At 63.7% G+C, this 53,089-nt stretch carries 50 protein-coding genes and 3 tRNA genes (1 of these 53 running past the window's edge); 26 read left to right on the top strand and 27 right to left on the bottom strand.

The window, feature by feature from the left end:
• The coding region (locus ACETK3_RS15030) for a hypothetical protein (RefSeq protein WP_373993139.1) at positions 1-581 on the top strand (581 nt) is incomplete at its 5' end.
• A gap of 96 nt (positions 582-677) precedes the next feature.
• Here ACETK3_RS15030 and ACETK3_RS15025 read toward each other — a convergent pair.
• Positions 678-1,463, bottom strand: coding sequence for a LysR family substrate-binding domain-containing protein (locus tag ACETK3_RS15025; protein WP_373993138.1), 786 nt, complete (start codon positions 1,461-1,463; stop codon positions 678-680).
• Here ACETK3_RS15025 and ACETK3_RS15020 point away from each other — a divergent pair.
• On the top strand, positions 1,462-1,866 hold the full coding sequence (locus tag ACETK3_RS15020; protein ID WP_236800417.1) for a DUF5997 family protein: 405 nt from the start codon (positions 1,462-1,464) through the stop codon (positions 1,864-1,866). The two genes, ACETK3_RS15025 and ACETK3_RS15020, sit on opposite strands and share 2 nt — an antisense overlap.
• A 90-nt stretch (positions 1,867-1,956) precedes the next feature.
• Here ACETK3_RS15020 and ACETK3_RS15015 read toward each other — a convergent pair whose 3' ends face one another.
• A complete protein-coding gene (locus tag ACETK3_RS15015; RefSeq protein WP_236800416.1) occupies positions 1,957-2,337 on the bottom strand; it encodes a VOC family protein in 381 nt (126 codons plus the stop codon).
• Between the two features lie 161 nt (positions 2,338-2,498).
• On the opposite strand from ACETK3_RS15015, the gene ACETK3_RS15010 reads away from it, so the two are divergent.
• Both ACETK3_RS15010 and ACETK3_RS15005 read left to right on the top strand, forming a co-directional pair.
• The gene (locus tag ACETK3_RS15010) at positions 2,499-3,128 is read left to right on the top strand and encodes a hypothetical protein (RefSeq protein WP_236800415.1); all 630 of its coding nucleotides are present in this window, start codon (positions 2,499-2,501) and stop codon (positions 3,126-3,128) included.
• Between the two features lie 54 nt (positions 3,129-3,182).
• Positions 3,183-3,791 (top strand): hypothetical protein, encoded by a 609-nt coding sequence (locus tag ACETK3_RS15005; protein ID WP_236800414.1) that lies wholly within the window; start codon positions 3,183-3,185, stop codon positions 3,789-3,791.
• Positions 3,792-3,817: 26 nt separating this feature from the next.
• Here ACETK3_RS15005 and ACETK3_RS15000 read toward each other — a convergent pair whose 3' ends face one another.
• Both ACETK3_RS15000 and ACETK3_RS14995 read right to left on the bottom strand, forming a co-directional pair.
• Complete coding sequence (locus ACETK3_RS15000; RefSeq protein WP_373993137.1) at positions 3,818-4,300, bottom strand: pyridoxamine 5'-phosphate oxidase family protein; 483 nt, start codon at positions 4,298-4,300, stop codon at positions 3,818-3,820.
• A 62-nt stretch (positions 4,301-4,362) separates the two neighbouring features.
• The gene (locus ACETK3_RS14995) at positions 4,363-5,811 is read right to left on the bottom strand and encodes a flavin monoamine oxidase family protein (protein WP_373993136.1); all 1,449 of its coding nucleotides are present in this window, start codon (positions 5,809-5,811) and stop codon (positions 4,363-4,365) included.
• An 81-nt stretch (positions 5,812-5,892) separates the two neighbouring features.
• Here ACETK3_RS14995 and ACETK3_RS14990 point away from each other — a divergent pair, with 81 nt between their 5' ends.
• Entirely contained in the window at positions 5,893-6,615 is a 723-nt protein-coding gene (locus tag ACETK3_RS14990) for a TetR/AcrR family transcriptional regulator C-terminal domain-containing protein (RefSeq protein ID WP_236800412.1), read from the top strand.
• Between the two features lie 3 nt (positions 6,616-6,618).
• Here ACETK3_RS14990 and rlmN read toward each other — a convergent pair whose 3' ends face one another.
• Complete coding sequence (rlmN, locus tag ACETK3_RS14985) at positions 6,619-7,854, bottom strand: 23S rRNA (adenine(2503)-C(2))-methyltransferase RlmN (RefSeq protein ID WP_236800411.1); 1,236 nt, start codon at positions 7,852-7,854, stop codon at positions 6,619-6,621.
• A 149-nt stretch (positions 7,855-8,003) separates the two neighbouring features.
• Here rlmN and ACETK3_RS14980 point away from each other — a divergent pair, with 149 nt between their 5' ends.
• Both ACETK3_RS14980 and ACETK3_RS14975 read left to right on the top strand, forming a co-directional pair.
• Positions 8,004-9,131 (top strand): mandelate racemase/muconate lactonizing enzyme family protein, encoded by a 1,128-nt coding sequence (locus ACETK3_RS14980; RefSeq protein ID WP_236800410.1) that lies wholly within the window; start codon positions 8,004-8,006, stop codon positions 9,129-9,131.
• Between the two features lie 23 nt (positions 9,132-9,154).
• Positions 9,155-9,859: a FadR/GntR family transcriptional regulator gene (locus tag ACETK3_RS14975; RefSeq protein WP_237429342.1), complete on the top strand. Its 705-nt coding sequence runs from the start codon at positions 9,155-9,157 to the stop codon at positions 9,857-9,859.
• Positions 9,860-10,033: 174 nt separating this feature from the next.
• Here ACETK3_RS14975 and ACETK3_RS14970 read toward each other — a convergent pair.
• Positions 10,034-10,116, bottom strand: a tRNA-Leu gene (locus ACETK3_RS14970).
• A gap of 395 nt (positions 10,117-10,511) precedes the next feature.
• Here ACETK3_RS14970 and ACETK3_RS14965 point away from each other — a divergent pair.
• The 7 genes from ACETK3_RS14965 to pknB are packed head-to-tail and all read left to right on the top strand — an operon-like array spanning position 10,512 to position 20,053.
• Positions 10,512-11,252 (top strand): DUF3662 and FHA domain-containing protein, encoded by a 741-nt coding sequence (locus ACETK3_RS14965; protein WP_236800408.1) that lies wholly within the window; start codon positions 10,512-10,514, stop codon positions 11,250-11,252.
• Positions 11,249-11,731 (top strand): FHA domain-containing protein, encoded by a 483-nt coding sequence (locus ACETK3_RS14960; RefSeq protein ID WP_236800407.1) that lies wholly within the window; start codon positions 11,249-11,251, stop codon positions 11,729-11,731. Before ACETK3_RS14965 ends, ACETK3_RS14960 begins: the two co-directional genes overlap by 4 nt.
• Before the next feature lie 2 nt (positions 11,732-11,733).
• On the top strand, positions 11,734-13,449 hold the full coding sequence (locus tag ACETK3_RS14955; protein WP_373993135.1) for a PP2C family serine/threonine-protein phosphatase: 1,716 nt from the start codon (positions 11,734-11,736) through the stop codon (positions 13,447-13,449).
• Complete coding sequence (locus tag ACETK3_RS14950; protein ID WP_236800406.1) at positions 13,446-14,843, top strand: FtsW/RodA/SpoVE family cell cycle protein; 1,398 nt, start codon at positions 13,446-13,448, stop codon at positions 14,841-14,843. The genes ACETK3_RS14955 and ACETK3_RS14950 overlap by 4 nt, the downstream gene beginning before the upstream one ends.
• Entirely contained in the window at positions 14,840-16,300 is a 1,461-nt protein-coding gene (locus tag ACETK3_RS14945) for a peptidoglycan D,D-transpeptidase FtsI family protein (RefSeq protein WP_373993134.1), read from the top strand. The genes ACETK3_RS14950 and ACETK3_RS14945 overlap by 4 nt, the downstream gene beginning before the upstream one ends.
• On the top strand, positions 16,297-18,051 hold the full coding sequence (locus ACETK3_RS14940) for a serine/threonine-protein kinase (protein ID WP_237429338.1): 1,755 nt from the start codon (positions 16,297-16,299) through the stop codon (positions 18,049-18,051). The genes ACETK3_RS14945 and ACETK3_RS14940 overlap by 4 nt, the downstream gene beginning before the upstream one ends.
• A gap of 16 nt (positions 18,052-18,067) precedes the next feature.
• On the top strand, positions 18,068-20,053 hold the full coding sequence (pknB, locus tag ACETK3_RS14935) for a Stk1 family PASTA domain-containing Ser/Thr kinase (RefSeq protein WP_373993133.1): 1,986 nt from the start codon (positions 18,068-18,070) through the stop codon (positions 20,051-20,053).
• A 27-nt stretch (positions 20,054-20,080) separates the two neighbouring features.
• On the opposite strand, the gene ACETK3_RS14930 is transcribed toward pknB, so the two are convergent.
• Genes ACETK3_RS14930 through ACETK3_RS14920 form a run of 3 tightly spaced genes read right to left on the bottom strand, consistent with a single transcriptional unit; the run spans position 20,081 to position 21,686 of the window.
• Positions 20,081-20,722 carry an aminodeoxychorismate/anthranilate synthase component II gene (locus tag ACETK3_RS14930; RefSeq protein WP_236800403.1) on the bottom strand — a complete coding sequence of 214 codons (642 nt, stop codon included), beginning with the start codon at positions 20,720-20,722 and terminating at the stop codon, positions 20,081-20,083.
• Positions 20,719-20,889 (bottom strand): hypothetical protein, encoded by a 171-nt coding sequence (locus ACETK3_RS14925; RefSeq protein ID WP_236800402.1) that lies wholly within the window; start codon positions 20,887-20,889, stop codon positions 20,719-20,721. The genes ACETK3_RS14930 and ACETK3_RS14925 overlap by 4 nt, the downstream gene beginning before the upstream one ends.
• Positions 20,890-20,891: 2 nt before the next feature.
• Positions 20,892-21,686 (bottom strand): class E sortase, encoded by a 795-nt coding sequence (locus ACETK3_RS14920; RefSeq protein ID WP_237429336.1) that lies wholly within the window; start codon positions 21,684-21,686, stop codon positions 20,892-20,894.
• Positions 21,687-21,878: 192 nt separating this feature from the next.
• Between ACETK3_RS14920 and ACETK3_RS14915 the strand changes: the two genes are divergently transcribed.
• Both ACETK3_RS14915 and ACETK3_RS14910 read left to right on the top strand, forming a co-directional pair.
• Positions 21,879-22,130 (top strand): cell division protein CrgA, encoded by a 252-nt coding sequence (locus ACETK3_RS14915; protein WP_236800400.1) that lies wholly within the window; start codon positions 21,879-21,881, stop codon positions 22,128-22,130.
• Positions 22,131-22,161: 31 nt separating this feature from the next.
• Positions 22,162-22,767, top strand: a complete 606-nt coding sequence (locus ACETK3_RS14910) for a DNA-3-methyladenine glycosylase I (RefSeq protein WP_236802969.1) — start codon at positions 22,162-22,164, stop codon at positions 22,765-22,767.
• Between the two features lie 266 nt (positions 22,768-23,033).
• On the opposite strand, the gene ACETK3_RS14905 is transcribed toward ACETK3_RS14910, so the two are convergent.
• From ACETK3_RS14905 to ACETK3_RS14895, 3 genes are all read right to left on the bottom strand, one after another.
• Entirely contained in the window at positions 23,034-23,501 is a 468-nt protein-coding gene (locus ACETK3_RS14905) for a carboxymuconolactone decarboxylase family protein (RefSeq protein ID WP_236800399.1), read from the bottom strand.
• A gap of 536 nt (positions 23,502-24,037) precedes the next feature.
• Entirely contained in the window at positions 24,038-24,916 is an 879-nt protein-coding gene (locus ACETK3_RS14900; RefSeq protein WP_373993132.1) for a rhomboid family intramembrane serine protease, read from the bottom strand.
• 9 nt (positions 24,917-24,925) lie between these two features.
• Positions 24,926-25,471 (bottom strand): peptidylprolyl isomerase, encoded by a 546-nt coding sequence (locus ACETK3_RS14895; protein ID WP_236800397.1) that lies wholly within the window; start codon positions 25,469-25,471, stop codon positions 24,926-24,928.
• Positions 25,472-25,626: 155 nt separating this feature from the next.
• Between ACETK3_RS14895 and ACETK3_RS14890 the strand changes: the two genes are divergently transcribed.
• Positions 25,627-26,568: a hypothetical protein gene (locus ACETK3_RS14890; protein ID WP_373993131.1), complete on the top strand. Its 942-nt coding sequence runs from the start codon at positions 25,627-25,629 to the stop codon at positions 26,566-26,568.
• Positions 26,569-26,706: 138 nt separating this feature from the next.
• Positions 26,707-27,582, top strand: coding sequence for a glycosyltransferase family 2 protein (locus ACETK3_RS14885; protein WP_236800395.1), 876 nt, complete (start codon positions 26,707-26,709; stop codon positions 27,580-27,582).
• Positions 27,583-27,585: 3 nt separating this feature from the next.
• Here ACETK3_RS14885 and ACETK3_RS14880 read toward each other — a convergent pair whose 3' ends face one another.
• The 12 genes from ACETK3_RS14880 to dnaA all read right to left on the bottom strand — a co-directional run bounded on the left by ACETK3_RS14880 (position 27,586) and on the right by dnaA (position 40,836).
• Positions 27,586-28,524, bottom strand: coding sequence for a DMT family transporter (locus ACETK3_RS14880; RefSeq protein ID WP_373993130.1), 939 nt, complete (start codon positions 28,522-28,524; stop codon positions 27,586-27,588).
• A gap of 83 nt (positions 28,525-28,607) precedes the next feature.
• Positions 28,608-28,683 (bottom strand) — tRNA-Ala (locus tag ACETK3_RS14875).
• Positions 28,684-28,754: 71 nt separating this feature from the next.
• Entirely contained in the window at positions 28,755-28,871 is a 117-nt protein-coding gene (locus ACETK3_RS14870) for a DLW-39 family protein (protein WP_229748488.1), read from the bottom strand.
• A gap of 70 nt (positions 28,872-28,941) precedes the next feature.
• Positions 28,942-29,015, bottom strand: a tRNA-Ile gene (locus tag ACETK3_RS14865).
• Between the two features lie 98 nt (positions 29,016-29,113).
• Positions 29,114-29,785 (bottom strand): DUF3566 domain-containing protein, encoded by a 672-nt coding sequence (locus ACETK3_RS14860; RefSeq protein WP_236820894.1) that lies wholly within the window; start codon positions 29,783-29,785, stop codon positions 29,114-29,116.
• Positions 29,778-32,456, bottom strand: a complete 2,679-nt coding sequence (gyrA, locus tag ACETK3_RS14855; protein WP_373993129.1) for a DNA gyrase subunit A — start codon at positions 32,454-32,456, stop codon at positions 29,778-29,780. The genes ACETK3_RS14860 and gyrA overlap by 8 nt, the downstream gene beginning before the upstream one ends.
• A gap of 55 nt (positions 32,457-32,511) precedes the next feature.
• On the bottom strand, positions 32,512-34,599 hold the full coding sequence (gene gyrB, locus ACETK3_RS14850) for a DNA topoisomerase (ATP-hydrolyzing) subunit B (protein WP_373993128.1): 2,088 nt from the start codon (positions 34,597-34,599) through the stop codon (positions 32,512-32,514).
• A gap of 379 nt (positions 34,600-34,978) precedes the next feature.
• On the bottom strand, positions 34,979-35,533 hold the full coding sequence (locus ACETK3_RS14845) for a DUF721 domain-containing protein (protein ID WP_236800391.1): 555 nt from the start codon (positions 35,531-35,533) through the stop codon (positions 34,979-34,981).
• Positions 35,523-36,728, bottom strand: a complete 1,206-nt coding sequence (recF, locus tag ACETK3_RS14840) for a DNA replication/repair protein RecF (protein ID WP_236800390.1) — start codon at positions 36,726-36,728, stop codon at positions 35,523-35,525. The genes ACETK3_RS14845 and recF overlap by 11 nt, the downstream gene beginning before the upstream one ends.
• 45 nt (positions 36,729-36,773) lie before the next feature.
• Entirely contained in the window at positions 36,774-37,658 is an 885-nt protein-coding gene (gene gnd / locus ACETK3_RS14835) for a phosphogluconate dehydrogenase (NAD(+)-dependent, decarboxylating) (protein WP_373993127.1), read from the bottom strand.
• A 93-nt stretch (positions 37,659-37,751) separates the two neighbouring features.
• Positions 37,752-38,876 (bottom strand): DNA polymerase III subunit beta, encoded by a 1,125-nt coding sequence (dnaN, locus tag ACETK3_RS14830; protein WP_373993126.1) that lies wholly within the window; start codon positions 38,874-38,876, stop codon positions 37,752-37,754.
• 538 nt (positions 38,877-39,414) lie between these two features.
• Positions 39,415-40,836 (bottom strand): chromosomal replication initiator protein DnaA, encoded by a 1,422-nt coding sequence (gene dnaA / locus ACETK3_RS14825; RefSeq protein ID WP_018769876.1) that lies wholly within the window; start codon positions 40,834-40,836, stop codon positions 39,415-39,417.
• Positions 40,837-41,304: 468 nt separating this feature from the next.
• Between dnaA and rpmH the strand changes: the two genes are divergently transcribed.
• From rpmH to ACETK3_RS14785, 8 genes are all read left to right on the top strand, one after another.
• Positions 41,305-41,442 (top strand): 50S ribosomal protein L34, encoded by a 138-nt coding sequence (gene rpmH, locus ACETK3_RS14820; protein ID WP_003800212.1) that lies wholly within the window; start codon positions 41,305-41,307, stop codon positions 41,440-41,442.
• A gap of 40 nt (positions 41,443-41,482) precedes the next feature.
• On the top strand, positions 41,483-41,893 hold the full coding sequence (gene rnpA, locus ACETK3_RS14815; RefSeq protein ID WP_236800387.1) for a ribonuclease P protein component: 411 nt from the start codon (positions 41,483-41,485) through the stop codon (positions 41,891-41,893).
• Positions 41,886-42,278, top strand: coding sequence for a membrane protein insertion efficiency factor YidD (gene yidD, locus ACETK3_RS14810; RefSeq protein ID WP_373993125.1), 393 nt, complete (start codon positions 41,886-41,888; stop codon positions 42,276-42,278). The genes rnpA and yidD overlap by 8 nt, the downstream gene beginning before the upstream one ends.
• A gap of 15 nt (positions 42,279-42,293) precedes the next feature.
• Positions 42,294-43,262 (top strand): membrane protein insertase YidC, encoded by a 969-nt coding sequence (gene yidC, locus ACETK3_RS14805; RefSeq protein ID WP_236800385.1) that lies wholly within the window; start codon positions 42,294-42,296, stop codon positions 43,260-43,262.
• Positions 43,262-43,825, top strand: coding sequence for a R3H domain-containing nucleic acid-binding protein (locus ACETK3_RS14800; RefSeq protein WP_236800384.1), 564 nt, complete (start codon positions 43,262-43,264; stop codon positions 43,823-43,825). Before yidC ends, ACETK3_RS14800 begins: the two co-directional genes overlap by 1 nt.
• Before the next feature lie 19 nt (positions 43,826-43,844).
• A complete protein-coding gene (gene rsmG / locus ACETK3_RS14795; RefSeq protein WP_236800383.1) occupies positions 43,845-44,495 on the top strand; it encodes a 16S rRNA (guanine(527)-N(7))-methyltransferase RsmG in 651 nt (216 codons plus the stop codon).
• 89 nt (positions 44,496-44,584) lie between these two features.
• A complete protein-coding gene (locus ACETK3_RS14790; RefSeq protein WP_373993124.1) occupies positions 44,585-45,667 on the top strand; it encodes a ParA family protein in 1,083 nt (360 codons plus the stop codon).
• A gap of 65 nt (positions 45,668-45,732) precedes the next feature.
• The gene (locus ACETK3_RS14785; protein WP_236800381.1) at positions 45,733-47,016 is read left to right on the top strand and encodes a ParB/RepB/Spo0J family partition protein; all 1,284 of its coding nucleotides are present in this window, start codon (positions 45,733-45,735) and stop codon (positions 47,014-47,016) included.
• Positions 47,017-51,290: 4,274 nt separating this feature from the next.
• On the opposite strand, the gene trxA is transcribed toward ACETK3_RS14785, so the two are convergent.
• The 3 genes from trxA to ACETK3_RS14770 form a co-directional block, all read right to left on the bottom strand.
• Positions 51,291-51,617, bottom strand: a complete 327-nt coding sequence (trxA, locus tag ACETK3_RS14780; protein ID WP_236800380.1) for a thioredoxin — start codon at positions 51,615-51,617, stop codon at positions 51,291-51,293.
• Positions 51,618-51,651: 34 nt separating this feature from the next.
• The gene (trxB, locus tag ACETK3_RS14775; RefSeq protein ID WP_236800379.1) at positions 51,652-52,608 is read right to left on the bottom strand and encodes a thioredoxin-disulfide reductase; all 957 of its coding nucleotides are present in this window, start codon (positions 52,606-52,608) and stop codon (positions 51,652-51,654) included.
• 224 nt (positions 52,609-52,832) lie between these two features.
• On the bottom strand, positions 52,833-53,089 hold the end of the coding sequence (locus tag ACETK3_RS14770) for an ABC transporter substrate-binding protein (RefSeq protein ID WP_373993123.1). Its footprint extends 1,429 nt past the window's final position; the window shows 257 of its 1,686 coding nt (coding positions 1,430-1,686); its start codon lies beyond the right edge, outside the window; the stop codon is at positions 52,833-52,835.

The raw sequence follows: 53,089 nt of genomic DNA, 5'->3' as shown, positions 1-53,089 counted from the left end.
ACAAAGTCACCCCGTCCAACATCGTGCACCGCCAAACCGACAAAGTCCGCGATGCCGTGACCGGGGTGAAGGAGAAAATCATGGGAGCAGCAGACACCGCCACCACCAAGGTCCACGACACCACCTCCGCCGGCGCCGGACACACCAGCAACGCCATGAGCTCGGCCGGGGACAGCCTGCACCAGGCCACCGACACCGTCTCGGCCAAACTCTCCGACGCCGGCCACACCGTCAGCGCCGCCCCGGACCAGGTCAAAGCCAAAACCGCCGGCAACCCGCTGGCCGCCGGACTCATCGCCTTCGGCGCCGGGCTCCTGGTCTCCTCCCTGATCCCGCCAAGCCAGAAAGAACGCGAAGCCGCGGACCAACTCAAAACCGCAGCCCAGCCCCTGGCAACCCAGGTCACCGACGCCGCCAAAACCGTCGCCCAGGACCTAAAGGAACCCGCCCAGGAAGCCATGGAAAACGTCAAGGCCACCGCCACCGACGCCGCCCAAAACGTCAAAACCGAAGGCCAACAAGCCGCCACCGACGTCAAAGACCGCGCCACAGACGCCAAAGACAACGTCCAAAACACCTAGCCCGCCTGGCTAGGCAAGGATAAACAACGAAGCCGGACCGCGTGAGCGGGCCGGCTTCGTTGCTGCCCGCCAATAAACCAGGCCCGTCAGGCCCGGCTAGCGCTTGCCCTTTTTGCGGGAACCCTTGCCGCGTCCCTTGTCCGGGTTGGGCGCGTAGCGCTGGGCCACCTTGGGCGCTTTCTTCGCTCCGGTGCCGCGGCGGTCCGGTTTGGGCTCCTTCTTCACCTTGGCAGGCTGGGCGGAGGGCTGCCGCGAGCTCTGGGCGGTGCGTCCGCGGACAATGCCGACAAATTCCTCCAGCACCTCGTCCGTGGCCTCGGTGGGCCAGGCCAGTGCAATGTCCGTCCCCTCCGCGCCCGTCAAACGGCGCGCAACAGTGTCCTTGACGTTGAAATGTCGGGCCACCGCCATGGGAAGGACCACCAGGCCCGCGCCGGAAGCAACCACCTGGAGCGCTGCCTCCGGTCCGCCCAGGGCGGCAACATCCAGGAACGATTCCTCAGCGAGGTCAGCAAACGGTACTTCCTCGAACACCGAGATCTCATGGCCCTTTGGGGCCACCACCACTGGCTGTTCCTCGTAGAGCGGGATCACGCTGAGGCCCTCCCGTTCGATGGGGAGGCGGACAAAGCCCATGTCCGCACTGCCGTCCTGCAGCGGCCCAAGCTGGGCAGCGTCCTCGACCATAAATGCCTGCAGGGGAATATGCGGCATGCGTTCTTCCCACCGGCGGATCCACTTGCCGGGTGTTACCCCTGCCACGTAGGTGATGCGCAGCACCCGCGGGGCCGCCTCTTCAGGGGCAACGGGGGCATCGGGCGTGGGGGTATCATCGGCTGGCACGTCTTCACAGTACCCGCCGCCCGGATACCCTTGAAGCATGACCTCTGCAAACTCCCAGTCCATGAAGCCGGCCACCGTTGCCAAGAAACTTGGCATCTACCTCCCGGCCACGCCGCAGGAGTTCCAGGATTCAACCATCACCCGCGAGCAGTTCGCCGAGCTCCAGGCCAACCCGCCCGAATGGCTGGCCGAGCTGCGCCGCAACGGCCCGCACCCCCGCCCGGTGGTAGCCCAAAAGTTGAACGTGTCCATCAGCGGCCTGGCCCGCGGCGGCGTGGAGGAGGCATTGACGACGGCGGAAATCACCGCACTGCTGCAGGCCCCGCCGCAGTGGCTGGTCGCCGAGCGTGCCACACACGCCGCCGTCCGGGCCGAAGCCCAGCGGGTCAAGGAAGAGGCCGCCAAGAAGCAGGCGAAAAAGGACCGCGCCCAGGCCGAGTAGCCTTTAGTCACGTCTCAGAAGCTTGTTCGCCGGCCTGGACCTTGAACGTCCGGATGCGCGGACAAGCTTCAGTCGCGTCCCGGGGCCTCGTCAGTCCTGGTGGATCTGGATGTAGTTGCCGCAGCCGTCGTCGAACACCGCGCTGGTCCCGAACGGGTCCGTGGTGGGCGGGATCTTGAAGCTGACACCAGCGGCCACCAGCCGGTCATACTCCGCCTGCACATCCGGGACCCCAAAGACGATGGCGGGCAGCCCCGCCTCGCGCACCGCGTTCATGTAGTCCGCGCCGATCGGGTTGTCACTGGGTTCCAGGAGCAGCCCGACTGAACTGTCGTCCGCTCCAGGATCCTTGATGATGTACAGGTTGTGCTCCGGCATCACCATGAGCGTGTCAAAACCAAGCGTTCCCGTGTAAAAGGCGTAGGCCGCGGCGGGGTCCTGGACATGGATGCTGCACATTTTGATTCGCATGGACCCACGGTACCTGCCAGGCCATGACCGTCTGCAGTGCCTTCTTTCCCTTCTCACCTGCCATTGACCCTGTGGACCGAACACGGTGCAATGGAAGGACCACCGCGGGCTTTTCGGCCCGGGGCGGTGTAGTGGGGAATGCCGGGCGCCGGAGGTGCAGGATGTCAGCCGCGGAATCGTTGATGCAGGGACTGCTTCATAGTGCGTGGGCGGTCCTGTTATGTGGCCCGTTGCTGGTTGCCGCCGTAGCCGCCACCGTTTTTGTCGTCCGGCGCCGGTCCCTTGCCCCCAATAACAGCGCGGCGGAGCGGACGGACCAGCTGTTCTGGGACCTGTTTTTGGGTTCCTGCGTGGCCCTTCCTGCGTTGATCATTCCGGCGCTGGTGTCGCCGTGGGCGGGTTTGGTGCTGGCAGGGGCGGCAGCCGCGTCAGGTATTGCCGCGCACCGCGCCACCCCGAAATTCCTGGCCCGGCGTGCAGCACGCACCGAGGAACGGCAGCGGATTGCCGCGCACCAGGAAGCCCGGCTGCAGCATGATGAAATCCTGCTGCGATGGCGGCGCTACGAGCTGGATCCGGCATGCGGCATCGACTATCCGGCGTTGACCGACGTGCGGCTTCCGGAAACGTCCGCGCTGATCAAGTCGATGCGGGCTGCGGACCAGCTTCGGACCGCCGCGCACAAGGGGTACCCGGATGCCGTGGACAGCCTGGCCGCGTCACTGGCAGCGGCGGAACGGGCAGCCGGCATTCCGGCCGGCCTGCCCGCAGAGCAGGCCGGCCGAGGTTAACTGCCGTGTCGCCGGCATTGGATCGGCCCGGAGGACCGGCGATAGCATCCAAAGATGAAGCCTGAGGAACTGCCTGCCCATGACGAGTACGGCCGGCTGCTGGAGGACCGCGGGGTCTGGCGGCAGGCCACCACCCTGGAGGCCGCCGGAGAGTTGACCGCCCGCTGGTTAGAGGGTGGGAGCTCGTACCAGCCGGGGCATTTCGCCCCCGGCTTCGACACCGAGACCATCCCGCTGGCCGCAGCCTTGGCGGAGCTGAACCGCAACGGGCTGTTCACCAAGGAGTCCCAGCCGGGCATCCTCACTGATAGTGCAGCACAACGGGAGTATGTCACGGGCTTCTGCAGCGCCGGCACCGCCCGCGAACTGCTGGCCCTTTCCACGCGCACCGAACTGGTCACCGTGGCCCACGCCCCGGGTGAGGCAAGCAATGCTGCGATTCCCGTGACCCTGGCGGGCACGGAGGTCACAACGGTGCTCGGTTCCAGCGAGAACCCTGTAGACGAGGCGCAGATCAGGGACTGGGCGGACGAAACCAATGACGCGCTGGCCCTGCTGCTCGCGGACTCCTGGTATGTGGAAGTCCTTGATCCGGTGTGGGGGCGCAACGACGTGCTGTTGCCGGCGGTCCTGCAGGCGTTAAAGGGGGCGGGGCAGCCCTAGCCGCCCCGCCCCTTCAACGTCCGGTACTACAGCTCCACGGTGCCGCTTTCGCCAACACTCATCCGGCTGTGGGTGACCTTGGCCTTCACCCACTGAAGCACCGTGGCGGCCGTGCCGCCGGGGCTGGTCCAGTATTCGGCGGAATCCGAGTCGACGCGCAACAGGCACACTTCGGGAGTATCCGGGCCATCCGGGAACCAGGCTTCAACAGCCTGGTTCCAGAGTTCGTGGATCTTGGCCCGGTCGGTGACCACTTCGGCGGTTCCGGCCACGGAAACCCATTCGGCGTTCTTGCCAAAGGCGACGTTGACGCGTGAATCAGCCCGGACGTGCGCAACCTGGGAGGTGCCGAGGCCGGTGAAGAACCACATGTCGCCGTCGTCCTTTACCTCCTGGACGGCCAGCGGCCGGCTGACGAGGGCGCCTTCTTCGTTGATGGTGGTGACCATTCCGATCCTGGAATCGTTGATGATCTCCGTAACCTTGCTGATGCTCTGGGCGTCAGTCATGCCTCACCTCGTTCGTCTGAAGTCGGGGACGCTCCCCGTCGCCAGCCTATTAGTAAGCATGCTTATTTACCAGCGGCAGCCACCGGCACCTTTGCCACTTCGGCGATCCGGGCAGCAGTGAGACGGCCCATGCGGATGGCGCCGTCCACGTGTTGGTAGCCTTCAGCAGCAAGGTCGGAGGAGGACCAGTAAATGGGGCCCACAGGGGCGTGCTGGTCCTTGCCGTAGCGGTGGAGGCCGCCCAGATCATAGCTGGAGGCATAGGCACCGCGGGTCCATTCCTCCGAACCCCAATCCGACTCGTAGTACACCTCCGGGGTGAGGGCCTCGTCGCCCAGGTAGCCGGCGATGGATTCCAGGATGGCCTTCCGGCGCTCTTCGGGGGACAGCTCGAACATGGCGTCTGCCTTCTCATCCGAAACGAAGCCCACCAGGGTTCCGCGCGGATCGGCGTGGTTCGTGTTGTCGTAGACCTCCTGCACCAGGGCATCGGCCCCGAAGCCGGTGCCGGAGAGCCCCTTGTCCCGCCAGAAGGGGGTGCTGTAGACGGCGTGGACCTTGATGACCAGGCCCAGGGACTGGTGCTGGTGCATCTGGTGCTGGCGGCGCGGCAGCGGCGGATTAAAGGAGACGCGGGAGTAGAGGTTGGGCGGTACGGCCATGATGACGAACCGGGCGTTCACGGTGGCGCGGTCGGATACAACGGTCACGCGATGTCCGCCGTCCGCGTCCGGCTCCCAGTTGATGGTCCGCACCGGAGAGTCAAGGACGACGTCGTCACCCAGCTCCTGCGCCTGCAGCAGCGACACCTGCTGCATCCCGCCCACCACCCGGCGGTCCAGGATGAAGTCCTCATCCGTGAGGTGGGTGAAGGAGCCGGCGGAGGCGGCCATCAGTACCGCCTGAAGGGCTGAGAAGGCGTGGGCCGGCTTGGTGAGCATGCCGCCGGCGATGAAGAGTCCGATGTTATTGCAGGCTTCCTCATTGGCGGAGTTCTGCCTCAGCCAGTGATGGAAGGAAATGGTGTCCAGCTCGCGCGCCTTCGGGTGGGCCCAGGGTTCGGTGGGGCCGATCTCGGCCGCCAGCCCGTCAAGGAGGGTCACCAGGCGGTCCATTTCGACGGCGGTGTCCGGGTCCACCGGGAAGGTGTCACCGGTGTAGCGCACGGGGCTGCCGTCCGCTCCAATGTAAATGGACTCTCCGTCCCGGTACCGCGGATAGGTTTCCAGATTCAGTTCTGCCAGGAGTTCCAGGAGGGCAGTCTGGTCCGGGGAGACCCATTGGCCGCCGATTTCGAGCATGGCGCCATCCACAGTGTCGGTCCAGGTCCGGCCGCCCACACGGTCGCGGGCCTCGAGCACAGCTACGGTCAGGCCGGATTTCTTCAGTTCACGGGCGGCGGTGAGTCCGGACGGCCCGGCTCCAACGACCACGACGTCGCGGTTCAGGTTCAGCATGATGTCCTCTCTGCGGCCCCTGGTGACGGGGACCACTAAATGAATGTCATTCATTTATTAGAACTATAGCTGCTGCCCGCTTTGAGCGGAAGTATCGGATGGAATAATGCAGGGGACACCGACGAAAGGGCAGGAATGCCGGCAGTATCAGCCGCACAGGCACGCTCCACCAACAACGGCGGCGCGCAGCGAAGGCGGGCCGGTCGCCCGTCCGCGGCAGTGCTGGACAAGTCCGGAATCACGGCGGCGGCGCTTGAGCTGGTCAGCCGCAAGGGCTACGACGGGTTGACCATGGCAGCCCTGGCCAAGGAACTCGACGTGGCACCGTCTGCCCTCTACAACCACGTGGCATCAAAGCAGGATGTGCTGCTCCTGGTGGAGGACCACCTGATGTCCCTCGTGGACGTCTCCGGTTTTGACGGCCGCAGCTGGGAGGACGCGGTCCGCACTTGGGCCCGGAGCTACCGCGACGTATTTGCCGAGCACACTCCGCTGATCCCCGTCATCGCCGTCCTGCCGGTCACCGACGCACCGCAGACCCTGGCGATGTACGAGACCGTGAGTAAGGGATTTTCCGACGCCGGATTTCCAGAGGAGCGCATTGTGCCGGCCATCGTGGCGCTGGAGTCCTTTATTTTCGGATCCGCGTACGACGTCACCGCCCCGGAGGACATCTTCGACTCCGGCAGCATGGCTGAGTCCACTCCGTATTTCACTGCAGCAGTGCGCAGTTCCTCTGCCGGCCAGGATGCATCTGCCGGCCAGGGCGGCCAGGAACGCGGCCGCCCGGCAGACACTGCCTTCCAGCTTGGGCTGGATGCCCTGATCGCCGGATTGGGAGCGCTGCGGAAGGGCTAGCGCCTAGTCCTCGGCGGCGGCCAGCTGGCCGCAGGCGCCGTCGATTTCCTTGCCGCGGGTGTCCCGGAGGGTGCAGGGCACGCCCGTGGCGCGGAGCCGCTCGATGAATTCCTGCTCCACCGACTTGTCCGAGGCGGTCCAGATGGAGCCTGGAGTTGGATTGAGCGGAATCGGGTTGACGTGCACCCAGCCGCGTCCGCGCTGGTTGAGCTTCTTGCCCAGCAGGTCCGCACGCCACGGATGGTCATTCATGTCCTTGATCAGCGCGTACTCGATGCTGACGCGGCGGCCCGTCTTGCGGTAGTAGTCGTAGGCGGCATCGAGCGCCTCGTCCACCTTCCAGCGGTTGTTGACCGGAATCAGTTCATCACGGAGCTCGTCGTCGGGGGCGTGCAATGACAGCGCGAACGTGACGGGAAGGTCCTCTTCCGCCAGCTTCCGAATAGCCGGAACCAGGCCGACAGTGGAAACGGTGATGTTCCGGGCGGACATCCCCAGGCCCTCCGGCGCGGGATCCACGAAGCGGTGCAGGGCGGCCATGACCCGCTTGTAGTTGGCCAGGGGCTCCCCCATGCCCATAAACACGATGTTGGTGACCCGCTCGTCGTCGTGCTCCTTCGGACCCAGCTCACCGGCCGCGATGGCCCGGTTGGCAGCAACCACCTGGTCAACAATCTCCGCCGTGGACATGTTGCGGGTCAATCCGGCCTGGCCGGTGGCGCAGAAGGGGCAGTTCATGCCGCAGCCTGCCTGCGAGGAGACGCAGAGGGTGATGCGGCCGGGGTAGCGCATCAGGACGGACTCCACCAGGGCACCGTCGAACAGCCGCCAGAGGAACTTGATGGTGTCCCCCTTGTCGGTGCGTTGCCGGCGGACCTCGGTGAGCAGCGGTGGGAACATCTGGGAGACAAGCTCCTCGCGGCCCGCCTTGGGCAGGTCGCTCATCCGCTCCGGGTCCACCGTCCAGTGTTGGAAGTAGTGCGTGGAGAGCTGTTTCGCCCGGAAAGCCGGCAAGCCAAGCTCCTTCAGCTTCTCACCGCGCTCGGCCAGGCTCAGGTCCGCCAGGTGTGCCGGCGGCTGCTTCACGCGGGGGGACGCGAATTGGAGCAGCGGCCGGCCTTCGACAGTACGCGCCTGCTCCCAGCCCTCGGCAGTGGGGCGGACCTGCGGCCGGGCAGTGCCGGCGGCTGCCTTGGAGGCGCGGACAGGAGTTTCAGGGGAAGGATTGGGGGAAGTCATCCCCTCTATCATCCCACGAGGGCAAAATAGGACGGGAATCGCCAAGAGACACGTAAATTGGATTCGCACGGAGCTACTTGTAATACAAGTTTGATACTTATATCCTAGGGAAGTGGGCGAAGGAGCCCGCCCGTCTTCCAGGAGAATCAATGAGTCCCGTCGACATGATCCGGCACGTCAGGCTATCCACCGCCTGCCTACCCCTCGCTGTCCCCATCAGCGACGCCAAGGTTTTCACCGGCCGGCAAAAGCCCATGAGCGAGGTCGTCTTCCTGTTCGCGGAGATCAGCACCGAACTGGGGCACTCCGGCATCGGCTTCAGCTATTCCAAGCGTGCCGGCGGTCCCGCCCAATATGCGCATGCCAAGGAAGTCGCCGAAGGCCTCCTCGGCGAGGACCCCAACGACATCGCCCGGATCTACACCAAACTCCTGTGGGCCGGGGCTTCCGTGGGGCGCTCCGGCGTCGCCACCCAGGCCCTCGCCGCCGTCGACATCGCTTTGTATGACCTGAAGGCCAAACGCGCCGGGCTGCCGCTGGCAAAGTTCCTCGGCTCCTACCGCGACTCGGTGCGGACCTACAACACCTCCGGGGGCTTCCTGAACGCCAGCCTTGACGAAGTTAAGGCACGCGCCACCCAATCCATCGAGGAGGGTATCGGCGGCATCAAGATCAAGGTTGGCCTGCCGGACGGCAAAGAAGACCTGCGCCGCGTCTCCGGGATCCGCGACCACATCGGCCCCGACGTCCCGCTCATGGTGGACGCCAACCAGCAATGGGACCGCGCCACCGCCCTGCGCATGGGCCGACGCCTCGAGGAATTCGACCTGGTGTGGATCGAGGAACCCCTGGACGCCTACGACTTCGAAGGCCATGCCCACCTGGCACAGGTCCTGGACACCCCCATCGCCACCGGCGAGATGCTCGCCTCCGTGGCTGAACATAAGGGACTCATGGCCGCCAGCGGCTGCGACATCATCCAGCCCGATGCCCCGCGCGTCGGCGGCATCACCCAGTTCCTCCGCCTCGCCGCCCTGGCCGACGAACGCGGACTGGGCCTGGCCCCGCACTTTGCCATGGAAATCCACCTCCATCTGGCCGCTGCCTACCCGAGCGAACCGTGGGTGGAGCACTTCGACTGGCTGGACCCGCTCTTCAACGAGCGCCTGGAAACCAAGGGCGGCCGGATGATGGTTCCGGACCGCCCCGGCCTTGGCATCACCCTGAGTGACCAGGCCCGAGCCTGGACCACCGAGAGCGTCGAGTTCGGCGCATAACCCCGAAGCCGTAATCTTTAGCCATGACCCGGAACCTCACCGCGGACCTAGCCGCCGACCTTCGCAACCGCATCGTCGACGGCGTCATCCAGCCGGGGGAAAAGCTGCCCAGCGAGAACACGCTGATCAGCGAGTTCGGTGTCAGCCGGACAGTGGTCCGCGCCGCCCTTACCCGGCTGCAGGCCGAAGGACTGGTCGAAACCGAGCGCGGACGCGGCAGTTTCGCCCTCACTCCCCCGGCGGACAGGCCCTCGGAGGGTGTGGGGATCCGTCCGGTGGCCAGCACGGAGGACAGGCTGCACCTGCTGGCCTTCCGCATGGGAGTGGAGACCGAAGCCGCAGCACTGGCAGCCCGGAACCGCACCGAGCGGCATTTAAGGGCCGTGAGCACTGCCCTGGACACCTTTACGGAAAGTTCCGGGCACCCGGCGCATGCCATGAAGGCTGACTTCGAATTCCACCGTGCGGTTGCCGCAGCCTCCGGCAACCCCTATTTCTCCGATTGCCTGTCGGCCCTCGGGCAGACCATGATCGCTATGCCGCGCACCCGCTTGATGACGGACGCCGAGCATTACGCCCGCGACCATTTCGACCAAGTCGTGTTGGAGCACAGGTCCATCCGGGATGCCATTGCCGATGGTGACGAGGCTGCCGCTGCGGCCGCCATGCGAACCCACGTGGCAAATTCACGACGCCGGTTCAAGGCTTCGGCGCGCCCGTCCACCTAGGCCCCGCCCCGCCGTCGTCCATTGCGGCCAGGTGCCCAAGCACCCGCCACCGGACGTATCACCAGCGAACGCGGGGGTGTGAAATCCGGACGTTGGTGCAATCCCCGGAACTTGGGTTTCACGGCAGGAACGCAAAAGAGCCCCGGTCCAAAGACCGGGGCTCTTCCAATTGCGTGCGCGAGGGGGGATTTGAACCCCCACGCCCTTTCGGACACTGGCACCTGAAGCCAGCGCGTCTGCCGTTCCGCCACTCGCGCGCAACTTCTTCCACTCAACCGGACCGGTTTCCCGTTTCCGCGTCTCGTAAAAGCAGCGAGATCAAGCATAACGGACACTTGCCGGAAATTACCAATTGGCCTCCACCCGCCCCTCACCTCCCGCACGCGCACGGCGCAAAACCGCTGCGAATCGGGCCGCATGCCGGTGCCGGAAGCCGCAGGAAGACAGCACGACGGCGGGTTGCTGCGGCCCGGAAACCGAACTTTCGCGGGCGCCCGGCCGTTGCGGATTAAGGTCATTCACAGGGGTGGCAAGTAGTATCGGATGTAGGAGTGGGCACTGCCGGCGGGCGAACCGTACGGCAGCGGACTGCCCTGCAGGTGCTGGTCAGCAGCAACTAATGCCCCGGAGCCGGGGGGAAAGGAGAAGAACCATGGGTCTGCTGGACAAGGTGGAACGTGGCATCGAAAAGGCCGTCCGCGGCGTCTTCTCCACCGGTTCCAAGGCGCAGGTGGAACCGGTGGAAATCGCCAGCAGGCTCCGCCGCGAAGTGGACCACAAAGCCCTTACAGTGGCGGCCGGACGCACGCTGGTGCCCAACGTGTTCGACGTGCAGCTCAGCGACGACGACTTCGCGCGGGCACAGGAATGGGGCACCCCGCTGGCCGAAGAACTCTGCGATGTGGTGATCAACCATGTCCGCGGCCAGGGCTACATACTCCAGGGGCCCGTGCGGATCTCCTTCCGCCGGGACAGCGAGCTCCGTGCCGGTGCCTTCGAAATTGCTTCAACCACTGAAAAATCCCAAGGCGCGGGCGCCGCCCAGCCAAGGCCCAACGTTCCCGCCGCACCAAGCCGGCAGCCCGTCAGGCTCCAGCCGGTCCTGGACATCGACGGCCAGCGCTATTCGCTTAACGCCCCGTCCATCGTCCTGGGACGGTCATCCGAAGCGGACATCCACATTGAAGATACGGGAGTTTCCCGGCGCCACCTGGAAATCCGCACGGCCAACGGCGTTACCAGTGCCGTGGACCTCGGATCCACCAACGGCAGCTATGTGAACGGCCAAAAGGTCTCCGGAAGCACCGAACTCACAGACGGCTCCACCATCACGATGGGACGGACAAAGATCATTTTCCGCCTGCTTCCTGCCAACCCGGGTGGCCACGCATGAGCGACCTGACCATCACCGCGCTGCGGTTCGGGTTCCTGCTGCTCCTCTGGGTACTCATTTTCAGCATCGTCTCCGCCATGCGGCGCGACCTCATGGTGGGACGCAAGGCCGCGGCCGGCGCGCCCACCGCCCGGCAGGTCCGGCGGAATCCGGAACTCGCCGAGGCACAGCCCCAGCCTGTGAAGCAGCAGGCGCGTCAGCTGGTGGTCGTCGAAGGCCCACTCAAGGGCCGCACCCTGCCGCTGGCCGCCAGCCCCATCCTGCTGGGACGCGCACAGGAAGCCACCCTCGTTTTGGAGGACGACTACGCCTCCGGCCGCCACGCCCGGCTCTTTCCGCAGGGCAGCCGCTGGTTCATCGAGGATCTGGGCTCCACCAACGGCACCTACCTGGGAGACCAGCAACTTACCCGTGCCCTGCCGGTTGAGCCAGGGGTACCCGTGAGAATCGGCAAGACGGTCATTGAATTGAGGCCGTAACCGTGGCCGTGCCTGAAAACCCCGCAACCGGCTCCAGCCCGGCGCAGCGGCCCCTCATCATGCGCTTCGCGGCGCGGTCCGACGTGGGCCGGATCCGGTCCAAGAACGACGATTCCGCTTACGCCGGCCGCCACCTTGCCGTCGTCGCGGACGGCATGGGTGGGCACGCCGGCGGTGACGTCGCCTCGGCGGCGACCGTCCTGGACATGATCCACTTGGATAGTCCGGAATATGGGGACGACGCCGGCACCGTCCTTGCCGATGAGATCCAGACTGCGAATTCGCTGCTCTCCGAGCTCGTGCACATCAACCCCAAGCTCGCGGGCATGGGCACCACGGTCACCGCGCTCCTGCTCGCTGACAACAAACTCCATTTCGCGCATATCGGCGATTCCCGCGCGTACAGGCTGCGGGATGGTGAGTTCAAGCAGATCAGTGTGGACCACACCTTTGTCCAGCGGCTCATCGATGAAGGCCGGCTCCGCCCGGAGGAAGCCGAAACACACCCACACAAGAATGTCCTGATGCGCGTCCTGGGCGATGTGGATGCCAGTCCGGAACTGGACCTGGACACCCTGGACGCCAAGCCCGGCGACCGCTGGCTGCTGTGCTCCGACGGGCTGAACTATGTGGCCGCGCACGCCGTCGAGCGGACGGTCCGGGAAACCCACAACCTGCACGAGTGCGCCGAAACCCTGGTTGAACTGACCCTTGAGGCCGGCTCCCCGGACAACGTCACCGTGGTCATGGTGGACATCGTGGAGGAAACGCCCGACGACGTCAGCACCGCCGCCGTCGACATCGTCCCGCCGGTGCAAGGCAGCAAGCCGGCCGCGGCTTTGGCGGCTGGCGCACCCGCCTCCGAAGCTGCAGCCACCGGCCCTGCGGGTCCCGCCGAGGGCAAGGAACCCGCCGAAAGCGGTGCCAAGGATGGCGCCGCCGATGACGAGGCCTCCGACAATACGAATGCCGACGCCACGGAGCCCGGCAGCACCGACCCGCATCTCGGTGAACACCTGTCTGCCGAAGTGCTGCGCGAAGAGCTTGCCTCGCGCCCGCACGAGCTGGTGGGTGCGGCCGCCGCCGCAGCGGAATCGGGATCCATCCCCACTGTTGCCGGACGAACCGTTGCCCGGCGGGCTGCCACGCTCCTTACCCACAAGGCAGAACCCGCCGCCGACCCCGGGGAAAACCTGGTGCCGCTTCGGCCACGCCGCTGGTTGGCATGGTCCGTTGCAGCTGCAGTGCTGGTTGTGGTGGCCGTTGGGCTTTGGCTGGGCTACGCCTGGACCCAGACCCGCTACTACGTGGGTGAGTTCGATTCCCGGGTGGCGATCTACAACGGTGTCTCCCAGAGGCTGGGTCCCATCCAGTTGTCATCCCTTGAAGCCGTGACCGATATCCGGATGGACTCCCTCCCGCCGTTCTCGCAGCAGCGCGTGCGGCAGACGGTTCCGGCCAACGACCTCTACGACGCGCAGCGGATCGTCAAGAACCTGGAGCTCACGGGGACCACTTCTCCGGAGGAGGCGTGCCCCAAGCCTTCGGGCTCCGCCACTGCCCCTGCCCCGTCCGGCAGCCCCGCACCGCCTTCCAGCGCCCCACCCGCGAGTGCAGCGGCTCCGCCGCCGGCACCGGGCGCCTCCGCCCCTGCCCCGGCACCGTCGGCAGCTTCCCCATCACCTACTCCCACCATTACTTGCGAGGCGGCCAAATGAGCCAGGTAAGCAGCATGCCCAAGCCTCGCCGCAACGTCGAACTCGCGTTGCTGCTGCTGGCCCTTGCCGTAGGAATTGGGGCCAACATGCTGGTGGGCGTGGACCAGGAGAAGGCCTTCGACTCCGACTTCTGGTTCCAGTCCAGTCTGCTGGCAGTCGCCGCCCTGGTGTTCCACGGTGTCCTGCGGTTCCGCGCAAAATATGCTGATCCGGTAATACTTCCCCTGGTGGTTGCACTGAACGGCCTGGGGCTGGCTATGATCCACCGGCTGGATCCGCCAGGCGGGGACACGGGAAACAACCAGCTCCGGTGGACGCTGATTGCCATGGCGGTGGCCATCGCCGTCATCTGGTTCCTGAAAGACCATCGTGTACTCCGCAGGTTCACGTTCATCTCGCTTGCAGCCAGTGCGGTCCTCCTGGTCCTTCCCCTGATCCCCGGGATCAGTGCCGGGGAGATCCTTGGTGCACGGGTGTGGATCCGTTTGGGCCCCATGACGTTCCAGCCCGGTGAAATCGCCAAGATCACCCTCGCCATTTTCTTCGCAGGGTATTTGTCCTCCAACCGTGACCTGATCCTGCTGGCGGGCCGGAAGATCGGGCCGCTGCAGTTCCCGCGCTTCAAGGACCTCGGGCCCATGGTGGCCGCCTGGCTGGTGAGCATCGGCGTGCTGGTCTTCCAGAGCGACCTCGGGTCCTCCGTCCTGTTCTTCGGCCTCTTCATCGTCATGATCTATGTGGCCACCAGCCGGATCAGCTGGGTTGTCATCGGCCTGGCCCTCCTCCTGGGCGGCGGCTTCATCGCTTCACAGGTCTTCTCGCACGTGGGCCTGCGCATCGACGGCTGGCTGAATGCCTTCACCGACGAGGTCTACGGGCGCCAGTACGGCGGCAGCTTCCAGATCGTCGAGGGGATGTTCGGCATGGCCAATGGCGGCCTGGTGGGAACGGGCCTGGGGCAGGGCCGTCCGGACCTGGTTCCCTTTGCCAACAGCGACATGATCATCGCCTCCCTGGGCGAGGAACTTGGCCTGATCGGCCTCTTCGCCGTAGTCCTGATGTACCTGCTCCTGTTCACCCGCGGGTTCCGCGCCGCCCTTGGCACACGCGATGCCTTCGGAAAACTACTGGCCTGCGGCCTGTCCTTCGCCGTGGCGCTCCAGTGCTTCGTGGTGATCGGCGGCGTCACCAGGCTCATCCCGCTGACCGGCCTGACCACTCCGTTCCTGGCCGCCGGTGGCTCATCGCTGCTGGCCAACTGGATCATCGTGGGACTGCTCCTGATGATCTCGCATACGGCACGGGGCCCGGTGGACACCACTCCCCTGCCGCCGTCAGCGGGGGCGGAATCCATAGGCATTGATACCCCAACCGAGGCGGTGAAGCACGCATGAACCAGGCAATACGGCACTCATGGGTAGCGGCCATCGCCATGTTCGCCCTCATCTTCGGTGCCATCAGCTATGTCCAGGTGATTGGTGCGGACGCACTGAAGGACAACCCCTGGAACAAGCGCGCCATCCTCCAGACCTACTGCAATGACCGCGGCTCCATCATCGTGGGCGGGACCCCGGTGGCGGAATCGGTGGAGAGCAACTCTGAGACGTGCAAATTCCAGCGCACCTACCCGCAGCCGGAGCTGTATGCCGGCCTGACGGGCTACTTCTCCCAGAACTACGGGGCCACCGGACTGGAGCAGTCCATGGGTGCCGAGTTGGCAGGCAACTCGGACCAGCTCTTCCTGGACCGGGTGGGCCAGCTCTTCCTGGGCAACCAGCCCAAGGGTGCCTCCGTCGAACTCACCATCGATCCCCAGATCCAGCAGCTGGCCTACAACCTGATCCCGGACGGCCAGCGCGGCTCGATCGTGGTCACCAATCCCAAGACCGGTGCCATCCTGGCCATGGCTTCCAAGCCGTCCTACAACCCGAATTTGGTGGCCACCCAGGATCCAAAGGCCGAAAGCGCCAACATCAATGAGCTGGTCAAGATCCCGGGCATCAACCTGAACCAAAATGTCAGCGGTCCCACCGGTGAGCTCCTCGCCCCGGGGTCGGTCTTCAAGCTCGTGGATACGGCGGCCGCCCTGGCCTCAGGGAAATACAACAAGGACAGCGTCCTGCCCAACCCCGCGGAGATGCCTTTCGACGGCATCGAGTACAAACTGCCCAACTACGCCGGCGGCAACTGCTACACCAGGGACACCGCCAGCTTCGCCTTCGCACTGCAGCAGTCCTGCAACACGCCGTTCGCCAGCATCGCGCTGGACCTTGGCCGGGACGCCATCGCCGCCCAAGCCAAGAAGTTCGGGTTTGGCGAGGACGTGGGGGACCTACTGAAGCTGGGCCATGCAACAGGTAATGGGTTCCCTGAAAACCTGGACGCACCCGGATTGGCCCAGTCCGCCATCGGCCAGAAGGATGTGCGGGTCACGCCGCTGCAGGTGAACATGATGACAAACGCCATCGCAAACGGCGGTGTCCAGATGGCGCCGAGCCTGGTCAAAACCCTGCGGTCCCCGGACCTGCGCGTCATTGATGAGCCCCAGCCGGCACAGCTCAGGACGTCCACCACCCCGGAAATCTCCAAGCAGATCACGGACTGGATGACCAGCGTCGTTACGGACGGTATCGCCAAAGGTGCCGCCGTTCCCGGCGTACAGGTGGCGGGCAAGACCGGCACGGCCGAACTCGGAAACGGAACCAACAATTCGTGGTTCACCGGGTTCGCCCCCGCTGACAACCCGAAGGTCAGCGTCACGATCGTCATGGAAGGCGTAGACATTTACGCGGGAGCAAAGCTGACCAGTCCTAACGCGAAGAAGATTTTTGAGGCGGTGTTGAATAAGTGAGGCCTACAACGGGAATCACCCTCGGCGGCAGATTCCAGCTGACCACGCGGATCGCCATTGGCGGCATGGGCGAAGTCTGGAAAGCCAAGGACCTGGTCCTGGGCCGCATCGTCGCCATTAAGGTGCTCAAGGAGGAATACACGGGGGACCCCGGGTTTCTCCAGCGTTTCCGTGCCGAGGCCCGCCACACCGCGCTCCTGAACCACGTGGGCATCGCCAACGTCTTCGACTACGGCGAAGAGGAAGGCTCCGCCTACCTGGTCATGGAACTGGTCCCGGGCCAGCCGCTGAGCAGCATCATCGAGCACGAGCAGGTGCTGTCGCCGGACCGTACGCTCTCGATCATTGCGCAGACCGCCCGCGCTTTGGCCGTGGCGCATGCCCAGGGCCTGGTCCACCGTGACGTCAAGCCCGGAAACCTCCTGATTACGCCCGACGGACGGGTCAAGGTCACCGACTTCGGCATCGCCCGGCTCGCCGACCAGGTGCCGCTCACCCAGACCGGGCAGGTCATGGGGACGGCGCAGTACCTGGCACCCGAACAGGCAACCGGCCAGACCGCCACCGGATCCTCGGACATCTACTCCCTCGGCGTCATCGGCTATGAGTGCCTCAGCGGCCACCGTCCCTTCTCCGGTGAATCGCAGATCGCCATTGCGCTGGCCCAGGTGAACGACGCTCCGCCGCCGCTTCCGGACAGCCTGCCTGCCCCGGTCCGGGCGCTCCTGATGTCGATGCTGGCCAAGGATCCCAAGGACCGGCCTGCCAATGCCATCAAGCTGGCCGAGGCAGCGGAAGCCATCCGCAACGGCGATATCAGCGCAGCCCGCGCCGCCGTGCCCGGAATGCTCCTCTTCGACGCGGACACCGGCCCCATCACCGCGCCCGTCGACACCACCACCGCCCCCACCGGCGTCATTGGCACCCAGCGGGATTCCCCCACCGCCACCTCTGCCCTGCCCGTGCTCGGTGCAGGTGCGGCCGGCGCCGCCGCCGCAATGGCTGCAGGGGCCCATGGCGCATCAGCCACTGAGGGCGACGCGCCTCAGGGTCCGCTTGCCCGCGCCAATGCGCTGGCTGCCCAGCGCAACTGGGACCAGCAGGACGAGGACACGTACGGCGGGGAAACGTACGACGACGACCGCACCGACGAGCCCCGGCGCAAGGGACGCAGTCCCTGGACATGGCCTCTGGTCGCCTTGATCCTGCTGCTCCTGTTTGCGTTGGTGGGTTTCCTCCTGAACCAGGTGGGACTCTTCTCGCCGTCCGGCAGCCCCAGCGCCAGCGCCACCGCCAGCAGCGCGCCGCCGTCGTCCGCGACGCCAACACGGACCACGCAGTCGGCGACGCCCACGCAGACACGCAGCACGCCGACGCCCACACCTACCCCGGAACCCACCCAGGCAACGGTCAACGTCATTCCTGAGGCTTACCTGGGCAAGCCGTACCGGCAGGTGCAGGCTGCCCTCGCCGGACTTGGACTGCAGGTGACGGTGCTGCCGCAGGAAAGCAGTTCCGCGGCCCCCGGCACGGTCCTGGAACTGAACCCCACGGGGGTTATTCCCAAGGGATCAGCCATCACCGTCGTCTACGCAACGGCTCCTGCTCCGGCGCCGACTCCCACGCCCACCACGGTGGTGCCGACCCCGGCGCCCACAACGTCCTCCCAGGCCGGGCCCACGCCCATCTCGCCGCTTGCAACCTGCGCGGTGGGCCAAGCGCCCGGGACGCCCCCTACCTGCACGCCGTAAACGTCAGGAAACGCCAGTGAATGAGTCACCACGCGCACCGTTGCACCGGGAGGACAGCCTCCCGGTGGATAACCGGCGTGTCCTGAGCGGCCGCTACGAGCTGGGGAACCTCATTGGCCGCGGCGGCATGGCGGATGTCTACAAGGGGATGGACACGCGGCTGGGCAGGACTGTTGCCGTTAAGCTGCTCAGGCCGGACATGGCCAGGGACCCGCAGTTCCAGGCCCGGTTCAAGCGCGAGGCCCAGGCAGTGGCCGCCCTGAACCACCCGTCCATCGTTGCCATCTTCGATACCGGCGAGCACACCGTGCATGACGGCTCGGCCGAGGACGTGCGGGTGCCCTACATCGTCATGGAATACGTTGAGGGCAAGACGCTGCGTGATTTGATCCGCGCCAACGACGTCACCATCGACCAGGCCATCGACTACACCCTGGGCGTCCTTGGGGCCCTCGAATACAGCCACAAGGCCGGGATCGTGCACCGGGACATCAAGCCTGCCAACGTGATGTACTGCCCCGGCACAAACTCCGTGAAGGTGATGGACTTCGGCATTGCCCGGGCCATCGCCGACTCCTCGGCCACGATGACCCAGACCCAGGCGGTGGTGGGAACGGCCCAGTACCTGTCGCCGGAGCAGGCCCGCGGTGAAACCGTGGATGCGCGCAGCGACCTCTACTCGGCCGCCTGCCTGCTCTACGAAATGCTTACCTCGCGGCCGCCGTTCGTCGGCGATAGCCCCGTGTCCGTTGCCTACCAGCACGTCCGTGAAATCGCCGAGCCTGCCAGCAGCCTCAACCCGCAGGTGTCACCGGCGCTGGACACGGTCCTGGCCAAGGCCCTGCAGAAGAACCGGGCTGACAGGTTCCAGGACGCCGCCGCTTTCCGGCGCGCCCTGCGGGCTGCCAGGGCCGGGGTCGCAGTCCCGGCCGTGCCGGCGTCCGAGGCGCCCACCGACCCCAACGACCACGTTCCCGAAGCAGCGCCTCCCACGGAGGCATTCGCTGCCGGAGGGGCGGCGGGTTTCCTTGATAACGCGCCCACGGGGCGGCTGGCCGCCACCAACCTATTCCATGACGACGGCGGGCCGGCGGTTCCGCTGGAACTTGCGGATGAGCACCGGACTAATGGGTACGACGGCGGCGGGTACAGTCCAGCTGCCGCCTTGCCGTTAGGCCTCCCTCCGGAACGTGAGCGGACCGCACGGCAGAAGTCCCGCCGTCGTGCGTGGATTGCCACCCTGGTGATTTTCACCCTGCTGGTCCTCGCCGGGGGCGGCCTCTGGCTTTACCAAACCGTCAACCGTCCCGCGCCCGCTCCCGCCAAAGTGCAGATCCCGTCGGTGGCATCCTTGTCGGAAACTGCCGCGCTGCAGGCGCTGTACAACGCCGGGCTTCGGCCCAGGATCGCGCGCGCGGCGAACGACACGGTGCCCAAGGGGACAGCCGTCGGGACCGATCCTGCCGCCGGCGCTGCACTCGACCCGGGCGCCGAGATCATCCTCAACATCTCCGACGGGCCGAGTTCGGTGAAGATCCCGGACAGCCTCCCGGGCAAGACAGAGGCCGCTGCACGGGACATCCTGCGCCAGGCGGGCCTTGTCGGCGCCCCGTCCACCACAACCGCCAACAGCGCCACCGTTCCGGCCGGAATCGTCATCACCTCCAACCCGGCGCCAGGGCAGAGCGTTGCCGTCGGCACCAGCGTGGAACTCATCGTTTCCACCGGCAAGGTGGTTGTCCCGGAACTTCGCGCCCTTACCCGGGACGAAGCCGAAGCCGCCCTGAAGCAGCTGGGCCTGGTGCCCTCGGCGGTCGAAATGGAGAACTCGCAGGTAGAGCCGGGCAAGGTCACGGACCAAAGCGATCCAGCCAACAGTGCCGTCGACCAGGGGAAGACCATTACCATAGTGGTCGCGAAGGCACCGCCACCACCGCCACCACCAACGGAAACCCCCACGCCTACGGCCACACCCACCCCGAAGCCGACCAAAAAAGGCTGACGTTTCGTCGGCCGGGGACAGTTCCGGCTAGTGCTGGATCAGCGGGCTGAGCTTCGCGGCCCGGGCAGCCGCACCCTTCATGCCCAGTGATTCCAGCCAGTTGCCGAGCATCTGGTACCCGCCCTCGGTGAGCACCGACTCCGGGTGGAACTGCACCCCGCACAGCGGTGCCGTCCGGTGCTGGAGCCCCATGACCACGCCTGATGCGGTTTGCGCCGTGACTTCCAGGACGTCTGGAATCGATTCCTTGACGGCGGCCAGCGAGTGGTAGCGGGTGGCCGTGATGGGGGAGGGGAGCCCGGCGAAAACGCTGGTGCCAATGTGTTCCACCTGGGACGTTTTGCCGTGCATGAGCTCGGGAGCGTGAGTTACCTTGCCGCCGAAGGCCTCTGCCAGCGCCTGGTGGCCCAGGCACACGCCAAACATGGGGACGCTGTTTTCACCGCACCACTTGATCAGTTCAATGCTGACTCCAGCCTCCGCCGGGTTCCCCGGACCGGGCGAAATGAGAACGCCGTCACGGGTGCCGGCAAGTTCGATCGCCTCCGCCAACGTGACGTCGTCGTTGCGGACCACCGTGGTCTCGGCGCCGAGTTCCTGGAGGTAGCCCACCAGGGTGTAGACAAAGCTGTCGTAGTTATCCACTACAAGGATCTTGGTTGTAGTCATGGCTGGTCTGCAGAACCAATCGTTGAGTCGGTGAATTGGGTGAAATGGGACATCCAGGGGAAAAGGAACTGGACCATCAGGACCAGGGCAATGAAGACCAATGCCAGCGACATGATGATCCTGACCCAGAGCGGTCCCGGGAGGTGACGGAAAATCCAGGCGTACACGGTCAGCTCCTTCCGGTGGCTGCCGCAACCTGCGCCGCGATTTCTGCCGGCGGCCCGGCCGAGGCGGGGCGCCAACTGTCCAGCAGGGCGTAGGCAATGATGCGTTCTTCCGCGCCGAAGCGGGGGTTGCAGCTGGTCATGGTGAGGTAGCTTTCGGTGGGTGCGGCGCCGGGCTGGGTGGGTACCGGTTCCAGCACATCCGTGCGGGAGGGCATCACGATCTGGTTGTTCCGGAAGACATAGACGTAGTAGCCGTCCTTGGTCTGGACGTAGATCTTGTCGCCCGGCACCAGCGTGTGGATGTTGTCCAGCACGGCCCCATGGGTCTGGCGATGGCCGGCGACGGCAAAGTTGCCCACCGCCCCGGGCATCGCCGTGTTGCTGTAGTGCCCCAGGCCAAGGGTGTCCAGGACGTCCTGGCTGGTTCCCTCGACGATGGGGCGCGTGTAGGTAGGGCCGAACCGCGGGATGTATACGATGCCGATGGTGCCGGCGTGGGCGGGAGCAGTTCCCACCACAGGCTTGCCGAAGTCTTCGGGGGCAGCGGGTTGGGCAGCAGGCGCGCTGGTTGCCGGGGCAGGTGTGGCGGTGCCCAGGTCCTTGGCGAATTCCTTGATGACCTGGCTTTGTTTGGCGTCAGACTCCACGTTGGTCCACCACAGCTGCCATGCCACAAAGAGGAGGAGGATGACGCCTGCGGTGATCAGCAGCTCGCCAAGCACCTGGATAGTGCCGCGCAGCAGGGCACGACGGGGGGCGGTCGCAGTGGCGGGCCCCGCCTTCTCCTGCAAAACCACGCGTTCCCCTCCGGGCGTTTACCCTGGCAGTGCCCCGGCCACGCCCGCACGGGCGGCCCAGCAACTGCGGCTAGAATTGGCTGCTAGTAAGAATCCAGATTTGACCAAGATCGCGCAGACCGCTGGCAATTTCCTTCTTGCAGGATACCAAGCCCGGGCCGCCGAGCTTGCCCAGCCCGTCAAGGAGAGCCAGTGCCCGAGTCAAAGCCTCGCAAGAAGACCGCCAGCACCGCCCAGCCGGCTTCCCCACAGGCTTACAAGCCCAATCCCGTCTGGTTCAAGCCTGTCATGTTCGGCCTGATGATTATCGGCCTCCTGTGGATCATCACCTTTTACATCAGTGAGGGCCGGTTTCCGGTCCAGGCCTGGCAGTCCTGGAACATCGTGGCGGGTTTCGGCATTGCCATCGTCGGGTTTTTGATGACCACCCGCTGGCGTTCCTAGCGGCACGCAGCCTGAATCAGGGAGGACTGCACTGGCTGCCGGGTCCGCCGGGGTGATCGTTGGCGAGGATGGCCTCGCCCGGCCCGCCTGGGCTGCAACCGATCCGCTCATGCGGAATTACTACGACCAGGAATGGGGACTGCCCGTCACGGACGAGCAGGGCCTGTACGAACGGATCTGCCTCGAGGGCTTCCAGGCAGGGCTTTCCTGGGCAACCATCCTGCGAAAGCGCCCTGCATTCCGTGCCGCCTTCGCCGGGTTCGATCCCGAGCAAGTCGCCTTGTTCAGCGTCGCTGACGTGGAGCGGCTGATGCAGGATCCGGGGATCATCAGGAACAGGCTTAAGATCCTCGCCGCCGTCAGGAATGCCCAGGCCACCCTGGAGCTAAGGAACGACGGCGGATTGGTGGACTTCGTATGGAGCTTCCGCCCTGCCAGCACGCCCAGGCCGCAGGCAATCACCGACATCCCCACCCAGTCGGCAGAATCCCTTGCCTTATCCAAAGCGCTCCGAAAGCGTGGCTTCTCCTTCGTGGGACCTACCACCATGTATGCGCTGATGGAGGCCGTGGGGATTGTAGACACCCATCTCCTGGGCAGCCATCGCCGGGGTTCCTCGGGCATCTGGCCTGAGTAGCCCCCTTTCCCGCCCCGCCTCCTGCAACTGCCTTTCTGTCCGTAGCGCGTCCTGGTCCGGCTATCCAGTTATCCCCAGCTGTTGGGAAAGTTATCCACACTGTGGAAAAGCAGTGCTTGCATGGCCGGGGAAACCAGGCGCGGCGGTGGGCAGCAGGGGTCCTGCGTCATCCCGCCCCTCAACCTGCTGTTATTAACAGTGTGGAATACCTGTGGATAAAGCCTTGGGCGGGCTGGGATCGGCTTCATGCACAGTAACGCCGGTGGCTAAGGACGCTCCCGCCTGACGGGATGATGGCTGGTGATGGAGACCCGATTAAATGCATTCATTGTCACGGCAACCCAACTCACGGCGGAAAATTCTTCAGCTGTAAGGCATTGCCGCGCGACTGCCTCTGCGTGCTCCCTGGCACGGTCGTCCGGGAGCTGCGTAATGCTTTCCACGAGCCCCAGTGCCGCCCGCTCCTTGTCCGTAAACAATGCAGTCTCACGCCATGCCGGCAGGACCGCCAGCCGCTGGGAGGTCTCTCCCGCCTCTCCTGCCCTCCGCACGTGCAGGTCCAGGCAGTAGGCGCAACCGTTGATTTGTGAAATGCGGACGTTGAGCAGTTCCAGCAGGCCCCGCCCTATTCCGGCCTCTTCCGCCGTTTCCTGCACCTTGAGGCCCAATCCGCTGATGGCCTTCCACAGGGCTGGATGCTGTTTGTCCAGGTACAGATGCTCGGTGACGCTCACGGGTGTCCTTCTCGCGGTAACGGCTGGCAGGCAACCATCATAGGCAGGATGGGAACTCTGCCCGGCTGCCTGTTATCCACTTACCAACATCGCAATACCCACAAGTTATCCACAGCTGTGGGAAACAGAGTGGAAATCCCCACCGCGAAGGGCTTTTGGCCCTACTCCCACGGGTTGGTCCGGCTCGGGAACTACAACTCTGTGACTTATTAACACTGTGTATATCGCTGTCGATAACTCTGCGCCGGGATCAGCCGCGGGGGCTTTGGGGCTGGATATAGCCCGTTTTTCCACAGCAGCGTCCAGAATCCCCCGCTTATCCACTTACACACAGCGATATCCCCACAGGTTATCCACAGGTGTGGAGAAACGGCCGACCCACGAGGCAGGCTGGCCAGTACAAGCCGTCAACGCCGGGGTTGGTGCATGAACTACACCTTTGTAAGTTATTAACACTGTGGATAAGGGCTGTGGAAAAAGAAAGCGACTCCGCACCTTCCGGTCCGGAGTCGCTGAGTACTGCAGGCTCGAGGGGGCTAGAGAGACACGCGCACCCAACTCACGGCGATAAGCAGCGCAAACACGGCTGCGAGGCCCAATGCCTGGATGAGGCCCCGTCGCCGCCCGCGCGGAGCGTAGGCAAGGACGGCGGCACACAGAGCGCCGGTGACCAGGCCCCCCAGGTGGGCTTGCCAGGCGATGTGGGGGATCAGGAAACCGATGACGCCGTTGATGGCGATCAGGACCCACAACTGGCGGGTATCTCCGCCGCGCTGCCGCTGGACCAGGAGCATGGCACCGAAAAGGCCGAAGATGGCGCCGGAGGCGCCCACCAGCCCCACCAGTCCCTGCCCGGGCACCAGCAGGGGGTTCATTAGCAGGTAGCCCACAGAGCCGCCGAGCGCGGAGATAAGGTACAGCGCCAGGAACCTAACGCGGCCCAGGATCGGTTCCAGGGCCTGCCCGAAGATCCAAAGCGTGTACATGTTCAGGAGGATGTGCAGCAGCGAGTCCGGCGAGTGGAGGAAAGCTGACGTGATCATCCGCCAGGGTTCGAAGGCGCCGTACTGCGGGGCCGCAAAAATGTTGTTGTAGGCGAACTGCTTGTACACCCAGTCGCCGGGAATGAGCATCTGCAGTGCGTAGACAACAACGCACCCTGCGATGATGCCGAACGTCACCAACGGCTTGCCAGTGGCAACGGCACCGCCATAGACGGTCCGTACCTCCGGCGTCGCCCGTTGTGTTTCGTTGACGCAGTCAACGCATTGGAATCCGACGGCGGCCGCCCGCTGGCAGTCGGGGCATGCCGGGCGCCCGCAGCGCTGGCAGCGCACGTAGGACGGCCGGTCCGGGTGCCGGGGGCAGACCGGAACCTGGGCGGACGGCTCAGCCGACGGAATTCCGTAACTCATGGTGGAGCGTTACAGCTGTTCGATGTCGATGCTGTTGATGGTCACGTCTTCCACCGGGCGGTCGCCCATGCCGGTGCGCACGCCCTCGATGGCGTCGACGACCTTCCTGGATTCTTCGTCAGCCACCTCACCAAAGATGGTGTGCTTGCCCTGGAGCCAGTCCGTGGGAATGGTGGTGATGAAGAACTGTGAACCGTTGGTGCCCTTGCCCATCTGGATGCCGGCGTTGGCCATTGCGAGCTTGTAGGGCTGGTTGAAGTTCAGTTCCGGGTGGATTTCGTCGTCGAAGCGGTAGCCGGGCCCGCCGGTTCCACGGCCCAGCGGGTCGCCCGCCTGGATCATGAAGTCCTTGATGATGCGGTGGAAGATGGTTCCGTTGTACAGCGGGGTGCCGGTCTTGTCCTCGCCGGTCTCAGGGTGGGTCCAGGCCTGCTCGCCGGTGGCAAGGCCCACGAAGTTCTTGACCGTCTTGGGCGCGTGGTTGCCGAAGAGGTTAACCACGATGTCGCCGAGGCTGGTGTGGATGGTTGCTTTTGCAGTTGCGATGGCAGTCATAGGCCCCATTCTTCCATGCCGGTTCGGGCCGGCCACGGCTGCGGAGTCAGTTCCGCGCTGGGTGAAATCCCCCTAAAATCCGCAGAGTGAATAGCCCGTGAAGATCTGGGCACGTAGGCTAGCGACAGAACCGTCACATTAATCGGGAGGTAGTTGTGAAGAAATCGGATCGTATTGCCCGTGACCTTGAGCAGTCGGTCACCAGCGCGGTGGTAAACGCCAAAGATTGGGCGGCTCCCCGGGTGGAGGCTGCCGTGGACTGGGCTGTTCCCCGCCTGCAGCAGAGCCTTGATACTGCATCTCCCAAGATCCAGGAGGGCCTGAAGTCGGCCGCCCATAACCTGGCAGACGGTGTTGCCACCGTAACTCCCCGGATCCAGGACGGACTGGCCCAGTTGGCTCCCAGGATCAACGACGTTGTCGAAGGCGCATCCCCCAGGCTGCACGAAGCATTGGACAAGGCCACCCCGGTGGTCCTGAATGCGCGTGACCGGGTTGTGGTGGAGTACCTCCCCAAGCTCTCGGACCAGATCGGCGTGGCGTCCGGAGCGGTGCACCGCACCCTGGAAAGCACTCCGGCGCGGGTTGACGCCGTGGCTCAGAAGCTGGGGGACGTGGGACTCATCAACGCCATCCAGGAGCAGGCCCAGGCGACTGGAGCCCAGCTCAAGGCCGCTGCGGCCGGCGCCGGCCGCGCGGTGGACGTCCAGTTGGCCCAGCCGGAAAAGCCGAAGAAGCGCGGCTGGCTGATCTTCGGCGTGGTGGCCGCAGCCGTGGCAGCCGGCGTTGCAGCCTGGAAGGCATCCAAGCCGGTGGAAGACCCGTGGAAGACTCCTTCGCCGGTCACGCCCACTCCCGCCCCCGTTCCCTCCACCACCGTCAGCGACGTCAAGGAAACTGCTGCAGACGCCGCTGGCAATGCTGCGGCTGCAACCGGTACGGCCGCGGAAGCCGTGGCGGACAAGACCGCTGACGCAGCAGAGGCCGTCAAGGAAAAGACTGCCGACGCCGCCGAGAAGGCCAAGCATGTGGCCGACGACGCTGCCGAAGGTGCCCAGAGCGCCGCCAAGGATGACAAGGGCAGCAGCCAGGCCTAGCTTTCCCCGCGGCACAAAAGCCTGCACCTAAAAAGGAGCTCCGTTTCACGCGGAGCTCCTTTTTTGTGCCTACGGTCCGGTTCCGGGACCGGCCCCTCGATCCCCGGCAGGAAGAGGCCGGATGCTAGATTTGAGGTAATGCCAGCCAACCGATCCTCTGGGGATGCCGTGAACGACGCAGCCATACAGCTCCGCGTGTCCATCGTTATCCCGGCGTACAACGAGGAGAGCGTGATCCGGCAATGCCTCATCGCTGCCATCTATCAGTCCGTTCCTGCCCACGAGATCATCGTGGTGGACAACCTCTCGAAGGACCGGACCGCTGACATCGTCCGTCAAATGCAGCTGGAATATCCGGAAAGCCCCATCATCCTCCTGACCCAGGACCGGGAGCAGGGGCTTATCCCCACCCGGAACTTCGGGCTCAACTGCGCCACCGGGGACATCCTGGGACGTATTGACGCGGACTCCATCGTGGAACCGGACTGGGTGGAACAGGTTCAGAAGGCGTTCGCTGATCCGTCTGTCCAGGCCGCCACCGGCCCCGTGGTTTATTACGACATGCCGATGCGCCGCTTCGGGCTTAAGGCGGACGATAAAATGCGCCAGCTCATGCTGAAGCTGGCCAAGCACCAGTACCATTTCCTCTTCGGCTCCAACATGGCCCTGCGTGCCAGCGCCTGGGAGACCATCCGCGACGAGACCTGCCGGGACGAAAAGGACGAGATGCACGAGGACATCGATTTGTCCCTGCACCTGGCCGACCATGAGCTACCGGTGCGCTATTGGCCGCAGATGGTGTCGGGGATGTCGGCACGCCGGCTGGAGGACTCACCCCGCGACTACCGCTACTACGTCACCAGGTTTGACCGGACTTACAAGGCCCACAACGTCAAGAAGATGGCGCTGAAGGCTCCTATGGTGGTCTTCTTCTCGGTGTATTTCCCGGCCAAGCTCCTGAGGGCCATCCACACGGTGAACACGGCACAGCCGATGCGCCGCGGCGGCCAGTAGCGCTCAGTCAGTTCCCAGCTCGGCCAGGCGTTCCGACGGCGGCTCCTCCTGGGTCGCCGCCCCGCGCCTGCCGGCCCTGCCGTTCCTTTGACCCAGGACCACGACGGCGAGTCCCACCAGGATCAGCCCGAGCCCGGCGTACGTGCCTGCAGGCAGGGTCTCGTGCAGGAACACGGCCGCCAGCAGGGCCGCGCCGGGGATTTCCAGCAGGATGATCATGGAGACGATGAGCGGGCTCATGGTGGCCAGCAGGTGGTTGAAGGCGGTATGCCCCACCAATTGCGCGCAGACGGTAATGGCGGCGATGCCGAGCCACCCGGCAGGTTCGAAGCCGGCGAGGGGCTGGCCTGCGATCAGGGCCAGCACGGCCACCAAAGCCGCGCACATGCCGTAACAGAGCGTGGTGTAGGTTCCAGTGGTCATGCTCTGCCGTGCCTTGCCTCCGGCCAGTGTGTAAAGGCCGGCCAAGGCACCGCCGGCCATGGCCAGCAGGTCACCCACGAGGGCTTGCGGGGACGATCCCAGATCGAAGCCGGTGATGGCCACGACGCCGCCGAACGCGATGCCCAGGCCAACCAGTACCTGCCAGCGGTGCCGGGTACCGCGGACAAGCTGGAAGACCGCAATCCAGGCCGACTGCAGGCACACCAAGGCCGTGGCCGCAGCCACGGAGGTGAGCTGCAGGGATGTGATGAAGCAGGCAAAGTGCAGGGCAAGGGCGACGGCGGCCAGTGCTGACCAGCGGAACTCGCGGCCGGTGATGCGGCCGAACTGGCGGGGCTGCCGGACCAGGGTGGGCGTGGCCATGACGGCTGCACCGATGGCATTGCGCCAGAAGGCGATGGCCAGGGCGCTGACGCTGGTGGCACCAAGGGTGGCCGCGATCAAGGGACCCGAGGAAGCGACACCCAGCACTCCCAGGGTCGCCAAGAGCAAGTTCACTGCAGCCCCCTGATACTGGTTTCCCGGCGACGATAAAAAGCAAAAGTCCCGGTCTGCGTTATACGCTGACCGGGACTTTCCTATGGTGGAGGCACGGGGACTCGAACCCCGAACCCCCTGCTTGCAAAGCAGGTGCGCTACCAATTGCGCCATGCCCCCATAAGAAGCAACCCGTCCATCATACCCTAGAACCGGGGAGCGTCTGACCGCTCCCGGAGCGGGTGTCCGGGCTAATCAACCGTATCGGTTGACTTGCTCCAGACTGTTTTCCGGGCTTCGGACTCCTGTGCTTTCCGGTAGACCAGGACGCCTGCGATTGCCGCTGCCAGTACAAGCAACTTCTTCACATGCTCCCCGTTCCGGCCAGGTACCGGACGAACCGGACCAAACCTCCGTTTGAAACCTGCACAGGTTCCGTGGGCGTACCAGGACTTGAACCTGGGACCTCTTCGTTATCAGCGAAGCGCTCTAACCGCCTGAGCTATACGCCCCGATCCCTCATCGGGCCGAGACATGACTTTACAGCACACCCCGGCCCGATCTCAAATCGGGCTTTTCCGTCGGGCCGCAGCCGCCGGAAAGTGGCTTCCTAATCGTCCGTGAGGGTTACACCAATACCGCCCACCAGGGTGGCGGAGATGTTGTAGAGGACGGCGGAAAGCATCGACAGTGCCGTCAGCAGGACAACGTTGACCACGGCAATGATGGTGGCGAACGAGGCCACCTGTCCCAGCGAGGCAACCTTCTTCAGTTCAAAACCGCCGCTTTCAGAGCCGGCGAGCGTGCCGAGGAGGCTGTCCACCTGGTCGAAGATTCCGGTCAGGTCCAGGACAGTCCAGAGGACGATGGCGGCCACCACGGTGACGATGCCCAGTGCCACGGAGAGCAGGAACGCCATTTTCAGGACGGACCAAGGATCCACCTTGCTGACCAGAAGGCGCGCGCGGCGGACCTTGGCCTTGGGAGCCGGCTTGACCAGGCCGGGCGTCCCCTGGCCGGAGGATCCCTGCGCAGGGCGCTGTCCTGCCGGTGCCGGGCGCTGCCCCTGCTGGCCCTGGAGGGGGCGCTGGCCGGGCTGCACAGGGCGGTCACCCTGCTGCGGGCGCTGACCGGGGACGGCGGGCCGCTGGCCCGGCGCACCGGCGGGGGCCGCCGGGCGCTGCTGCGGACGTACGGGGGCGTTCACGCGGGGTGCCGCTGAAGGCCGGTTCCCGTCGGGAACAGTACTGTTCGGCTTGGGAAATGAGTCGGAATTACTCACTCGTTACCTCCGTGTTGTCTTCGTTCGGCTCAGCGTCGCCCGAGGCGTCCTCTGACTCTACGGCCGGTGATTCTTCTGCCATTGCTGGCGCGGCGGATTCCCCAGCGGTACCGCCATCTTCAGCCAACGTTACGTCATCACCGCCGGATTCTTCCTCCTCGAGGCCGCGTTCGCTGTTGCGTGCCACCTCGATGATCCGGTCATTCTTGTCCGGTTTTGCGAAGATGACGCCCATGGTGTCGCGTCCCTTTGCGGGAACACCGGCAACGGAAGACCGGACAACCTTGCCGCCCTCCATGACCACCAGTACTTCATCCTCCTCCTGGACGATGAGTGCGCCCACCAGGTGGCCGCGTTCCTCCTGGTACTTGCCTACCTTGATGCCCAGGCCACCGCGCCCCTGCAGGCGGTATTCCTCCACCGCCGTGCGCTTGGCATAGCCGCCCTCGGTGACGATGAACACGAACGAACCGTCGGTGACGACGTCGGCGGCCAGCAGTTCGTCGTCCTCGCGGAACTTCATGCCGGTGACGCCGGACGTCGCACGTCCCATGGGACGCAGCGCATCGTCGGTTGCCGTGAACCGGATCGACTGGCCCTTGCGGGACACCAGGAAAAGATCGTCGGTTTCCGAGACGAGCTGCGCGGAGACCAATTCATCGCCATCACGCAGGTTGATCGCGATGACGCCGGCCGAACGGTTGGTGTCGTAGTCCTCCAGCCTGGTCTTCTTTACCAGGCCCCTCTTGGTGGCCAGGACCAGGTACGGCGACTGCTGGTAGTCCTTCAGGTCCAGGACCTGGGCGATATGTTCATCGGGCTGGAATGCCATCAGGTTGGCAACGTGCTGGCCCTTGGCGTCCCTGCCCGCTTCCATCAGCTCGTACGCCTTGGCACGGTAAACGCGGCCCAGGTTGGTGAAGAACAACAGCCAGTGGTGGGTGGTGGTGACGAAGAAGTGTTCCACCACGTCGTCGCCGCGCAGCTGGGCACCCTTGATGCCCTTGCCGCCGCGCTGCTGCGACCGGTAGTTGTCGCTGCGGGTCCGCTTGACGTAGCCGCCGCGGGTGATGGTGACCACCATCTCCTCTTCGGGGATCAGGTCTTCCATGGACATGTCGCCGTCGAAGCCCATGAGGATCCTGGTGCGCCGGTCATCGCCGTGCTTGTCCACGATTTCGCCCAGCTCGGTGCTGATGATCCCGCGCTGCCGCTCTTCGGAGCCAAGGATTTCCTTGTACTCGGTGATCATGGCCTCGAGTTCAGCGTGCTTTTCCTGGATCCGCTGGCGTTCCAGGGCAGCCAGGCGGCGCAGCTGCATGTCGAGGATGGCACGCGCCTGAATCTCGTCGATGTCGAGCAGTTCCATCAGCCCGTCACGTGCGGCCTCGGTGGTGCTGGAGGCGCGGATAAGGGCGATGACCTCGTCCAGCATGTCCAGTGCCTTCAGGAGGGCCCGCAGGATGTGGGCCTCTTCCTCCGCCTTGCGCAGCCGGTACCTGGTACGGCGCGCGATGACGTCCATCTGGTGCGTCACCCAGTGGCGGATGAACGCGTCGAGGCTCAGGGTGCGCGGCACGCCGTCCACGATGGCCAGCATGTTGGCCGAGAAATTGCTCTGCAGCTCGGTGTGCTTGTAGAGGTTGTTCAGCACCACCTTGGGCACGGCGTCACGCTTCAACACGATGACCAGCCGCTGGCCGGTGCGGCCGGACGTCTCGTCCCGAAGGTCCGCGATGCCCTGGATCTTGCCGTCCTTGACCAGTTCGGCGATCTTGATGGCCAGGTTGTCCGGATTGGCCTGGTATGGAAGTTCCGTGACCACCAGGCAGGTGCGTCCCTGCAGCTCCTCCACGGCAACCACGGCGCGCATGGTGACGGAACCGCGACCGGTCCGGTAGGCGTCCTCGATGCCCTTGTGCCCCAGGATGGTCGCACCGGTGGGGAAATCGGGGCCCTTGACCCGAACCAGCAGCTCCTCAAGGAGCTCCTCACGGCTGGCCTCAGGGTTGGCCAGGTACCACTGCACGCCGTCGGCCACTTCCCGCAGGTTGTGTGGCGGGATGTTGGTGGCCATGCCCACGGCAATGCCGGACGAACCGTTTACCAGCAGGTTGGGGAACCTGGCCGGCAGGATGGTGGGTTCCTGGTTCTTGCCGTCGTAGTTGTCCTGGAAATCGACCGTTTCCTCGTCGATGTCCCGGACCATCTCCATGGCCAGCGGGGCCATCTTGGTCTCGGTGTACCGGGGCGCCGCGGCACCGTCGTTGCCCGGCGAGCCGAAGTTGCCCTGACCCAGCGCGAGCGGGTACCGCATGGTCCAGTCCTGGATCAGGCGCACCAGGGCGTCGTAGATCGCGGTGTCACCATGCGGGTGGTACTGGCCCATGACCTCGCCCACCACGCGGGCACACTTGTTGAAGGAACGGTCCGGGCGGTAGCCGCCGTCGAACATCGCGTAGAGCACGCGGCGGTGCACGGGCTTGAGGCCGTCCCGGACGTCGGGGAGGGCACGGCCCACGATGACGGCCATGGCGTAGTCCAGGTAGGAACGCTGCATTTCCGTCTGCAGGTCCACCTGCTCCACGCGGTCGATCAGAACGTCGCCTTCAAGAACGGTGTCCGGAGTTCCGGCCTCGGAGACGGGATTCTCGGGTGTTTCGTCGCTCATTCTTTGTTTTCCGTTTCAGGTATATGTCTGGTTCTGAATACTTTGGAGCTGGTCCTTAGATGTCCAGGAACCTGACGTCCTTGGCGTTCTGCTGGATGAAGTTACGGCGCGATTCCACGTCTTCGCCCATCAGGACGGAGAAGATCTGGTCGGCGGCAAGGGCGTCGTCCATGGTGACCTGCAGCAGGGTGCGGTGATCCGGGTCCATGGTGGTATCCCACAGTTCGGTGTAGTCCATCTCGCCCAGGCCCTTGTAGCGCTGGATGCCGTTGTCCTTGGGGATGCGGCGTCCTGCTGCCTGCCCTGCCACCAGCTTGGCGTCGCGTTCTCGGTCGCTGTAGACGTAGTCGTGCGGCGCGTTGGACCACTTGATCCGGTAGAGCGGGGGCTGGGCCAGGTATACGTAGCCGTTTTCGATCAGCGGCCGCATGTAGCGGAACAGCAGGGTCATCAGCAGGGTGGTGATGTGCTGGCCGTCCACGTCCGCGTCTGCCATGAGGACGATCTTGTGGTACCGCAGCTTGGCGAGGTCGAAATCTTCGCCGATGCCGGTACCGAAGGCGGTGATCATGGACTGGACTTCGGCGTTCCCAAGGGCTTTGTCCAGGCGGGCGCGCTCCACGTTCAGGATCTTGCCGCGCAGCGGCAGGATGGCCTGCGTTTCAGGGTTGCGGCCGCGCTTGGCGGAACCGCCGGCGGAGTCACCCTCCACGATGTAGACCTCGCACTTTTCCGGGTCTTTGGAGGAACAGTCGGACAACTTGCCGGGCATGCCGAAGGATTCAAGCGGGCTCTTGCGCCGGGCATTGTCGCGCGCCTTCCTGGCCGCCATTCGAGCCTGTGCGGCGGAAATCGCTTTGCGGATCACATCGCGGGCGGGGCCGGGGTTGCGCTCCAGCCAGTCGCCCAGCCCGTCGGTGACGACGCGCTGGACGAACCCCTTGACCTCGGAGTTGCCCAATTTAGTCTTGGTCTGACCCTCGAACTGGGGCTCGGCCAGCTTGACGGAGATGACGGCAGTCAGGCCCTCGCGGATGTCATCACCCGTGAGGTTGTCATCCTTCTCCTTGATGATGCCCTTTTCCCGGGCGTACCGGTTGATCAGGGACGTCAGGGCCGCACGGAAACCTTCTTCGTGGGTGCCGCCCTCGTGGGTGTTGATGGTGTTGGCGTAGGTGTGCACGCTCTCGGAGTAGGCACTGGTCCACTGCATGGCCATTTCCAGGGCGATCTTGCGTTCCGTGTCCTCGGTTTCGAAGGCGATCACGTCCTCGTGGACCACTTCCACTTTCTTGCCCGAGTTCAGGTGCTTGACGTAATCCAGCAGGCCTTCGTCGTACTGGTACACCACGGTGCGGTGTTCCGCGCTGACCTCACCTTCAGTGCTGAGGTCGTCGAGGTCCAAGTCGCCGTCGGCGTCACTTGACGCGGGCTCGCGCTCATCGGTCAGCGTGATGCGCAGGCCCTTGTTGAGGAAGGCCATCTGCTGGAAACGGGCCCGGAGCGTTTCAAAATCGAATTCGGTGCTTTCGAAGATTGTGGGATCCGGGTAGAACGTCTGGCTGGTACCGGTGGCATCCGTTTCTTCGCCCTTGACCAGGCTGCCCTGGGGCTTGCCGCCGTCGGCGAAAGACATCCGCCAGACGTGGCCCTGGCGCCGCACTTCGGTATCCACCCGGCTGGACAGGGCGTTGACCACGGAAATGCCCACGCCGTGAAGGCCGCCGGACACGGCGTAACCGCCGCCGCCGAACTTTCCGCCCGCGTGCAGGATGGTCATGACCACCTCGACAGTGGGCTTGTGCTCAGTCGGGTGCATGTCGACGGGGATTCCACGGCCGTCGTCAACCACTTTGACGCCGCCATCTGCCTGCAGGACTACCTCGATATGGCTGCAGTAGCCGGCCAGCGCCTCATCCACGGAGTTGTCCACCACTTCGTAGACCAGGTGGTGGAGGCCGCGGGGACCGGTGGAGCCGATGTACATGCCGGGACGCTTGCGGACAGCCTCGAGGCCTTCAAGGACAGTGATGTCACTGGCGCCGTATTCCCGTGGAGTGGCTGCCGCAGGTGGAGTATCAGGGGTGCGGCCATCCTCGACTGCTGTATCTGCTGCCAGAATATCTGTATTGTCGTTAGCCACAGGCGCTGCGACTCCTCTGTTCTCGATGATGGCCGGCCGGTTTCTCTTCCCATGGGAAAAGCCACCGGCCAACAGGCACAAACTTATGGCGCCGGTGACTTGCTGACGGTTGGTGATCCATGCTCCGCACACGGGAAGTGCGCGGAGAACGGACTGAAGTCAACGTCTCATCCGCGCCCAGTTATCTGCGTCAATTCTACCGCGAACAGGCTCATATCCCCGCATTCCAGGGCCTTCGCCCGCAGCGAATATGCCCATGCGAGGCTCTACGCCCCGCCTAGGGCGGCCCAGCGGTACGCCCTCCGGGTGCCTATACACGCTGCGGTCCCTACAGCGCCCTACACGGCCTTGGACGCAGTTTCAAGAGCTGCCGTCCGGACTATCCATACGTATCCCGCGGCCCGCGGCCGTTGACGCTGCGCCCGCCTTTGCGCCAACTAGGTGCCGAGGGGCCAAGCACCTGGATGCTGGTAACCACGCCGTCGCCCAGTTCGCGGCGGAATTTCTCGAGCAGGCTGCTGCTCAGAAGCCGAAGCTGGGTTGCCCAGGCAGTGGAATCACACCGCACGTGGAGAGTGGTATCCGTGAAGCTTTCGGGTGTGCAGTGGGCGGAAATTTCCGGCCCGACCAAGGTGGCCCATTCGGCCATGACGGATCCAACGGCCACAGGCGAGGTCCAGCCGCGCTCCGCGACAAGCCGGCCAACGACCTTTCCCAGGCCCAGCGGATCGCGGCCGGTGGCGTGGAACTGGCTGAAACCCCTGGTGTCCCGGATGCTGCCTTTGGCCTTTGCGGCACCCGGCTTCGCCACTTTCCGGCGGACTTCGCCTCTTGCGGCCGCCGCTTCGCGCATGCGGTTCAGCGCAGCCTGCGGGGCGTCGATGTTGTCAGGTTCGCGGCCTGGCTGCAGCCCGCCGCCCTGTTCACTGCTCATCGATACCTCCCGGGATGACTTTCACCCGCCGCCCGGACAGCTCTTCCGGAATATCGGCGTCGACGGCGGCGGTCACCAGGACCTGTTCCGCGCCGGAGACTATTGCCGCCAGTTTACGCCGACGCTGGACGTCCAGTTCGGCAAAGACATCGTCAAGGATGAGGACGGGAGCGGAACCGCCAGTCCGGGCATCGTCCAGCATGACGTAGTAGGAAGCGAGCCGGAGGGACAGGCACATGGACCACGTTTCCCCGTGCGAGGCGTAGCCCTTGGCGGGCGCCTGCCCGAGCATCAGTTCCAGCTCGTCGCGGTGCGGGCCAACCAGGGAGATCCCCCGTTCCAGTTCCTTCTTCCGGGATTCGGCGAATGCCCGGACATACCGTTCCGTGAGTTGTTCGACGGAGAGAAGCCGCAGGTCATCCTGTTCGTCTGGGGAACCTCCGTCCGTGGTGCGCTGGGCGCCGGAGGCCGGGACGCCGTCGTCGTCCATCTGGTTCTGGAGCGTTGAACGGTAGGTGGCGTCAGCGGGCTTTGATGCGTCGGTGAGTTCCGCATAGGCGCGGGCGAGGTGCGGGCGAAGCCGTTCCACCAGCTCCAGCCGCGCGTGCAGCAATTCCGCTCCGGCTCGGGCCATGTGCTGGTCCCACACGTCCAGGGTTGACTCATGCGCGGCGGTGAACCGCCCGGCCCGCGCCGACTTTAGCAGGGCGTTGCGCTGCTTGAGAACCCGGTCGTAGTCACTGCGGGTGGCGGCGTGGTGCGGCACGAGGCTGGCAAGCAGCTCGTCCAGGAACCGGCGCCGGTTGGACGGATCGCCCTTGACCAAGGCCAGGTCCTCCGGGGCAAAAAGGACGGTCTGGCAGATGCCCAGCAGGTCGCGGGCGCGGACGGGGTTGCTGCGGTTGATGCGTCCCCTATTGGCGCGGCCGGCATTGATTTCCAGCTCGAGGACTGTGGTCTGGGTGCCCCGGACGAGCCGGGCGCGGACCAGTGCCCGTTCCGTGCCGAACCTCAGCAGTGGCCCATCGGAACTGACCCGGTGGGAGCTCAGTGTGGCCAGGTACCCGATCGCTTCCATCAGGTTGGTCTTGCCGATGCCGTTGGAACCCACCAGGACGGTAACGCCGGGGCCCAGGGCAAGGTCAACCTGGGCGTAACTGCGGAAGTCGGTCAGTGAAAGGTGTTCCAGATACACGCGGTTTTCGGCAATTCTGGGAACCCTGCAGGTTCCCGGTGGGTGCTACTTGGCGGGACGGGTTGCGTGGCCGCCGAACTGGTGGCGAAGCGCGGAGACCATCTTCATGGCGGGTGAAGTGTCCTCCCTTGATGCGAAGCGGGCGAACAGTGCGGCGGTGATGGCGGGGGCGGGGACGGCGTTGGCGATGGCCTCTTCCACCGTCCAGCGGCCTTCGCCGGAGTCCTCCACGTAATCGTCGATCGAGGCCAGGCCCGGGTCCTCGTCAAGGGCTTTGACCATGAGGTCAAGCAGCCAGGAACGGACAACAGTTCCCTTCTGCCAGGCCCGGAACGTGCCGGGCAGGTCGGTGACGATGTCCTTGGCCGCAAGCAGTTCGTAGCCCTCGGCATACGCCTGCATCAGTCCGTATTCGATCCCGTTGTGGACCATCTTGGCGTAATGGCCGGCACCGATGCCGCCCACGTGGACAAAGCTGTCCGCCCTCTCACCCTCCGGACGCAGAGCATCAAAAACCGGAAGCGCCCGTTCGATGTCGGCGGCGTCGCCTCCGGCCATCAGGCCGTAGCCGTTCTGCAGGCCCCAGACTCCGCCCGACACGCCGCAGTCGGCGAACTGGATCCCCCTGGCGGCGAGCAGTTCGCCGTGCTTCTGGTCTTCCGTGAACCTGGAGTTGCCGCCATCGATGACAAGGTCTCCCGGCTGCAGCTTCTCGCTGAGTTCGGTGACCACTGCGTCGGTGATGGGCCCTGCCGGCACCATGACCCAGATGATCCTCGGGGTCGGAACAGCAGCGATCAGGTCATCAACGGTGGCGGCGTCGGTGACATCGGGATTCCGGTCGTACCCGGTGACCTCCACGCCGCCCTTGCGAAGGCGTTCGCGCATGTTGAATCCCATTTTGCCGAGACCGATCAGTCCAATGTGCACGTGGAACTCTTTTCTGCGCGGGTGGGAACGGGAAATTTGACGTTGCTGCCAGCCGGCGTCTTTGGCTGGGCCGGTCTGGCAGCCGTCAGCCAGCTAGTTGGGCAGGCGGACGGGCATCACCAGGTAGCGGTAGTCGTCCTGGTCCTCGCCGTCGGCATCGGCCTGGGCCGTGATCATGGCGGGCTTGGGTGCCGTGGTGAAGGAGAACCGGACGAACTTGGTCTCTATGACGCTGAGGCCTTCGATGAGGTAGTGCGGGTTGAAGGCAACGGTGATGTCCTCGCCGGACAATTGGGCTTCGAGTTCCTCCGACGCCTGGGCGTCCTCACCGGTGCCGGCATCCAGGTTCAGCAGGCCGGCAGTGAAGGCGAGCCGGACAGGGGTGTTCCGCTCGGCCACGAGTGATACACGGCGGACGGCTTCCACCAGTTCCTGCGTCTGGACCGTGGCGTGGATGGGTGTGGACTCAGGGAACAGCGAGCGGATCTTGGGGTAGTCGCCGTCCACCAGCAGGGATGTTGTGGTGCGGCCGCCGCTTTCGAATCCGATAAGCCGGCTGTCGTCGTTGGACAGTGCCAGGTTGATGTCTCCGCTGTTGCCAAGGGTCTTGGCGACCTCGTTGAGGGTCTTGGCCTTGACCAGGGCGCTGGTGGAGATGCCCGGCGTGACCGGCTTCCAGGGCACTTCCCGCATTGCCAGCCGGTAGCGGTCGGTGGCCAGCAGGGTGATCAGGTCATCCTCGATCTCCATGCGGACGCCGGTGAGGATGGGAAGGGTGTCGTCCTTGCTGGCGGCGATGATGACCTGGGAAACGGCCTGGGCGAAGGCATCGCCGGGGACGGTTCCGCTGATGGCGGGAAGGGCAGGCAACGGAGGGTATTCCGCCTCCGGCATGGTGGCCAGGTGGAAGCTGCTGCGGCGGCAGGTAAGTGTGACTTTGTTGCCGTCGGTCTCAACGTCCACGGGAGCGGAAGGCAGGCTGCGGCAGATATCGGCGAGCAGCCGGCCGGAGACCAGGATGGTGCCTTCATCGCTGATGTCCGCGGTGATTTCAAGACGTGCCGAGGTCTCGTAGTCAAAGCTGGAGAGGCTGACGGTTCCTGCTTCAGCCTTCAGGAGCAGGCCGGAGAGGACGGGCACAGGCGGCCGCGGAGACAAGGACCGGGCTGTCCAGGTAACGGCTTCTGCCAGGACGTCCCGATCGACTCTGAACTTCACGGAAGGGTGCCGCCTTTCATTGCTGCTGCCATGTAAACCCGGGAATTTCGTGCGGAAACTCCGGAAGAAGTTGGGCGCACCCCCGCTGGTGCATGGTCCGCGGAGACGGAAACCACACAAAAACCCAGGGATGGGAGCGCTGCTGACAGCTTAGCCGGAAGATCCGGGATTAACCCATCCCCCCAAAGTCCAGTCCGGCCCTTGAGGGGCCGGCAGGACCCGTTGGTGGACCTGCGCATCGATCTTGTTGTTTGAGGGACTTCGATTTTTTGGGATTCGTAGTGTTAATAACTGCTGTGGAAACTGTGGATAACCCGGTCCTGCCCCACGGTTCCGCGGTTAAGCCCTGTTCATGGAGTGTGCGTTACCTGGGTTTTAAACAGGGTGTGGATGGGGACAACGCAAAAGCGCATTTTTAACGATCCACAGGCGGCTTAAGGGTTTTAAGCCCATTAACCGCGCTTGTCCCCTTAACTATCCACAGGCTTATCCACATGCCCCTGTTAATAAGGTATAGAGTGCGGGCCGCGGTGTGGATTCAGGAGTCGCGCTGCTGCTGCTTGATCCGGTTGGTCAGCTCGGTCACCTGGTTGTAAATCACACGGCGCTCGGCCATCAGCTCGCGGATCTTGCGGTCTGCATGGATGACGGTGGTGTGGTCGCGGCCGCCAAGTTCCTGGCCGATCTTGGGAAGCGACATGTCAGTGAGCTCCCGGCAGAGGTACATGGCGATCTGCCGTGCAGTGACCAGGGTCCGGGTGCGGGACTTGCTGCAGAGTTCCTCCATGCTGAGCTTGAAGTAGTCCGCCGTCTGCTGGAGGATCTGCGCGGAGGTGATCTCCTGCGCACCGTCATCGGTAATGAGGTCCTTCAACACCATCTCGGCAAGGGCCACATCCACCGGCTGCCGGTTCAGGCTGGCGAACGCCGTGACGCGGATCAGGGCGCCCTCGAGTTCACGGATGTTGCTTGAGATCTTGGAGGCGATGTACTCCAAAGCGTCATCCGGGGCGGAGAGGCCCTCGCTCAGGGCCTTCTTCCGGAGAATGGCGATACGGGTTTCAAGTTCCGGCGGCTGGATGTCGGTCAGCAGGCCCCATTCGAAGCGGGATTTCATGCGGTCTTCGAAGCCCGCCAGCAGCTTGGGCGGCTGGTCCGAGGTGATGACCACCTGCTTGTTGTTGTTGTGCAGGGAGTTGAACGTGTGGAAGAACTCCTCCAGCGTCCGGTCCTTGCCGGCCAGGAACTGGATGTCATCGATCAGCAGCACGTCGACGTTGCGGTACGTGGTCTTGAAGCTGGCGCCTTCATCGTCGCGGATCGAGTTGATGAAGTCGTTGGTGAATTCCTCAGAGTTGACGTAGCGGACGCGGATACCGCTGTACAAGCGCCGGGCATAGTGGCCGATGGCGTGGAGGAGGTGGGTCTTGCCCAACCCGGAATCACCGTAGATGAACAGCGGGTTGTAGGCCTTGGCCGGAGCTTCAGCGACCGCGACGGCGGCAGCGTGGGCAAAGCGGTTGGAGGAACCGATCACGAAGGTATCAAAGACGTACTTGGGATTCAGCCGGCCGAACTCATGCGAGGTGCTGGGCAGCATGGGCTGCGGCTTCTGCTCGATGAGCTGGTCGGGTGCGTACGCGGGCTCGACGACGGGCTCAGGCTCTTCGTGGATGGGAACCAGATCCGTGTCGACGTCAATGGCGCAGCGGATGTCCTCGGAGAAGACGTTGTGCAGCGCGTCGTCCAGCGCGTCCTTGACCTGGGTCTGCAGTACTTCACGGGTGAGTTCGTTGGGAACAGCCACCAGGAGGGTGGAACCGATGAGTCCCTGCGCCTGGGCAAGGATGACAAAGCCCCGCTGCCGTGGGGAAACGCGGTGGTCCTGTTCAAGCAGGCTGACAACCCGGCGCCAGGAACTTCCGACAGTATTGGCGTGGTTGGCTTCGTCTACTGTCATCAATCGGTTCCCTCAAAACTTGCTTTGCCTGCATTGCCTGCAGCCAAGTCCGGAACCAGGGTCCTGGCCCAACTTCATCCACAGGGTTATGCACAACCCGTGGATAATCGGCTACTGGGACACTCTAGGGGATGAAAAGCCTAGAAGATAGCTGGCTATCCGGCTGTGGATAATTACACTGTTGTGGTTCTCCGGAAGGCCCTGTGAGCCACTTCATCCACAGGCTGTTGGGGATACTTAGGCACAGCTGGGGACAGCCCGGGAGGCAGCTTCCGGTTTGACTCCGGGCTGCGGATTGCCCTAACGTTGTGAAGTCCTTTGTGTCCGCTTTTTGGCCCCGTATGAACTTTCCAGTCGTAGTGCGCCTGGTCAGCTGGGGGAAGCGTGCATATACAAAACTTAGCGTCGGCCAGTTCTTCCCCAATACTGATCGGGTGGGCGCACCTTTGATCCACTGGAGTAACTAACGTGAGCAAGCGGACTTTTCAGCCGAATAACCGCCGTCGAGCCAAGAAGCACGGCTTCCGCCTTCGTATGCGTACCCGTGCCGGCCGTGCCATCCTGGCAGCCCGTCGTGGCAAGGGCCGCACCGAACTGTCGGCCTAAATAACTGGCTCGTCGGTAGACATCCCCTTGCGAGTTTAAGGTGCTGGCCGCCCGCAACCGCCTGAGGACCTCAACCGATTTTTCAACAACTGTACGTTCCGGTGTCCGCAATGGGCGCCGGAACGTAGTGTTATATGCGGCAGCTATTGCTGCCGACGAACCCAGCCGGATCGGGTTCATTGTTTCCAAGAGTGTAGGGAACGCTGTAGTCAGGAACCTCGTTAAGAGGAGACTGAGAGAAGCAGCTGCTGCGTCGCTGCGCGAGCACGGTACGGGCCTTGCCATCGTGGTGCGGGCGCTTCCTGCGTCTGCCACTGCCAGCTGGGACCAGCTGCTGTCGGACTACAACGCTGCACTGGGATCTGCGCTGAACCGGCTGGCCGGCCGCCCTTTGCGGGCTGCCGCCAAAGGTTCGGCCGGTACAACACAGGAGGGGACAACGCGTGCCTAACGCCACTGCCGTCGTCGTCCGCTCCCGCAGAGTGTTGGCCGCCGTCGGGAGGTTCCTCTGGAACCTGCCCCGGAACATCCTCATTGTCCTGCTGATCGCTTACCGCAAGGTGGTTTCTCCCTTGTATGGTCCGGTCTGCCGATTTTTCCCTTCATGCTCGGCGTATGCCCTTGAAGCGGTCACTGTCCACGGGGCAGTCAAGGGAAGCTGGCTCGCAGTCCGGCGCCTTGGTCATTGCCACCCATGGAACGCCGGCGGAGTGGACCACGTCCCCGCCGGCCGCCGGGAATGGCCGGAAGGCCAGACCCCCACAATTGTTGTGCTGAACAATCCGGACATTTACCTGGTTGCTCGGACTGATGAAGAAGGCCGCAGTGCGGCCTGACGAATAGGGATAAGTATGGACTTCTTTGGAACAATCATGGCCCCGTTCAAGTGGCTGGTTTCCATCATCATGATTGGATTCCACGATGGCTTGAGTGCTATCGGGATGCCCGCCGCGAATGGCTGGACCTGGACGCTGTCCATCATTGGGCTGGTGCTGGTGATCCGTGCCGCCCTGATCCCGGTGTTCGTCAAGCAGATCAAGGCCCAGCGCGGCATGCAGTTGCTGCAGCCGGACCTCAAGAAGCTCCAGGACAAATACAAAGGCAAGACTGACCAGTTGTCCCGGCAGGCCATGGCCCAGGAACAGATGGCCATGTACAAGAAGCACGGCACCAACCCGTTCTCCGCCTGCTTGCCCATGCTGATCCAGATGCCGTTCTTCTTCGCGCTGTTCCAGGTGCTGTCAGGAATCACGGCCGCACGCCAGACCGGTGCCGGCATCGGGGCGATGAGCCACGAACAAGTGGTGCAGTTCGACGAATCCAGCATTTTCGGTGCGCCCCTGTCTGCATCCCTGCTGCATGGCGGCGGCGGCAACCAGATGGCTGTCTGGATCCTGTCCATCGTGATGATTCTGGCCATGACGGCCTCGCAGTTCATCACTCAGAAGCAGATCATGGCCAAGAACATGTCCGAAGAAGCCATGGCCAGCCCGTTCATGCGCCAGCAGAAGATGATGCTGTACATCCTGCCGATTGTTTTCGGTGTGGGTGGCATCAACTTCCCCATCGGTGTCCTCATCTACTGGACCACCACCAACCTTTGGACCATGGGCCAGCAGTTCTTCGTCATCCGCCGCATGCCGACGCCGGGATCCCCCGCAGCCAAGGCCCTCGCCGAGCGCCGTGCCGCCAAGGGCCTGCCCGCACTTTCCGTCCTGAGCGGCAAGCGGGAAGAGGCAGCCGACGACGCCGCGGCCGCCGCAGTTGAGATTAAGGGACAGCGCGTCCAGCCCCAGCGCAAGAACAGGAAGAAGAAGTAATGTCTGCCGAGAGCACCGAGCACGCCTTTTCTGAAGAGATCGAAGATCAGGACGATTCCGTGAACCAGGATGCTTCCGCCGCCAAGGTTTCCGCCGCCAGCCGCCTCGAGGAAGAGGGGGACGTCGCTGCAGACTACTTGGAGGAACTGCTGGACATCGCCGATATCGACGGCGACATCGACATTGAAGTCCGCAACGGCCGCACCTACATCTCCATCGTCGCCGACGAGGAAGCCGAAGGGCTCGAAGGCCTGGTTGGCGAAGACGGTGAGGTCCTTGAAGCGCTCCAGGAGCTGACCCGACTGGCAGTCCTTTCAGCCACGGAAAACCGGTCCCGGCTTGTCCTGGACATCAACGGCTACCGGCAGGAGCGCACTGGCCACCTGCAGAAGATCGCCGAAGATGCTGCAGCGTCCGTAAAGGAAACCGGCAAGTCGGTGGCACTGGAACCGATGAGCGCCTACGAACGCAAGATCGTCCACGACGCCGTGGCCGACCTTGGCTTGGTCAGCGAGTCCGAGGGCGAAGGCGCCGACCGACACATCGTTGTATCCGCGGACTAGGGAAGCTGACCCGATAACCATGGTTGACATCACGGCAGCAGAACTCCGCGCTGCTGAGAAAATCTTCGGTGACCGGCTGGACCTGGCCAAGCGCTACGTGGAGCATCTGGCCACGTCCGGAACCGAGCGCGGCCTTATTGGGCCGCGGGAGGTTCCCAGGCTGTGGAGCCGGCACGTCCTCAATTGTGCGGTCATCGAAAGCGAAATTGCCCAGGGAAGCCATGTTGCCGATGTCGGAAGCGGCGCCGGACTGCCTGGACTATGCCTGGCCATCGCACGACCGGACCTTGAGCTGACGCTCATCGAACCGTTGGAACGCCGCGTGATCTGGCTCCAGGAAGTGGTGGATGACCTGGGACTGGACAATGTCACGGTTATGCGCACACGCGCGGAGCTGGCCGTAGGACAGGTTGAGGCTGACGTGGTAACCGCCCGTGCCGTTTCGGCCTTGACCAACCTGGCCGGCCTGACCATCCCGCTCCTCGGCGGCCACGGTGAAGTGGTGGCCATCAAGGGACGCAGCGCCGGGGAGGAAATCGAGAAGGCGGCCAAGACCATCCGTAAGCTGGGTGGCGTGGAGACCTCGGTGGTGACAGTAGGTGACAACCTCCTCGAGGAGCCCACTACCGTGGTCCGCATCGTGGTGAACAAGTCCCAAAAGAAGTCCTGACCCGGGCCCGCTGACGGCTGTCAGCAGGCAGGAGCGGCTAGGCTAGACAACGGCAGCAAAATTGGCTGAACGAGAGTGAGTGTGCCCCAGTGACCAGTAGTGAAGCCTCCGCACAACGGATCCCGCCGTTTGTGTCTTTGGGGTCGGCACGTTCTGTCGCTGGGTCCGGGCTTGCCGGTGTCGGCACGGCTCCTGCCCGAGATGGAAATCATCCGAAAACGGGTGTCTCTGCAGCGTCCGGTAAGGCAGTTTCACGTGAAACAACCGGTGGCGGTCGATCCAACGTCATTGACGCTATCGATGATTCCAGCCCCATCGCACGGGAGCTTGCCCATGAGACGAAGCGCCGTGAACGCCTAATGGGGCGCCAGCTCCCTCGCCCGGAAAAGACTCGGATCTTTACGGTGTCCAATCAGAAGGGCGGCGTGGGCAAGACCACCACCACGGTCAACATCGCAGCCGCCTTGGCAGCTGCGGGACTCAATGTGCTGGTCATCGATATCGATCCCCAGGGCAATGCCTCCACAGCTTTGGGCATCGAGCACCACGCTGACGTGGACAGCATCTATGACGTCCTGATCAACGATGTCCCTCTTGCCGACGTCGTAGCCCCGTGCCCGGATATTGGAAAACTCATCTGTGCGCCGGCCACGATCCACCTTGCAGGGGCCGAAATTGAGCTCGTGTCCCTTGTGGCCCGTGAGCAGCGGCTGCGCCGGGCCATTGATGTCTATGCCAAGGAACGCGAGAAGAACGGCGAGGAGCGGCTGGACTATGTGTTCATCGACTGCCCGCCCAGCCTCGGCCTGCTGACCGTAAACGCTTTTTGTGCAGCCAGCGAGGTACTGATCCCCATTCAGTGCGAGTACTACGCGTTGGAGGGCCTGAGCCAGCTCCTGAAGAACATCGAGATGATCCAGAAGCACCTCAACGCGGACCTCGTTGTGTCAACCATCCTGCTCACCATGTATGACGGCCGTACCAACCTTGCTGCCCAGGTTGCCGCGGAGGTACGCCAGCACTTCCCCGAACAGGTTCTCTCCGCCGTGGTTCCGCGGTCTGTCCGGATCTCCGAAGCCCCCAGCTACCAGCAGACGGTCATGACGTACGATCCGTCCTCAAGTGGTGCCCTGTCCTATTTGGAAGCAGCCGCTGAAATAGCGGAACGCTAAAATCTTCAATACCGCAACGCACGGAGCAAGGCCCAGCCTGGCTCTACCACTGGAGGGATTTACCCATGAGCGAGAAGCGACGGGGCCTAGGCCGCGGTCTTGGCGCGCTGATTCCAAGTTCCGCCGCAACCAATGGTTCCGGTAACGGTGGGGCGGTATCGCGGCCTGTGGACCTTTTCTTTCCGGAGGGCCGCAGGAAGACAGAACCCACGGAGCAGCCAACAGCCGCAGCAGCGACCAGGACGCAGGAGGCGGAAACGCCTACTACCCCTCCGTCTTCGGTTAAGCCAGCTGCCTCCAAGGCTCCTGCCGGCAAGAGCAGCGATGATAAGAAGGCCCCTGCGGCTGCGCCCGCTCCGGCAAAGAAGGCTCCTGCCAGGAAGTCCCCCGCCGCGGCATCCAAGGCTGCTGCCGCTGAACCTTCTGCCATCGTGGAAGATCCGGAAGTGCCAAAACGGGACGACCCCGTAGGCCCTGAGGAGCCGGCTGAGACTGGTGCGGCCCCCGACTCCGGTGTTGAGCTGGTGGAAGTCCCCGGTGCCCGTTTCGCTGAAATCCCGGTCTCGGACATCCACCCGAACCGGAAGCAGCCCCGCAATGTCTTCGATGAAGACGACATGGCCGAATTGGTGCACTCGGTTCGTGAAATCGGCGTTCTCCAGCCAATCGTGGTTCGCACATCAACCGAAACCGGTAGCGAACCATATGAACTCGTCATGGGCGAACGCCGCTGGCGCGCAGTCCAGGCTGCAGGGCTTGACACCATTCCCGCGATTATCCGTGACACGACGGATGACGATCTTCTCCGTGACGCGCTTCTCGAAAACCTCCACCGCAGCCAGCTGAACCCGCTGGAAGAGGCGGCGGCGTACCAGCAGCTCTTGGAGGACTTTGGTACCACCCATGAGCAATTGGCGGATCGCATTGGCCGTTCCAGGCCGCAGGTATCCAACACTCTTCGCCTGCTGAAGCTGCCGCCGTTGGTGCAGCGGCGGGTTGCTGCCGGAGTGCTCTCGGCAGGCCACGCACGTGCCCTTCTGTCGCTTCCCGACGCTGCTGCAATGGAACGGCTGGCGCAGCGAATCGTTGCAGAGGGTATGTCTGTGCGAGCCACAGAAGAGGCGGTGACCTTGTACCAGGATCCTGCAAAGCCTGCCAAGAACAACATTCCCCGCCCTGGGGCCCGGCATGAGCGCTTGGATTACCTGGCATCTTCGCTCTCCGACCGCCTGGACACCAACGTCAAGATCTCCCTTGGCGTAAGGAAAGGCAAGGTAAGCATCGAGTTTGCCAGCGTTGATGACCTGAACCGCATCATGGATGTTTTGGCTCCTGGATCCACCAACTAATCGCCACAGCAAAAGGGCCCGGTTCGTCTTGAACCGGGCCCTTTTGCTTTGCTCTTCAAATCCCTACTCGCCGGTGTTTCAGCGTCGGACCGCTAAAAAGTGACAATCGAACCGCATAACCGTGCAAAGCATCTCCAGTTAGCGTGCAAATTACATAGCCGCCGGTGTTCATCGACATTCCCAGGGGGCGTTAGTCGGGGTATCCGTCGGGAAGGCTGACTCGGTAGCGGCGGCAGTCAAGTGGCGGGGTGCTCGGCAGCAGTGAGGGTGGTTATCTCCTTCTTTGCGGAACCGTTGGCGGCCGCCGCACCAACGGGTGACATAGGGCGCGAAAGGTCCCATCAAAGGGGCCGCGTTCTCTTGCACGCGGGCAGCAAATGACGGGTATGACCATGCGATTCGTTGCGGATAAAGGCCGTATTCACGATTAGAAGAGGTCCGCGGGAGTTATCGGTCCTACTCCCATGGCCCAACGCCTCGTGTTTCACGTGAAACGATGCCAGCGGGAGGCTTGCGTACACGCTAGTCCCCCACTCGCAGAAACGCCGCCCACACCGCATTCGCTTACGCGCGACGTCTGAAAGCTTGACGCATGTGCTACGCGACCGCGTTCGCGTGGCCGTCGCATGGAGCACCGCCGGGTCCATCCGTGATGATTGAATCGTAGTGCGAGGGCGCAAGAATCTGGTGGCTGGCGGTCCATTCGCAAATTCCTCCAACAGAACAACTAAGCGAATAAGCGATACGGAGGCGAGTGGCTCTTGGTGGATACAGCCCCGCTGCCTTTTCGAACAACCGGAGCACTAGGCGAAGTCGCACGCGAGAAGTCGTGCGCGCGGGTTTCGAGGCGGGTTTATGGTCCAGGCTCGCATCTTGATCAGTGGCTGTGAGGAATCCACTCGGCAGCGTGCCCTTCGTAAACTGACTGCCCCAGTTGGAGTCGACGTTGCTGCACTCAGCCCAGTCTGCTGCTCCGTAGCTGCCGACACGGCAAGTTCTTCCAATGCGCTCTGACCTGCGCGCCTAGCTGCCGGCGCTTCACTTTTTATACCTGTCCCCGCTCCGCGTTCCAGGCTGTCGGAGACATGCGGGTAACGCTTGCAGTAGAAGTGGGCTTGCCCGGCCCTGCAGTTGACGCATCGGTTTCACGTGAAACATGAGGAGCACCCTACAAGGTTGACTTGTTCTCCTTGGCCGCGGGCCGGTTCACCCCTGCTAAGGGCTACCCTTTCAATTTCAAAGCACGGTCTGAGGCGGTGACGAAGCGGTCCCCCAGGCACGGACACTCTGCCATGCCTGTTTCACGTGAAACGCTTCCACGGCCCTTCACTGCCCCGTCGGTAAAGTCTCCGGCTACTGCGAGGGATGACAATGCGGCGTTGCCCGATCTCGGCGTGGGCTTGGACATAGTTCTCCGCACTTGTGATGGAGCCGGATGTCCGCGGGAGGCGCAGCAGACCGTCTCTTGCGATCGCACTGTTTAGGAGTTTCGTGTAGTGCTAGATGGCCACCATGTTCCTCAGGATCATACGTTCGGTGTCTCTATCCGGTGGTCGTCCGGCACAATACCGTATTCGGCTCACCCGGAGGCAGGTATCGATGCCACCGTTGCAGAGGTCCTGCGTCTGCCCGAGGAAGAGTGGTCGTGCACTTCAAACCTTCCTCTTTCGGAAGGGCTGCCAGTACATACGATCGTGGGCCATCGCCTCACCAATGTGGATCCCGGGGCATCGCGGGGCTTCCTGTCCATACGCACTAGTTTGCTGAAGTAGGGGGTGCACTTCAACCGGCATTTGGGCAACTCTGGGCCCTAGTGTCGAGCAAGACTCTCGGCTCCCTACTCCTTTAGCGACGCGTCGGGGCGTTGGATGGCTCCAAGTCATCAGCCGCGCACCCACGTCCAACTCATCCTAGTCTGTCGACTCACGAGCTTCCTGGGTTGGAGGTATGAGTACAGGCCTAGGGGCTCTTCGTTATCAAGACGCTCGAGTGCACGAGCCCTCATGAGCGGTGGATAGTGCTGTGGATAACTTTGTGGATAGGCTCACAGGTGGATCGGGCCGCTCCAGGTCGCCTTGCGTCTCAAGAGGCGATGCCCAGACGAATTCTTTTCTATATGCTTTCATCTTGCTTGCGTGACGTTCCAACGTTTCACGTGAAACAAAGGACGTGGTCAGGCCTACAGGCGGCCGGAGTACCTGCTGAGACGTATAGCAGTTGCTAAATCTCACCTATCGGGTGCTGGAGCCGTTCTTGCGAACAGCACCGACGGCTTCAAGATTGGTAGTCGCAGTATTTGAGCAGCAGGCATCCACTGGACTGGCTTCCGCTAGCCGCACGTCTGCCAGCGATGGGCACGCCTGAGCCTGTGGACAACGCTGTGGATAGTGATCCGCGACCCTGTGGATAAGGCTGGGGAAAAAGCCAGCTGCGGTAGTCCGCCTTCGCCCCATCCTCCTCCCCCGTCCTGTCGCTAGTGACTGCAGTAGACGCTGTGTACTCGCGCATGTTGGCGCCACTCATTCGGTGTCTCAATCTACTTCGCATGGATCCCTACACGGCCCGTAATCCGTGGGCGTTCCTAGGTGGCGACTAGCCACGAGGATGACAAGAATCCCGATAGGTTGGGCGATGTCGCAGTCCATGTCCTCTCCCTTGGGATCATCACGGACACTCCCGTAATTGCTAGTTGCCGCGGCGGCCGGCATGCTTCGCCAGGCGTGTTGCTGCCCTCGAATACGTGTGTACCGAGATCTCATGAACGAGCCCAAGGTAGAGCCCCTACCCGATATTCTGTTGAGGTCGTGAGCCGGAAAATTCTGAACCGCATGAGCGCCGACCGGAGCAGTCATCTAGAGCTGAGCTGGGGTACGGGCAATCTGCATGTATAGCAGCACTGTCTCTACCGGAAACTCATGCGCCTGCGGGCCCCTCCACGCAAGCGGTTTCACGTGAAACAGCCCATCGAAGGTGCTGCCTGTTTCACGTGAAACAAGCACGTCGCGGCGGCAGGCACTGCTTGGGCGTCCGCCCATGCTGAACGACCGCTGTGGTGGGTCTCCTCCCCCTGCAGGGTAATCGCTATGGTCGCGTGGTCTTCCTGTGGGCAGGACGCACGTGGGCGATGTGCGCCCGGCCTATCGATCCAGCTCCCTTGATGTGGGCAATGGCGCCGCAAGCGCTTGCTACCGGACCGGCGTGGCTCGACCTCATCGCAGGCTCCATCAACATCAAAACGGATCGGATCTGTGCCCTGTGAAGGGCCAGGGCCTCGGCTGTGGGGGCGCCCGGCTAGGGAGTGCCTACCATTCGCGCCGCTCACAACGGCTTGCTTGTGTGTAGGTATCGTGCGGCGGCTTGGACTTAGTGCCTCTCAGTTTTCGAGCGAGGTCGCGTCGACAGTTGGACGAGGAACGTAGAACTACTGAGGCTGTTCCCGTAGGCGCGGTTCCAGCGGACGAGGAGGGCGGGTCTATAGATCCTAGTTGTCCGTCTGACGGTCAACGAGTCAGAGCCGTAATGGGGATTCCTTGTACGGTAAGAGGCCAGCGCGCAGCCAGCGCGGCGCTCCAGGGTGGTGATATTCATAACCGCGCGCGGTACGAGAATAACGCACGAAGGAATACGAACCCCGACAATGCCAAGTGCAGCGGCGGGGAAAGAATTACGCGCTTCACACCTGCTGCTTTTGTGCGGGACGATGGTCTGACGACTCATCGCGCTTGGGGCGTTTCTTGGCCCCAACTCTGCGACCGCCCCAGGGCGGTATTCGAGACTACGTTGCCGCATTAGGTCCCTGGCGGCGTACTGCGGTACGGGCGTGGCGTGCTGGTTTCACGTGAAACACGCCTGGCCGCGGCAGTGCAGGTAGTGCCCAAAAGACGTGAGAACGTTACAGCTGATGCTTGGCTTCAATACTTTCATACAGTTGCATACCACCGACTCGACCTGAAACTTGCATCGTGCAGGTTCGCCCATCAAAGCTAGTCGAAAAACTCAGTCACAGCGATACGGTGTGCCTGGCTCGATCGATTCAGGGGGCACCCACCACCGCTCCGGAAATTGCAACCAGCGAGTCGATGTTTCCCGTGAAACAGGCACCCCTGGTAGCTACCAACGCTGGCGGCAACACCGCCGCGTATGAGGATGGTGCTCGAAACCCTATAAATAAGACCCAGAAAGGTACCGAACGTCCTGCACATAAAAGAGTGGCCACCGCCTCCCGGCGATGGCCACTCCTACAGGAAACCCATGTTCACCATGGGCGCTACAACCTAGGACAGGACGTCAGCAAACTCCTTCTCGAAAAACTGCTTCGGCTTTGCTCCGATAACGGTGCTCTTCACCTGGCCACCCTGGAAGAGGTAAACGGCAGGAATGGAGGTGATTCCGTACTCCGCAGCGATCGCGGGGTTGTCGTCAACGTTTACCTTGACGACGTCCACCTTTTCACCGTACTCGACGGAGATCTCATCCAGAATGGGGCCCAGCTTGCGGCAGGGGCCGCACCATTCCGCCCAGAAATCCACGATTACCGGCTTCTCGGCCGACAAAACGTCAGTGCCGAAACTTGCGTCAGTTACATCTTTAGCGTTGCTCATAACCTATCTTTCTCTTCGGATAACAGTGCGCGGATCAAGCCGGCAGGTCTGCCAGGTAGTGTTCGACGTCGATTGCTGCGACACACCCGGAACCAGAAGCGGTAATCGCTTGGCGGTAGGTGGGATCCACAACGTCGCCGGCCGCAAATACGCCGGGAAGGCTTGTCTTGGAGCTTCGACCCTCTACTGCAATGGTCCCTTCCGGGGTCAGGTTGAGGACGTTCTTGACCAGGTCAGTTCGCGGGTCGTTGCCGATCGCCACGAAGACACCTGTAACGGCAAGCTCCGACTCCGTGCCGTCCACCAAATTCTTCAACCGAAGACCGGTGACCTTGTCGGTTCCCAGCACGTCAGCAACAGTGCTGTTCCAGATGAAACTGATCTTTTCGTGCTCCAAGGCTCGGTCAGCCATGATTTTGGAAGCCTTGAGGGTGTCGCGACGGTGGACAACCGTGACCGATTTCGCAAACTTCGTAAGGAAGAGGGCTTCTTCCATGGCGGAGTCACCACCGCCGATGACAGCGATGTCCTGATCCTTGAAAAAGAAACCGTCACAGGTTGCACACCAGCTAACACCATGACCGGACAGCCGCTTCTCGTTGGGCAGTCCCAGCTCCCGGTATGCAGAGCCGGTGGAGAGGATGACGGCCTTCGCCTTGAAGGTCTCCCCCGTGGCGATGGTGACCGTCTTGACCGGCCCCTCCAGCTCCAGCGCGGTTACATCCTCAAACTGGATCTCCGTCCCAAAGCGGGCGGCCTGCTTCTCGAAGTTCTCCATCAGGTCCGGGCCCATGATTCCCTCGGGGAAACCAGGATAGTTCTCCACGTCCGTGGTGTTCATTAGCTCGCCGCCGGCAGTAACCGACCCGGCCAACAACAGTGGCTTGAGGTCCGCCCTGGCGGTATAGACGGCCGCCGTATAGCCCGCCGGGCCCGAGCCCACAATGATGACGTCGCGAACATCCGACGCCGTCTTCTCTTCGATGGTCACTGGACCGTGAACCTCTTCCTTGTTCGACTCGCCTCCCTGTGGAGGCCGGCCACATGGCACAACTGCGTCCGCGTGCTGAATATTCCAGCGCCTGGGCAAGGCAAACCCCCGACAGCATGAGAGATAGTTGCAGTCAGGGCGCACTTTCCAGACTACATTCCCAGCCAGGCTGGTTCGCGCCCGGCAGCAACATGCGGAGTCGTAAAGCCGCCCAGGCTCCCGCCCTACTGGACCTTGATCTCAGCCAGCCGGAGGCCGTAGCCGTAACGGGTCTTGGGTGCCGCGAGCTTGGGCAGTGAGTTGATGGACACAATGACATACTGTGCCTGCACGGGCTCCGGGAGGGGCATGTTCAGGTCCGTGGACGTGAAGCTGTTGGTCCCAACCAGCTTGGCACCGTCCGTGGTGGGCTGGTCATTGGTGTACATGCTGATGTTGCCGCCCGATCCCCCAAGCTGGGAGAGCGTGATGGAGGAGACAG

It is taken from the genome of Arthrobacter sp. E44, assembly GCF_041877125.1.
GTDB lineage: Bacteria > Actinomycetota > Actinomycetes > Actinomycetales > Micrococcaceae > Arthrobacter.
The sequence above is the reverse complement of the archived record's forward strand: the minus strand, read 5'-3'. Positions and strand labels throughout refer to the sequence as shown.

Coding starts and splice junctions, on each gene's coding strand:
- ACETK3_RS14885 (WP_236800395.1), top strand. CDS start 26,707: ATGCCAGCCAACCGATCCTCTGGGGATGCCGTGAACGACGCAGCCATA.
- ACETK3_RS15010 (WP_236800415.1), top strand. CDS start 2,499: ATGTCAGCCGCGGAATCGTTGATGCAGGGACTGCTTCATAGTGCGTGG.
- yidC (WP_236800385.1), top strand. CDS start 42,294: ATGGACTTCTTTGGAACAATCATGGCCCCGTTCAAGTGGCTGGTTTCC.
- ACETK3_RS14845 (WP_236800391.1), bottom strand. CDS start 35,533: ATGAGCAGTGAACAGGGCGGCGGGCTGCAGCCAGGCCGCGAACCTGAC.
- ACETK3_RS14980 (WP_236800410.1), top strand. CDS start 8,004: ATGAGTCCCGTCGACATGATCCGGCACGTCAGGCTATCCACCGCCTGC.
- ACETK3_RS15005 (WP_236800414.1), top strand. CDS start 3,183: ATGAAGCCTGAGGAACTGCCTGCCCATGACGAGTACGGCCGGCTGCTG.
- ACETK3_RS15020 (WP_236800417.1), top strand. CDS start 1,462: ATGACCTCTGCAAACTCCCAGTCCATGAAGCCGGCCACCGTTGCCAAG.
- ACETK3_RS14975 (WP_237429342.1), top strand. CDS start 9,155: ATGACCCGGAACCTCACCGCGGACCTAGCCGCCGACCTTCGCAACCGC.
- ACETK3_RS14950 (WP_236800406.1), top strand. CDS start 13,446: ATGAGCCAGGTAAGCAGCATGCCCAAGCCTCGCCGCAACGTCGAACTC.
- ACETK3_RS14945 (WP_373993134.1), top strand. CDS start 14,840: ATGAACCAGGCAATACGGCACTCATGGGTAGCGGCCATCGCCATGTTC.
- ACETK3_RS14900 (WP_373993132.1), bottom strand. CDS start 24,916: ATGAGTTACGGAATTCCGTCGGCTGAGCCGTCCGCCCAGGTTCCGGTC.
- ACETK3_RS15015 (WP_236800416.1), bottom strand. CDS start 2,337: ATGCGAATCAAAATGTGCAGCATCCATGTCCAGGACCCCGCCGCGGCC.
- ACETK3_RS14895 (WP_236800397.1), bottom strand. CDS start 25,471: ATGACTGCCATCGCAACTGCAAAAGCAACCATCCACACCAGCCTCGGC.
- ACETK3_RS14930 (WP_236800403.1), bottom strand. CDS start 20,722: ATGACTACAACCAAGATCCTTGTAGTGGATAACTACGACAGCTTTGTC.
- dnaA (WP_018769876.1), bottom strand. CDS start 40,836: ATGACAGTAGACGAAGCCAACCACGCCAATACTGTCGGAAGTTCCTGG.
- ACETK3_RS14960 (WP_236800407.1), top strand. CDS start 11,249: ATGAGCGACCTGACCATCACCGCGCTGCGGTTCGGGTTCCTGCTGCTC.
- rlmN (WP_236800411.1), bottom strand. CDS start 7,854: ATGACTTCCCCCAATCCTTCCCCTGAAACTCCTGTCCGCGCCTCCAAG.
- rsmG (WP_236800383.1), top strand. CDS start 43,845: ATGGTTGACATCACGGCAGCAGAACTCCGCGCTGCTGAGAAAATCTTC.
- ACETK3_RS14995 (WP_373993136.1), bottom strand. CDS start 5,811: ATGAATGACATTCATTTAGTGGTCCCCGTCACCAGGGGCCGCAGAGAG.
- ACETK3_RS14785 (WP_236800381.1), top strand. CDS start 45,733: ATGAGCGAGAAGCGACGGGGCCTAGGCCGCGGTCTTGGCGCGCTGATT.
- ACETK3_RS15025 (WP_373993138.1), bottom strand. CDS start 1,463: ATGCTTCAAGGGTATCCGGGCGGCGGGTACTGTGAAGACGTGCCAGCC.
- gyrA (WP_373993129.1), bottom strand. CDS start 32,456: ATGAGCGACGAAACACCCGAGAATCCCGTCTCCGAGGCCGGAACTCCG.
- ACETK3_RS14965 (WP_236800408.1), top strand. CDS start 10,512: ATGGGTCTGCTGGACAAGGTGGAACGTGGCATCGAAAAGGCCGTCCGC.
- ACETK3_RS14800 (WP_236800384.1), top strand. CDS start 43,262: ATGTCTGCCGAGAGCACCGAGCACGCCTTTTCTGAAGAGATCGAAGAT.
- ACETK3_RS14990 (WP_236800412.1), top strand. CDS start 5,893: ATGCCGGCAGTATCAGCCGCACAGGCACGCTCCACCAACAACGGCGGC.
- trxA (WP_236800380.1), bottom strand. CDS start 51,617: ATGAGCAACGCTAAAGATGTAACTGACGCAAGTTTCGGCACTGACGTT.
- ACETK3_RS15000 (WP_373993137.1), bottom strand. CDS start 4,300: ATGACTGACGCCCAGAGCATCAGCAAGGTTACGGAGATCATCAACGAT.